Genomic DNA, 41,540 nt, shown 5'->3' with positions numbered 1-41,540 from the left:
GGCCGGCACTACCCGGGTCGGGAATTGCCGAAGCCGGCGGTTGGTAGTGCCGGCCGCTGGCCGGCAGATACGGAAACGTTCCGACGTCATGGGGTTGCCGGCCAGCGGCCGGCACTACCGTGTGGGGAATTGCCGGAGCCGGTGGTTGGTAGTGCCGGCCGCTGGCCGGCAGATACGGAATCGTTCCGACGTCATGAGGTTGCCGGCCAGCGGCCGGCACTACCGTGTGAGGAATTGCCGAAGCCGGTGGTTGGTAGTGCCGGCCGCTGGCCGGCAGATACGGAATCGTTCCGACGTCATGAGGTTGCCGGCCAGCGGCCGGCACTACCCGGGTCGGGAATTGCCGAAGCCGGCGGTTGGTAGTGCCGGCCGCTGGCCGGCAGATACGGAAACGTTCCGACGTCGTGGGGTTGCCGGCCAGCGGCCGGCACTACCGGCGCGCGGCGGTGGGCGAGGGGGCCTGAATCAGGGACAATAGCGTCCCCGCCGCCCCACGCCCGCTCCCGATGACCGATTCCGCCTCCCAGCATCCTGCCCGCATCCTTGATGGCCGCCGCATCGCCGAGGACCTGCTCGACAGCCTGAAGGTGCGCGTCGACGCCCGCGTCGCCGCTGGCGGCAGCCGTCCGGGCCTGGCTGTGGTGCTGGTCGGTGGCGACCCGGCCTCGACGGTGTACGTGCGCAACAAGCGTCGTGCCGCCGAGAAGGTCGGCATCGAGGCGCACGACTACGATCTGCCGGCCGGTACCACCGAGGCCGAGCTGCTCGACCTGATCGACCAGCTCAACGCCGATCCGAAGATCAACGGCATCCTGATCCAGCTGCCGCTGCCGGGCATCCCCGACGCGCGCCGGCTGATCCAGCGCATCGACCCGCGCAAGGACGTGGACGGCTTCCACCCGGAAAACGTCGGTCACCTGGCCCTGCGCGAGTTCGGCCTGCGCCCGTGCACCCCGCGCGGCATCACCACGCTGCTGGGCCACACCGACCAGCCGGTGCGTGGCCGCAACGCCACCATCGTGGGCGTCAGCAACCACGTCGGCCGCCCGATGGGCCTGGAGCTGCTGATTGCCGGCTGCACTGTGACCAGCTGCCACAAGTTCACCCCGAAGGACGTGCTGGAACAGGCCGTGCGCAACGCCGACATCCTGGTGGTGGCGGTGGGCCGCCCGGGCATCGTGCCGGGCGAGTGGGTGAAGCCGGGCGCTGTGGTGATCGACGTGGGTATCAATCGGTTGGACGACGGCCGGCTGGTGGGCGATGTCGGGTTTGAGGCCGCTGCCCAGCGGGCCAGCTGGATCACCCCGGTGCCGGGTGGTGTCGGCCCGATGACCGTGGCCACGTTGATGCAGAACACCCTGGAAGCGGCGGAAGCGCTGAGCTGACCTGCGATTGGGGAGAACTGCTGTTGGTGGGTGCGGACCGTTGGTCGGCACAATGCCGGGGCAGGGTGATGCCCTGCTCCTGGTAGGTGCCAACCTTGGTTGGCACGATCCGTCCGGCACCTGGACCCCAAGGTGGGGTGAGGGCCTCTGGCTGTTTGTGCCAACCAAGGTTGGCACCTACCAAAGGCGCTCCAGTGCTGGCCTGAGTGATCCTCTTAAGGTGGATGCCGACCGTTGGTCGGCACAATGCAGGAGCACAGGTGTCTGAAGGGTAGTGCGGACCAACGGTCCGCACCCACCAAAGGCAGGCCGATGACTCGCTCCTGGTAGGTGCCAACCAAGGTTGGCACCTACCAAAGGCAGTATGCCGCCGGCCCGGATGGCCCCCTGAACCAATCGCCGCCCGCGCGACACTGCGTCGCATCTACCCCCTGCCACAGGGCGCGAAAAAGGGGTAAAATGTCGCGCTTCCCCACATCTCGGGTATGCCGATGCTGCGCATCCAGGCTGAAGCACTCACTTACGACGACGTCTCGCTCGTCCCCGCCCACTCGACCATCCTGCCCAAGGACGTCAACCTCGAAACGCGGTTGACTCGCGACCTGAAGCTGAAGCTTCCGATCCTGTCCGCAGCCATGGATACCGTCACCGAAGCCCGCCTGGCCATCGCCATGGCACAGCTCGGCGGCATGGGCATCATCCACAAGAATCTCAGCCTGGAACAGCAGGCCGCGGAAGTGGCCAAGGTCAAGAAGTTCGAGGCCGGTGTCATCCGCGACCCGATCACCGTCGGCCCGGAAACCACCATCCGCGACGTGCTGGCCCTGACACAGGCGCACAACATCTCCGGCGTGCCGGTGGTGGGCAGCGACGGCCTGCTGGCCGGCATCGTGACCCACCGCGACATGCGCTTCGAAACCGAGCTGGACGATCCGGTCCGCCACATCATGACCAAGAAGGATCGCCTGATCACGGTCAAGGAAGGCGCCGCGTCGGATGAAGTGCTGCAGCTGCTGCACCGCAACCGCATCGAAAAGGTGCTGGTGGTCAATGATTCGTTCGAACTGCGTGGCCTGATCACCGTCAAGGACATCCAGAAGAACACCGACTTCCCCAACGCTGCCAAGGATCTGTCGACCCGCCTGCTGGTCGGCGCTGCCGTCGGCGTGGGTGGCGATACCGATCGCCGCGTGGAAGCGCTGGTCGCCGCCGGCGTGGACGTGATCGTGGTCGATACCGCGCACGGCCACTCGCAGGGCGTGCTGGACCGCGTCAGCTGGGTCAAGAAGAACTTCCCGCAGGTGCAGGTCATCGGTGGCAACATCTGCACCGGCGAAGCCGCACTGGCGCTGCTGGACAGCGGCGCGGACGCAGTGAAGGTCGGCATCGGCCCGGGCTCGATCTGCACCACCCGCGTCGTCGCCGGCGTCGGCGTGCCGCAGGTGACCGCCATTGATCTGGTGGCCGAAGCGCTGCAGGACCGCATCCCGCTGATCGCCGACGGTGGCATCCGCTATTCGGGCGACATCGGCAAGGCGCTGGCCGCCGGTGCCTCGACCATCATGGTCGGTGGCCTGCTGGCCGGTACCGAGGAATCGCCGGGCGAGACCGAGCTGTACCAGGGCCGTTCGTACAAGAGCTACCGCGGCATGGGTTCGCTGGCTGCCATGGAGAAGGGGTCGAAGGACCGCTACTTCCAGGACGCCGCCACCGCCGACAAGCTGGTGCCGGAAGGCATCGAAGGCCGCGTGCCGTACCGCGGCCCGGTGGGCGGCATCATCCACCAGCTGATGGGCGGCCTGCGCGCCACCATGGGCTACGTGGGCTGCGCCACCATCGAAGACATGCGCAGCAAGCCCAAGTTCGTGAAGATCAGCGGCGCCGGCCAGCGTGAGAGCCACGTCCACGACGTGACCATCACCAAAGAGCCGCCGAACTACCGCGCCTGATGCGCTTGCGAACTGCTCTTGCGATTACGGGCAGCCTGCTGATGGCAGGCTGTTCGGTGTCCGAACCGCCGCCGCGCTCCGGGTCTCCGGGCGCGGCGGTTTCGCAATTGCAGGACGTGCAGAAGTGCCAGAATTCATTCTCCCTGCCGGAAGGCTGGCACATGGAGGCTGCCGGCGAGCAGCGCTGGCTGCTGAAGGGCACGGGTGTGCGCCCGCTGCAGGTGATCCTGCAGTGCGTTACCGGACTGGACCACCTCTTTGAAGATCCCAGGGTGATCGCAGAGCTGGGGCCGCTGGAGCCGAGCCGGATGAACGTGCGCTTCGTCGCATGGGGCGACCCCGAACAACCCGGCTACCCCATGCGCGCCCTGCAACGGCGTTTCGTGCCTGGCACCGAAGTGCAGGAAGTCGCGGATCTGCCGCGCGCTGACCCCAACAACCGGCAGGCGCCACAGGGCCTGCTGATGCTGCGCTGGGACGAGGAAGACCCCTCACATATTCAACAACGCGAGGCGTTCATCGCCACGCTGACGCAGAGCCTTGAAGCGCCGGGCACTGCGAAAAACACCACTGGAACGGCACCATGACCAACATCCATAACGACAAGATCCTCATCCTCGATTTCGGCGCGCAGTACACGCAGCTGATCGCCCGCCGCATCCGCGAGCTGGGCGTCTACTGCGAAATCTGGGCGTGGGACCACAATCCGGCCGACATCGCTGCGTTCGGCGCCAAGGGCATCATCCTGTCCGGTGGCCCGGAATCGACCACGCTGCCGGGCGCCCCGGCCGCGCCGCAGGAAGTGTTCGACAGCGGCCTGCCGATCTTCGGCATCTGCTACGGCATGCAGACCCTGGCCGCGCAGCTGGGCGGTGCCACCGAAGCCGCGGATCAGCGCGAATTCGGCCACGCCGAAGTGAATGTGATCAACCCGGATGCGCTGTTCAAGGGCCTGAGCGACCACGGCGGCGAGCCGAAGCTGAATGTCTGGATGAGCCACGGCGACCACGTCTCCGTTGCACCGCCGGGCTTCACCATCACCGCCACCACCGACCGCATTCCGGTGGCCGCCATGGCCAACGAAGAAAAGCGCTGGTACGGCGTGCAGTTCCACCCGGAAGTGACCCACACCCTGCAGGGCCAGGCGCTGCTGCGCCGCTTCGTGGTGGACGTGTGCGGCTGCCAGACCCTGTGGACCGCCGCCAACATCATCGACGACCAGATCGCCCGCGTGCGCGAACAGGTGGGCGATGACGAAGTGATCCTGGGCCTGTCCGGCGGCGTCGATTCGTCCGTGGTGGCCGCGCTGCTGCACAAGGCCATCGGCGAGAAGCTGACCTGCGTGTTCGTGGATACCGGCCTGCTGCGCTGGCAGGAAGGCGACCAGGTGATGGCGATGTTCGCCGAGCACATGGGCGTAAAGGTCGTACGCGTGAATGCCGCCGATCGTTACTTCGCCGCGCTGGAAGGCGTGAGCGACCCGGAAGCCAAGCGCAAGATCATCGGCAACCTGTTCGTTGAGATCTTCGACGAAGAGTCGAACAAGCTGAGCAACGCCAAGTGGCTGGCGCAGGGCACCATCTACCCGGACGTGATCGAGTCGGCTGGCAGCAAGACCGGCAAGGCGCACGTGATCAAGAGCCACCACAACGTGGGCGGCCTGCCGGAGCACATGAAGCTGGGCCTGGTGGAGCCGCTGCGCGAGCTGTTCAAGGACGAAGTGCGCCGCCTCGGCGTTGAGCTGGGCCTGCCGCGCACCATGGTCTACCGCCATCCGTTCCCGGGCCCGGGCCTGGGCGTGCGTATCCTGGGCGAAGTGAAGCGCGAATACGCCGAGCTGCTGGCCAAGGCCGATGCCATCTTCATTGATGAGCTGCGCAAGGCCGACCTGTACGACAAGACCAGCCAGGCGTTTGCCGTGTTCCTGCCGGTGAAGTCGGTGGGCGTGGTGGGCGACGCGCGTGCTTATGAGTGGGTGATTGCGCTGCGTGCGGTGGAGACGATTGACTTCATGACGGCGCACTGGGCACATCTGCCGTATGAGTTCCTGGGGACGGTGAGCAACCGGATCATCAATGAGTTGCGGGGAGTGTCGAGGGTTGTTTATGACATCTCGGGGAAGCCGCCGGCGACCATTGAGTGGGAATGAGTTGAAAGAACGAGGGCGCCGAGAGGCGCCCTTTTTTGTTCGCCGCGAGCGCTGATGAGGTGCTTTGCGCCATTCATTGCCATTTGCATCCCAAGCGGCTTCCCGGCACTCGGGGTCAATTCGAGGCAGCTTGTCCAAGATCTTCTGTGGTCGTAAGATCAAAACGATCAACACCTAATTTCTCAGGCATACACAACGGATTGCTATGCAAATGCGAGAGGCGGAAAAGCTTCGGAAAAGTTGGGGGAATAAGCCCTGCAATCACCCTCGAGTTGAGCAGGAGTATCACTTGGGGTCAAATACGGGTGAGTTCGTATGCACAACCTGTGGAGAATCCAAGGAAAGGCGTGATTGGAATATTAGGGCAGAAGAAAAAGGGTGAACGCTCGTTGACATCCGAGATTCAAGTGAGGCAGCCACTGTGGCTGTTCGCATCGGGCCAATTCATATTCTATGGATGAGCCGTTGAGTTCTCAGAATTCTGGAGTCTTAGAATGAGTTCATGACAACGACAGCTTCAAGATGTCGGATTTGCGAAGACCAAAATTTCTAAGAACTTCGAATTAACTGAAGTCGAGCAGACTTTAGGAAATATTGACCAAATTTATGGCGTTGAGCCAATTCAAGAGCTCGTGCCAAGGGTTGGTGTGGGTATGGGGCCCAGCTATAGCCATAATTTCGGATTAGGGGTATTTCCATTTCATACCGATATGGCTCACTGGAGCATCCCTCCGCGCTACTTTGCGCTTATTTGTATCGTGGGATCCCGTGACGTGAAGACAAATATAGTGCACAGAGATAGTCTGATTGACCCGCAGGAACGGGACTTCTTTAAGAAGGCAATTTTGCGATCTCGGAGGCCGCTTGATGGTCGTCAGGTTCCACTAAGAATGGTGGATGGTGACATATTTCGTTGGGATACACTATTCCTTCAGCCCGTAAATTCGATAGCAGTCCGTGCTGTGCGAATGATTAACGATCGTATTCGGGATGTGAGTATTAGTAGCGTTGCCCTAGATGAGCCTGGCCAAGTACTGGTGGTGGACAATTGGCGAACCCTGCACGGCAGGTCGGAAGTGTCGTCGAGTTCTCGTGGAAGAGTGCTGAAAAGGGTCTACTTGGAGTGAGGGAGGATAGATGGCAGTTAGGGTCGATCACGAGTGGTCAAAGAGCTCCTACTTAGCCAAGTCTGACTTGTATTCGGAGGCTATGCAGGCTAATTCTACCGATTGGCAGTATGGGCTTTGGTCAACTTTCCTCATGGAAATGTTGATAAGAGCATCAATTTCGCATGTGTCGCCGGCGCTTGTGGCAGACGGTTCCGACTGGAATAATATTCTTTATGCACTTGGGCATGCTCCGAAGAAGGCTAAATTCGTTCCTCGAACCGCCCCTATTACAGAATTAATTGGGCGCGCCGAAGAATTGGTCCCTGCGTTTACGCGCGAGCATGTCAACTTTTGCTTGGCACATTTCTCAAAGAGAAACTCGGAGCTTCATTCTGGAAACCTGAACTTTGAAAGCTCTAGCTCGTCGTCCTGGCGGCCGCACTTCTTTGCTGTCTGCGATGTGCTCTTGAGTCATTGTGGGTCTTCTTTAGAAAATCTTTTCGGAGATGCTGAGGCAAAAGAGGCGAGGGAAGATATATCAGCACTTAATGATGGCGCCGCGAAGAGCGTCCTTGGTGCTATCAATGCCCATAAGGTTGTTTGGGATTCGAAGTCAGACGAGGACAGGAAGACGGCTCTGGACCAGGCTGCGGCTGCGTCTTTGCGCCACTATGGTCATCGAGTTAATTGTCCTTCCTGTACCGCCACTGCGCTCGTGCAGGGGCGCGCAATGGGCGTAGCCAAAACATCAACTGCGGAAGATGGTGTTGTTGAACGTCAAGCAATGCGGCCAGAGGAGTTCTTCTGCGTTGCATGCGGCTTGAAGATTTCAGGATACTCAAAGCTTCTTGCTTGTGGATTGGGTGATAGTTATGTTTCGACTAGTCATTATGATGCGATAGAGTACTTTGGCATTGATGTTGATAGGCTGGCGCGAAATATGTGGGAAGATGACAATAATGAGTACTGATCATCAAGGTACTAGCGTCGGTGTTCTTGATCCAGTCAGGCGTCGACTTCTGACTCTTGAGCGGCGTAGCCAAGCAGGCGCGAAGCAATGAGCCGAAAATTTGATCTCGATGCGCGTGCGGAGAGGATGCAGCGGAAGGAAGAGCCGTTTCGGCTCCACGGGAAGCTGCGATCAGTCCACTTTCTGCGAGGCGTTATGTCACGCGCAAGCATGAGCCTTCCGGCGTTCTACTATTTTCTTGGCACCGCGCAGGCTGCTGAAGATATGGATGCTTCGGGCGACTTGCCCTTTCGCGTATCGCAGTCGTACCTAGAGTTCTCAACGCTGAACTCGCTGTCCCTGAACTGCCGGAAAGTCTTTGATCATGCCGCCAAGCCAGACCTTACTGGAGGTAATTTCGGCCGCTTGTCCGACGGAGTGCTTGAAGAGCATGCGCACTACTGGTCCGAGCGAGGAAGCAATACTTTCGAAGATGCTCATCGCGCCCTCGTCTTTTTAAGGGAATTCTTTCGTGAATACGCGCGGACAGATACTGACCTACTCAAGGCTCCCGGTCGACTCCACAAGCGGATCGGCCTTCTAAAGCAACATGCCGATCGCACGGCAGCGCATCTTTCTTTACAGGAGTACGAGCTCGAACTTCTCGATATGATGCATGTTGTAGCTGCGCTTGTGATCGTGGGGGAGGTGATTCGAAGCTTCGATGCGCCCTCAATGGGTAGCGATTACTTCAACGATATCGACGCGGCATCCCTGGCGGCAGCGTCGCGTACTTTTCCATCTATGCGCGATTTTCGCCTGCTCGGACATGTGAAGGTAGACCAGCAGGCGCGCGCCTACTGGAGGATGTACCAATACGAGAGTATCCCGCGCTTCTTCGATCAGCTCGAGTTCGCGTTGGGGTAGGGCTGGCCAAATGCCGGAGGATGGCCTTATGACATCGCCGCGTAGAAGACTGCGGCTCATTCGGTCTCGTTTGCATGCATCGTCCTTTCCGGAGGATGACCGAACTGGCTTGCTGGGTCTCGCCGCTCTCGACCGTGATTGGTCATGGATGGAGGAATTTGCTCCGATGCTCTTCAGCCGGGTGGAGCTGCCATGTTCGCTCCTGGCAGGAGGCGCGTGTTAATCAATGTGACGCCCAATCAAATCTGCTGTACGTTGCTCCGGTCAGGCAGGTCACTCCGGCCTAACCTCCCGACAAGCCCACTCAGCCAATCCCCGGCAAGCCAGAAATAGCCCATCAACCACCCCCTCATCCAGATGCCGCTCTGGTTCCGCTGCCACCCGGCAGCGGTCTGCCGAGTGCAGCACCTCCAGCACCGTTAGCAGCCCGACCAACGCGCGTTCGGTCCTCGCCAGGCTCACGCGGCGCCCGGGAGAGACGTCGTTCTCCGGCCAGGGCAGTCCATCAGCGCCCTCGCAGCCACGCATGCGCTTGAGGATGCCGAGCAGGGAATTCAGGTCGTGCAGGGGAGTGTCGTCGTTGATGGGCTCAACAACGGTGTACGAGGAAAAGGTATCGGATTCGTTCATGGCGTCGGCTTCCGTGGCTGTGCTTAACAGCGCCACCGTGAAGAGGTGGCGGACGATGCGTGGCTGCAAACCGGGATGAAATAGCACCATAGACCGGTGGGCCCGAGGGCCCCCACGCACCGCCCGCCAGAAAGGCCGACGGATTGCCCGCCGGCACCGGTTAAGGACGGTGCCGACGGGCAAGCGCAAACTACAGGTGCATCTCTCATCACGGGTTTGCAGACCCGCTGCCACCCTTTTTCGGTGGCGCGCCATGGTGTTTACGCGGCCGCTTCGAATGCCAATAGAAATTCGCGAAGGAATCGCTGAATCCGAGAGCGAAGAACTATTGTTGCACTCTCCATGCGTGCAGCACGCGACACCGCCGGACGCATTTGCGCAGCTGCTCTGCTGATGGCGAATCAAGCTGGCGCAATCGCCCACGCCACAAGCGAATAGCGCGACGGTCTTCTTTGCAACAGTTCTTAGTCAGCCTTGGCAGGCAGTGGCACCCGACAGAGCGCACACCCCGAAAATCGGTTCAAACCCGACACCGCCAAGGAGCCTTCCTGCTTCAACCAGCGCGATCCTCAGTCGCATTCCCCACCAGCAACTCAATCATTGCCCGCGCCGCGGCCGACTGCCGCCGATGCGGCGCATAGATCACCGAGAACGGCCGCGACCGCCCCCGCAGCTGCGGCAGCACTTCTACCAGCTGCCCGCGCTGCAACCGCTCGCGCACGATGAATTCGTAGCTCTGGCAGATGCCGATGCCCTGTTCGGCCAGCGACACCACGCCCAGCACATCGTCGGAGGTCTCGATGGACGAACGCGGCAGCCACTCCACGTCGCGCCCGCCGTCGCGGAAGATCCACGGCGCCAGCCGCCCGGTACGCGGCATGACGAAGGGCAGGCACAGGTGCTGCTGCAGGTCGTCCAGCGTCTGCGGCGTACCCCGGTGCTGCAGGTACTCCGGCGAAGCCACCAACAGCAGTGGCGCATCCTCCAGCTTCCGCCCCACCAGCCCGCTGTCCGGCAGCTGGCCCAGGCGGATGGCGAGGTCGAAGCCTTCGGCCACCAGGTCCACGTTGCGGTTGGTGATGTTCAGTTCCACCTGCACCTGCGGGTACTGCTGCGCAAAGCGCGCCAGCACGGGCGGCAGCCGGTAGTGACCATAGGTGGTGGGCACGCTCAGGCGCACGCGGCCGGCCAGCGCACCGTCCTGGGCCAGTACGTCGCGCTCGGCGTCGTCCAGCAGGCCGAAGGCGGTGCGTACCTGTTCCAGATAGAGCCGCCCGGCGTCGGTCAGACCCACGCGGCGGGTGGTCCGCTGCAGCAGCTGCCGGCCCAGCCGCGCTTCCAGGCGGGTGACCGCGCGGCTCAGCACCGAGGGCGTGGTGGACAGCGCCACCGCGCCGGCGGTGAACGAGCCGTGCTCGACCACCGCCAGGAACACCTCCACATCGCCCAGGTAGTCGAACTTGCGGCTCATTTGGCTCTCCGGGGAACAGATGTTTTGCGATGGAGCCAATTTATCGCCGCTGGGGCGATGAATAAAGTGGCGGCCATTCCCCGATAGGAGCTCCCCATGAACCTGATGACCCGGCTGGCCGCAGCGCTGGCCCTGACCCTGGCCGCCAGCGGCGCGCATGCCGCCAACGTGCTGGTGGTGTTGTCCGACGAAAACCACCTGGACCTGAAGGACGGCAAGGTGCTGTCCACCGGCTTCTATCTCAACGAGTTGATGCAGCCGGTCAAGCTGCTGCTGCACGCGGGCCACGAGGTGACCTTCGCCACGCCGCAGGGGCGGGCGCCGACGGTGGATGCGTCCTCGGTGACGCCGGCGTACTTCGGCAACGATGCCGCGCAGTTGAAGCTGCATAAAGATCTGCTGGAGAAGCTGGCGTTGACCTCGCCGACGGCCTCGCCGGTGGTCAGCCTGGCGCGCATCGAGCAGCAGGGGTATGCGCGTTTCGATGCGGTCTACATTCCCGGTGGCCACGCACCGATGCAGGACCTGCTGAAGAGCCCGGCGCTGGGTCGGCTGCTGGCCGACTTCCACCAGCGCAACAAGACCACCGCCCTGGTCTGCCACGGGCCGATCGCGCTGCTGTCCACGCTGCCGGATGCTGCGGGCTTCGTGGCAAAGCTGGAAGCCGGTGCGGTGCCGGCCACGCCGAAGTGGATCTACAGGGGCTACCAGATGACGGTGATCAGCAACCAGGAAGAAGAGCAGGCCAAGCCGATGCTGGGCGGCGGTGAGATGAAGTTCTACCCGCAGACCGCGTTGCAGCGGGCGGGTGCGCTGTTCAGCAGCAATGCCACGCCGTGGACCGGGCATGTGGTGGTGGACCGCGAGCTGATTACCGGGCAGAACCCGGCTTCGGCGCTGGAGGTGGGGCAGCGGTTGGTGGAGCGGTTGAAGTAAGGCGGGGTCTGCATCGCATGCCGTGTCGTGGCAACATGGTGGGCTGGCCTCGTCCTTCTGGGCGGGGCCGGTTTTCCAGGCAGGCCCTCGAACACGACATGCGAACGTCTTTTTTCATTCTCTCCGCCCTGTGCCTTGGCCTACTGTCCGGCTGTGCCAGTGGCCCGGAGGAGCACGCTTCCAGCCGCGAGATCACCAGTGCGTTCGTCGCCGACGACGGCCAGCTGTACCTGTTGCCGCGCTATGACGAGCCGATGCGCTTCAATGCCGCGCCATTCCGCGAGTACCGCGCGCTGATGGACAGCCCGCTGCGCGAGGCGGTGGCCTGCGCGCAGATGTACTTCCATGAAGACTGGCGCGACCCGGCCAACAAGGCCAAGGTGCACGGCAGCTATGCGCTGCTGCTGCGGCCGCAGCAGGTGACGGCAGAGCTGGCCGGACAGTTCAAGCTGGAGCGGATTGAGGTGCTCCCGCGTGAGGCCAAGGCCGTGGAGGAGCGGGCGCGCTACTACCTGCCGATGGACCGGACCCGTTACGCGCTGGCGTTTGACCGCGCCTGCAATCTTTCAAGGAAGGGCGGCAGCTATTACAGCGCGCTGTTCGAGGGCGACGGCGAGCGGGTGAAGTTGCCGGATGCTGCGGCGCTGGCAGAGAAGGGGAAGCTGGCACAGCCGATCAACGCGCGGGCGCAGCGGATCCTGCCAGAGAGGGAGGACAAGCCGGGTGTGGGTTCGGCGGCGAGCAAGGTGCTGGGCGCCGCGTTGGTACCGGTAGCGGTGCCGGTGTTTGTGTTGAGCCTGCCGTTCCTGGGGCCGGACCATTGGAAGTGAAAAGGCGTTGAGGCGAGAGCCATCCACGCGTGACGTGGATCTACTTGGGTATCGCCTGAAAGTTCATCCTGGAGATCTGTGTGCCCAGCACGCTGGAAACTGTTTTGAAGACCGTAGGTTTCATTGTCCTCGCGGCACTTCCGTTGGTGATCCTCTGGTTCACCCTTCGGCGAATGTCAGCAACTGCTTGCTCGTCTGTGAAATCGGGGCTGCATTTGCATGCCCCGCGCCGGATTTCCGGCAGGTCCATGACCTTGGTGATGCTGGATGGAAAAGAGGATCGGGAGCACTACTTCTTTGATGCGGCGTCCTTTTACCTGCGGCGTGGGCCGTTGCCCACGGCGGTTCCGCTTTCGCAGATCACCTCAGTCACGCGAACGTCCGACAAGATCTACGGGCGCTATGTCTGGCAGGTGTGCTTCAGCAAAGCATCGGGCAGAAAGTGCGTGACGTTCACCAACAACCTGACGCTGTTCAACCGCGACTTCCTGCTGTTCCTGGAGGCGGTGCGGAAGGCCAACCCGCTGGCGACCGTTGATCGGGCGGGCATCCGCTTCTAATGGTGGGCCGACATCGGGCGCTAGTTAAAGGGGGTTGGCCCGTGTAGGTACACTGGCGGCCCACCCCCAATGGAAGCTCGCCCATGTTCTCTGGAAAGGTTGCGGTGGTCACCGGCTCCACCAGTGGTATCGGTCTCGGCATTGCCACGGCGCTGGCGCGGAAGGGCGCCGACATCGTGCTGAATGGCTTCGGCGACGCGGCGGAGATCGAACGCATCCGTTCCAGGTTGGATGCTGAGTTCGGCGTGCGCGTGGCGCATGACAGTGCTGACCTGTCGCGGGGCGAGGCAGTGCGAGGCATGATCGACCACGCCGTTGCGAAGATGGGCCGCATCGACATCCTGGTGAATAACGCGGGCATCCAGCACACCGCATCGATCGAGGAATTCCCGGTCGAAAAATGGGATGCGATCCTGGCGCTGAACCTGTCGGCGGTGTTCCATGCAACGGCGGCGGCCTTGCCGCACATGAAGCAGCAGGGCGCTGGCCGCATCATCAACATCGCGTCGGTGCACGGGCTGGTCGGCTCAGTGAACAAGTCCGCCTATGTAGCAGCCAAGCACGGCGTGGTGGGCTTCACCAAGGTGACCGCGCTGGAGAATGCGGGCACCGGCATCACCGCCAATGCCATCTGCCCGGGCTGGGTGCGGACGGCGCTGGTCGAGCAGCAGATCACTGCGTTGGCGGAGAAGGAAGGCACGGATCAGGAGTCCGCCGCTCGCGCGCTGCTGGCTGAGAAGCAGCCTTCGCTGCAGTTCGTGACGCCCGAGCAGCTGGGCGAGTTGGTGGTGTTCCTGGCTTCGGACGCGGCGGCGCAGATTACCGGCACGGCGCTGCCGGTGGATGGGGGCTGGACGGCGCGCTAACTGGCCGAGGCCGGCAGGCGCGCCAGCAGAGCATCCCAATCGGCCACGAAGCAGCCGTCGCGACCACGGTTGCACTCGGTGATCCACGCGTCCAGCGATTCGCTCTGTGCGCGGTAGGCGCTGACATCGCCCAGCACGGCGAAACGCAGGCGGTAGTTCACCAGCATCTGCAGCCATTGCCCGGCCATGCCGGAGCGCAGTTCGAAGAAGTTTGCCGACAGGCGTTGCACCGGTACGGCGATCCACTCGGTCTGGTGCCCGAGGGCATCGCCGACCAGATCGCGCAGGGCGCTGGCATCGAGCATCGGGCCCTGCGGGTCGATGCGCAGGAGGCGGGTGGTGCCGACATGTTCGAGATGTGTGTGCATGATGCGCTCTGAAGCCCTTATCGTCCGCCCAGTATGGTCGTGGAAGGGGAGCGACGGCGAGCGGTTGCAGCATGAATCTGGCGAACGAACGCGCTAGGCTGCGCCGGGTGCCCGCACGAGGCGGGTTCACGATACCGGGGAAGGGCATGGCAGGGTGGAGGAGTCGTTCGTTGTTGAGCGCGGTGCTGGTGTGTTCGGGCCTGCCGGTTGCAGCCGCCGAGCTGTGCACGGTCAGTGCCTACGGTGACGGGCAGGGCAACATCGTGGTGCTGGGCGCACCCGCTGCGGCACCGGCCACGGGGCAGCGCTATCTGATGCTGGACGGGCGGCGCGGCGCCACCGGCGATGCCAACGCGCCGGTGAGCTGCAGCGGCGATGTGGTCAGCTTCAGGACGCCTGCGGGAGCCACGCAGCGCTGGCAGCGCCTGGCGAGCCGCGATACCGATGCAACGTTCATCAGCGCGGGAACCAAGCTGGTCGGGCAGTTGATCGAGCCGGCAGGGCCGGCAGACCCGACGCGGCCGCTGGTGGTGTTGGTGCACGGCTCGGAACGCACGATGGCGGTGGCGGCGATCTACCAGCGCATGCTGGTGGCGCAGGGAATCTCGGTGTTCGCCTACCAGAAGCGTGGCACCGGCGATTCAGATGGCGAGTACACGCAGAACTTCGAGCTGCTCGCTGACGACGCAGCGGCGGCGCTTGCTAAGGCGCGTGAACTGGCGAAAGGTCGCTTCGGCCGTGCCGGGTACTTCGGTGGCAGCCAGGGCGGTTGGATCGCGCCCTTGGCGGCCACGCGTTCGCAGGCGGATTTCGTGGCGATCGGTTTCGGGCTGGTGGTGTCGCCGATCGAGGAGGACCGCGAGCAGCTGTTCGACGAGGCACGCCGCATGCAGCTGGATGCAACGGCGATGAAGCAGGTCGGCCAGCTTTCAGACGCGACCGCGCAGTTGATGCGCACGCATTTCAAAGAAGGGCTCGAGGCGCTGGCGAAGGTGCGTACGGAGATCGGTGCCACACCGTGGGCAAAGAACATCAGCGGCGAATACAGCGGCGACATGCTGCGCATGAGTGACGCCGACCTGCGCCGGATCGGCCGCGCGCGATTCGACAACCTGGAGCTGATCTGGGACTACGACGCCGAGGCCGCGCTGCGCCGCCTGAAGGTGCCGTTGCTGTGGGTGCTGGCCGAGCAGGACCGCGCCGCGCCGATTGCCGCCACGCGTTCGATCCTGTCGCGCCTGCGCGCGTCGGGGCAACCGATCGACACCTACCTGTTCCCGGATACCGACCACGGCATGGTCGAGTTCCGCACCGATGCCGAGGGCAACCGAGTGTCGACGCGGATCACCGACGGCTACCTGCGCCTGCTGGCCGATTGGATCAAGCAGGATGTGCATGGCAGTTATGGACGTTCGCGCAGATTGAGCGATTGACCGGATGGGGGGCGCTGGCGGCGGATGGCGCTCCGCCGCCGATTGCGGCACGACTCAGTTCGGCTTCGCAAATACGTCCAATCCCTTGCCGGTTTCCAGCAGCGACTTCAGGCTCGACAGCACGATCGGCCAGCCCTGGCGGATGCCGGTATCCATGCCGCTGCCCGGTTCCAGCTCCTCATGGGTAACGGTCAGCCGCACCATGTCCTGGTAGGGCACGATGTCGAAGGTGACGCGGCTGTAGGCATCCGGGTTGTCGGCCTGCGAGGCGGCGGCCCAGGTGATGACCAGGCGCGAGGGCGGGGTGCTTTCCACCACTTCGCCCACCAGTTCGACCGAGCGGGTTTCGTTTGCGCGCACATGCTGCCAGCGCGAGCCGGGTTTCCAGTCGGAGACGTTCTCGTGGCCCCAGTAGCGGCTGGCGATCTCGGGGCGGGTGATGGCCTCGAACACCTTCTGTGGCGTGGACGCGATGTAGATCACGTGGATGAAGCGGGTTGACTCTGCAGACATCGTCATTCTCCTTCCAGTTCGCGTTTCAGGTCATGCAGCAGGCTCAGGCGCTGCTGCTCGAACTTGCGTACCCAGCGTTCGTAGACTTCATGCAGGGGCACCGGGTTGATGAAGTGCAGCTTCTCGCGGCCACGGCGCACGGTGCTGATCAGGTTGGCGTCTTCCAGCAGGCCCAGGTGCTGGGTGACCGATTGCCGGGCTATGTCCAGGTTTTCGCACAGCTGGCCCAGGGTCTGGCCGTTGTGCTCGCAGAGCAGGTCCAGCAGCGTCCGGCGCGTGGGATCGGCCAGTGCCTTGAAGACCTTGTCTGCGTCGCGCACGTTGTCTACCACCATGGGGATGTCTTCAATTCCAGTTGTCGATCCTGACGTCGTGTGGGTTGGGCTGGCCCTTGCCGGTCTCCAGCAGGGCCTTCAGGCTCATCAGGAACACCGCCCACTTTGTGCTGCAGTGGGAGGTGAACTCGACGCGCTCCTTCCAGCCTTCATGGGTGAACAGGACGATGCAGTAATCGCCTTCCTGCTTCAGCACGAAGCGCGCGTGGGTGCCGATCCATTCGGCGGGACCGGCGATGAACCGCCAGAGCACGAGCTCGCCTGGAATGAGCTGTTCCAGCTTCATTTCCATCGCGCCGATCTCCTGGCCGTTGTTCGTGAAACGCGCCTTGACCGTGCCGCCGACCTCACGGTCGCCCCGGGTGTCTTCGGCCCACCAGGCGGCGACGCCTTCGGGGGTGGCCAGGGCCTGGTACACCTGGCTTGCGGGGGCCTTGAAGCCGACCCTGTGTGCGATATCCACCATTGCAGGTTCCTCGCGATGGGGCGGCAGGCGACGCCCTTGGGATGGACTATATGCAGGTAAATGCCTGCATGTCAAATCCGGCCCAGGGACTTCCGACCCTGGTAGTGCTGGCCGCTGGCCGGCATCCTCGTGACAGCTGATTGACGCGTTGACAGGAGTACGTGCATGACTGAAACAGGAAAGGACACCTTGACCATCCGCCGCGCCAGTGCGGCAGATGCCCCTGCGGTGCTGGCGCTGTTCGACGAGGTGATCGAATGGTTCGTGTCGATCGGCAATCTGCAGCAATGGGGCAGCGAGCCATGGTCCACGGTGCCACGCCGGATCACCCAGGTGACCGATGCGTGCGCGCTGCCTGGCGCATGGGTGGCCCAGAACGAGCAGGGTGAGGTGCGTGCGTTCCTGGCGCTGGGCGAGTCGATGCCCTATGTGCCGGCGCCCGATGGGCCGGAGCTGTACGTGCGGGTATTGGTGGCCTCGCGTGATGCGCGCGTGCGCGGCATTGGCCGTCGCCTGATGGCGTTTGCCGATGAGCAGGCGCGCGCTGCCGGCCTCGACCATCTGCGCGTGGACTGCTATGGCGGAGGCAGCGGTGATCTGGTGCGCTTCTACGAGTCCTGCGGCTACACGCGAATTGCGCCGTTCAACGTGGACGGCTGGCCAGGCATGCTGCTGGGCCGCCAGCTCTGACGCCGCTGCGTCATTCGGTCGCAGCATGCATGCAGGAATCGGTACATCGGTTCGGCGCTAGAGTGGGGTCACCCCCTCCAGGAAGGAGCAGCGCATGTACTACAGCAGTGGCAACTACGAAGCCTTTGCGCGCCCGCGCAAGCCCGCCGGTGTCGATGGCAAGCGCGCATGCTTCGTCGGTTCAGGCCTGGCCTCACTGGCCGGCGCTGCGTTCCTGATACGTGACGGGCGCATGGCCGGTGAACGCATCACCATCCTTGAACAGCAGCACATTCCTGGCGGTGCGCTGGATGGCCTGAAGGTGCCGGAGAAGGGTTTCGTGATCCGCGGCGGTCGCGAGATGGAAGACCATTTCGAGTGCCTGTGGGATCTGTTCCGCTCGATTCCGTCGCTGGAGATCGAGGATGCCAGCGTGCTGGATGAGTTCTACTGGTTGAACAAGGACGACCCGAACTATTCGCTGCAGCGCGCCACGATCAATCGCGGCGAAGATGCGCACACCGACGGTCTGTTCACACTCACCGAGCAGGCACAGAAGGACATCATCGCGCTGTTCCTGGCCACCCGTCAGGAGATGGAGAACAAGCGCATCAACGAAGTACTGGGCCGTGATTTCCTGGACAGCAACTTCTGGCTGTACTGGCGAACCATGTTCGCGTTCGAAGAGTGGCATTCGGCGCTGGAGATGAAGCTGTACCTGCATCGCTTCATCCACCATATCGGCGGCCTGCCGGATTTCTCGGCGCTGAAGTTCACGAAGTACAACCAGTACGAATCGCTGGTGCTGCCGCTGGTGAAGTGGTTGCAGGACCAGGGCGTGGTGTTCCAGTTCGGTACCGAGGTGACCGACGTCGACTTTGATCTGCAGCCGGACCGCAAGCAGGCCACGCGCATCCATTGGATGCATGACGGTGTAGCCGGTGGCGTGGATCTCGGCGCGGATGATCTGCTGTTCATGACCATCGGTTCGCTGACCGAGAACTCGGATAATGGCGACCACCACACTGCGGCACGCCTGAACGAAGGCCCGGCGCCTGCCTGGGACCTGTGGCGCCGCATTGCCGCGAAGGATGACGCGTTCGGGCGTCCGGATGTGTTCGGCGCGCACATTCCAGAAACCAAGTGGGAATCGGCAACGGTGACCACGCTGGATGCGCGCATTCCGGCCTACATCCAGAAGATCGCCAAGCGCGATCCCTTCAGCGGCAAAGTGGTGACCGGCGGCATCGTCAGCGTGCGCGACTCGCGCTGGCTGATGAGCTGGACGGTGAATCGCCAGCCACATTTCAAGAACCAGCCCAAGGACCAGATCGTGGTCTGGGTGTATTCGTTGTTCGTGGATACGCCCGGCGACTACGTGAAGAAGCCGATGCAGGACTGCACCGGCGAGGAGATCACCCGCGAGTGGCTGTACCACCTGGGCGTGCCGGTGGAGGAGATCGACGAGCTGGCGGCGACGGGCGCGAAGACGGTGCCGGTGATGATGCCGTACATCACCGCGTTCTTCATGCCGCGCCAGGCCGGTGATCGCCCGGACGTGGTGCCGGACGGTGCGGTGAACTTCGCTTTCATCGGCCAGTTCGCCGAATCGAAGCAGCGCGATTGCATCTTCACTACAGAGTACTCGGTGCGCACGCCGATGGAAGCGGTGTACACGCTGCTGGATATCGAACGCGGCGTACCCGAGGTGTTCAATTCCACCTACGACGTGCGCTCGCTGCTGGCCGCGACCGGGCGCCTGCGTGATGGCAAGGAACTGGACATTCCCGGGCCAGCGTTCCTGCGCAACCTGCTGATGAACAAGCTGGACAAGACCCAGATCGGTGGTCTGCTGCGCGAGTTCAAGCTGGTGCAGGAGGACTGAGCGGGGCGTGGGTAGCGCCGGGCCATGCCCGGCGAGCCCGGCAGCGGGTAGTTGACAGCGTTTCAACCTACTAGTAGGTTGGCGACATGAAAGAGTCGCTCTCGCCCAAGGCCCAGGAGATCCTGGCCCATGCCCGTTCGCTGCTGGAGGCCGGTGGCTACAACGGTTTCAGCTACGCCGACGTGTCCGCGCGGGTGAACATCAGCAAGGCCAGCATCCATCACCACTTCCCCAGCAAGGCGGACCTGGTGCGCACGGTGGTTGAACTGTACCGGGCCGAGGCGCGCGAAGGCCTGGCGCTGCTGGACCGGCAGCTGGACGACCCGCTGCAGGAGCTCAACGCCTATGTGGAGTACTGGTCCAGCTGCATTGCAGGGGGGACGTCGTCGTTCTGCATCTGCGCGATGCTGGCAGCGGAGGCGCCGATGATCCCTGCGGAGATTGCCGATGAAGTGCGCGGGCATTTCGAGGATCTGAGCGGGTGGCTGACGGTGACGCTGGAGAAGGGCGCGGCGCTGGGCCAGTTGCGCCTGCAGGGTTCCCCTGCGGACGAGGCCAGGGCGTTCATGTCCTCGGTGCACGGCGCGATGCTGGCCGCGCGCGGTTTTGGTGACGCGGCGACCTTCGCGGCACTGGCACAGTTGGCGATCGCGCGGGTGAGTGCGGCGCTCTGAGAGATGTGTGGTGGGCCTGCGGCGACGCGGGCCTTCTTTTTGAGTCCAATGCCTACCTACTAGTAGGTTCATTCTATCCCTGGAGATGTCCCATGTCCCACCCTCTGTCCACGCTTGGCGTGATCCATACCGCTGTCAGCCTGATCCCGGTGTTGAGTGGCCTGTATGCCTTCATTCGCCATCGCGCAATCGATCCCGCCACGCGCGCGGGCAAGCTGTACCTGGTGGGGCTGGTGCTGTCGGTGGCCACCTCGTTCACCGTGTCCAGCACGGGCGGGATCAACCCCGGCCACGCATTCGGGGTGATCGTGCTGCTGGTGGCATTCGGCGGCGTGCTGGCCGCGCGGCTGCGCTGGCTGGGGCGCGCAGCACCTTATGCATCGACGTTTGCGCTGTCTTTCAGCTTCCTGCTGTCGTTGGTGCCCGGCGTCAACGAAACGCTGACCCGCGTGCCGGCAGCGCATCCGATTGCTGCCGCGCCGATGGCCCCGGTGGTGCTGCACACGCTGCTGGTCTGCCTGGTGGTGTTCGTGATCGGCGTGGCCGCGCAGTGCTGGAGGCTGCGAAACCGTGCCTTGGCAGGACGATCCTGAGACGCCGCCGGTCACTCCGGCGCGGCAAGTGCGCCCAGCAGTGCCACCGGTTCGATCAGTGCAGCCGAGCGCGCCGGGTCAAGTTGAATGTGCCGGCTGCAGAAGCCGAACGATCGGCCTGCGGCACGCTCGGGGACGCGTGCGCTCGCGTCCGGTGTCTCAATCTCCAGCACCTCATCCACGGCCAGCGCCAGCGTTGCGGTACCGGCATTGATCAACAGCATGGCCGGGCTGCCACCGTCGAATGCCGCTTGGCCGCTCATGCGGCGCAGGTCGACCACGGGTAATGGCTGCCCACGGACTTCCAGGGTCGGCCTGCCGTTGCGGTCTGCAGGGCCGAATGCCTCCAGGCCGCGAATTTCGACGGCAGCCTGGATGTCAATCGCGAACAGGGCGGTGCCTGCACGCACGATCACGATCTCGAACAGGTCGGCGGGCGATGCGCGTTTTTCCATTGCAGGTGGGGCGGGTACTGGCATGCGATGGGCGTGGCGAAGACAGCGGGAAGGAGGATCCTGATGATGACGCCCGAACGTAGCGCACGGCCGCGTCGGCAGGCGCACGCAAGGCGTCGGTTCAGTCTGTATCAGGCGGGGGCGCGTGGCGGCTCGACGGTGCCGATGCGTGGGAAATGCGGACGCAGCAGGCCAACGAGCTGATCCATGCCTGGAACGGAATGGCCAAATTCGTCCCATCGCGCATTGACCAGCCCGGACACGACGATCTGCCCGGTCTCGATGCGGGTCATCGCCCAGTAGGGTACGGCGCGTGCGCCGATTGCCATGTCCAGTACCGGGGTGACGGCGGCGTGCGAACGACTGTCCTGGATGCGGCGCCTGACCGCCTCCAGGCCGTCGGGCGGGCCTTCGATGTACTGGAAAAACCGCTGCCCGTCGACGAGCAGCGCTCCGGTAACGTCCACCCGGCGATTGAACGCGGCAGAGCCCGAGACGATCTGGCGGAGGGTTTCATCGGAAAGCCCAGCCGACATGTGGCTGGAGTAAGCAAATGCGTGGAGCATGGAAGGGGCTTCGTGTGACGCCCATCACTATACGTGGGTCTCCACCGTCCGCCGTGAGCCTTTTCTCACGTGGCGCTGGAGAGCGCTGAGCTGGATCAGCAGCCCACCAACCGATCCGCGCCAACACCGCCGCGATGCTGGCTGCGGTACTCGGTAGGGCTCGCATCGACCTGGCCCCGGAAGTGCCGACGGAACGATTCCTGCGAACCAAAGCCAGCCTGCTCGGCAATCCACTGCAGCGGCCGATCGGTGGTTTCCAGCAGCTCGCGGGCGTAGGCGACGCGCTCGCGGATCAGCCAGTCGATGGGCGACAGGCCGGTGGCCTCCAGGAACTGCCGCTGCAGGGTGCGTTGGCTGAGTGCGGCCTGCTCGGCGAGGCTGCCCAGCGAGTGCGGCTCGCGCAGGTTGCGGCGCATCCATTCCATCAGCCTTGCCAGGCGCGTGGGCTCGCCATGGGGAATGGCGCGGCTGACGCGCTGGCTGCGTTCGGCATCACGCCATGGCGCCAGTACCAGTCGCTCGGCCACCAGGTTGGCCACGCGCGCGCCGTAATCCTTGCGCACCATGTGCAACATCATGTCCATGCCGGTGGCCGAGCCGGCCGAGGTGATGATGCTGCCGGTATCCACGTACAGCGCATCCTCCCGCACATCGATGTGTGGGAACTCGCGTGCCAGCGCTTCGGTGAGGCGCCAGTGGGTGGTGGCCTGGCGGCCATCGAGCAGCCCGGCCCAGGCCAGCACGAAGGCACCGGAGCAGATCGAGGCGATGCGCGCGCCGCGTGCGTGGGCACGGACCAGTGCGTCGAGCAGTGCCTGCGGTGGGCGCTCGCTGGGCTCGCGCCAACCGGGAATGACGATGATGTCGGCGTCATCAACGCTGCTGAGATCGTAGGGGAGTTGGACCTGCGTTCCGCCGAGCATGCGCAGCGCACCGGGTTCACCCGCGCACAGCTGGGTGCGATACCAGGCCACGCCGAGTTCCGGCCGCACCGGCGCGAACAGGCCAACCGCACAGCCGAACTCGAACAGGCCCTGGCCGTGGCAGGCAACGATGGCGACGAGCGGTGCGCTGGGATCGGCGGGTGGGCTGGGCATGGTTTGATGCTACGGGTGGTGATGTGCGCCGCAGAATGCTGCGCGGGCATGAGGTGATGCCTGTGGAGCATGTGCACGGGGGCATTCGTCTGGCCTGGGTCGCCCGACGGGGTAGAGTCGACTGTCAGTCGACTATCGCGCGCAGCGCGGGCCTCCAGACGGTATCGCCAACAGCAGTCGACTAACAGTCGACTCTACCCCGTCGGGTGTCGCCCGCCGCCGGCCGCGTGCGCAGCCGCGCCTATCGTCATTACCAGCGGTCATGTGGGTGGCCGGATGTTACGGCTGGGTGACGCGATCGCGCCTGTCGCACCAGGTGAACAGGCCCTTGAATGGAAGCGTGTTTCCGGCCCACCCCCACGAGCCCCCATGCCTGCCGCCCACGCCCCTGTCCTGAGCACTCTCGCTGTTCTGATCACAGCCATCCTTGCCGCCTCGCCCAGCCATGCGGCTGAAGCAGACGCAGATCCTGCTGCCACCGCCGCGACGGCCAACGTGGCAGCGTCCACGCTGGATGCGGTGGTGGTCACCGGCTCACGCACCAGCACGCGCACGGTGAAGAACAGTTCCACTCCGATCGATGTGATCTCCGCCGAAGACCTTGCCGCGACCGGGCAGGGCAACCTGCTGGAAGCGCTGCAGCGCAGCCTGCCGTCGCTGAGCCAGATCGGCGGCTACCAGAGCGACCAGGAGAGCCTGATCCGTGGCTACCAGCTGCGCAACCTGTCACCGGGCTACACGCTGGTGCTGGTGAACGGCAAGCGCCGCAATGCCAGCGCTTACGTGAGTGGCGCAAACGGTGGTGGCTTTCCGGGCCACGCCTGGGCCGACCTGGCGTTGATTCCGGTCTCGGCCATCGACCACGTGGAGGTGCTGCGCGATGGTGCGTCGGCCATCTATGGTTCGGACGCGATCACCGGGGTGGTCAACGTGATCCTGAAGTCGCAGGCGCACGGTGGCGAGCTCGCCGTGGAAAGCGGGCAGAGCATCGACGGTGATGGCTCGCGCACCAGCGTGCGTGCCAACGTTGGCCTGCCGTGGGGTGCCGATGGCTTCGTCAACCTCTCCGGCGAGACCACCCGCCAGCATCATGCGATCCGCACCCGCCGCTACATCGATGGCTATCTGAGCTACCCGGCGGTGGATGGTAGCGGCAATCTGGTCGCACTGCGCCCGAACAACCGGTTGCCGGCCGGCGCATCGCCGAACCCGGCCGAAGCCAGCCGCAATGCCGAGGCCAACACCATCCTCAGCTCCCCGTCGTATGCGCTGAAGGCGTTCGCGGTGAACGTGGGCCATGGCCTGGGCGAGAGCGCGCAGTTCTACGCCAACGCCACGGCCAGCGATCGCACCGCGCAGGCAATCCAGAACTTCCGCCTGCCGGCGACCATCTTCACCACCTACAAGGCGCCCGGGGTGCTGAGCGTGTTTCCCGATGGCTTCCTGCCCGTGCTGGAAACCAAGGAGAAGCAGTACACCGGCACTGCGGGCGTGAGAGGGCAGGTGGCAGGCTGGGACTACGACGCCAGCCTGACCGGCAACCGCAGCACGGTGCGCACCTATACCCGCAATTCGGTGAACTACTCGCTGCCGTATCCCGGTTCGCCCACTGACTTCTATGACGGCAAGCTGGACTACCAGCAGGGGATCGCCAACCTCGACCTGCGCCGTGGCTTCGAGGTGGCCGCCTTTGCGTCGCCGCTGGAAGTGAGCGCAGGCGCCGAGTACCAGCACGAACAGTACGAACGCGGGGCCGGGCAGTGGGAGTCGTACACCGGCTTCGGTGCCGCGGCGTTCGTGGGCTACTCCACCGCCGATGCGGTGAAGGCGACGCGCAACAGCAAGGCGGTCTATGTGGGCGCGGCCAGCAACATCACCTCGCGCTGGTATCTGGATGCGGCCGCGCGCTGGGAAGACCATTCCGACTTCGGCAGTGTCTCCACTGGCCGCCTGACCACGCGCTTCGACTTCACCGACGCGTTGGGTGTACGCGCGACGGTCAGCAACGGCTTCCATGCGCCCAGCCTGGGCGCACAGTTCTACCAGGCCACGGGCAGTTGCCCGTGCGGGACCACGCTGGTGGCGCAGGTGTCTTCACCGGCGGCCGTTGCGCTGGGTGCTACGCCGCTGAAGCCCGAGAAAGCCACCAACTACAGCCTGGGCGTGACCTGGGACCCGAGCCCGGCGTTCCACTTGGCCGTGGATGCCTACCAGATCGACATCCGCGGCCAGCTCGGCCAGTCCAGCCAGATTGGCTACAACGCGCAGGATCCTGCACGCGTCACCGACAACAGCGGCACGGTGCTGAGCGCGGCGCAGAAGAACACCATCGATGCGCTGCTCGGGTCGGCCGGCATCAGCATCCTGCCGGGTGATGCGTTCTACGCCAGCTACTTCACCAACGTGGGCAATACCCGTACGCGCGGCGTCGAGCTGACCGTGGAGGCCAACCAGGAAACCGCGTGGGGCAAGCTGCGCTGGAGCTATGCGGCCAACGTGGGTCGCACCACCATCCAGAAGGTCAGCGACATTCCGGCGGCGCTGCAGGGGCTGCCGAACATCAACCTGTTGACCAAGAGCAGCGAGTACGCGCTGCGCTTCCGTACGCCCAGCTACACGCAAGTGGCGGGGTTGGGCTGGCAGAACGGGCGCTGGCGCTCGAACCTCGACTTCACCTACTACGGCCCGATCAAGCGCCTGAACAACGGCGTGGAGTACAAGCAGCCGCCGGTGCTGGTGACCAATCTCTCCGGTGCCGTGGAACTGGGCGCAGGCTGGAGTGCGGCGCTGGGCATCAACAACGTGTTCGACAAGCGCACGCGCAAGGTGCCGGAGTACGCGCGCAGTGCCACCGATGTGGCGAGCATCGAGACGACCTGGGACAACGGCGACGTGTTGAGCAACGTCGGCGCGTACTGGTACGGGCGGGTCAGTTACCGGTTTTGAGGTTCACGCCAAAGGCGGCCGGACGTGGTTCGGCATCATCGAGGAGCATTTCATGTCTTCTGCATTGAAGGTGGTGGCAGTGGTGGGATCACCGACCAGCTCGGCGACGTCGCGCACGTTGCTGCTGGTGCGGCACTTGTTGGCGTCGTTGCAGCAGCGGGTGCATGCCAGCGTGGAGCTGGTGGAGCTGGCGCCGATCGCGCGTTCGCTGGGGCAGTCGCTGTCGCGCGATGAAGCGGAGCCAGCCGTAGAGCAGGCACTGCAGGCAATCGAGGCGGCCGGTCTGCTGGTGGTCGCGGCACCGGTGTATCGCGGTTCCTATCCCGGGTTGTTCAAGCACCTGGTCGATTTCATCGGGCTGGAAGCGCTGGTGGATACGCCGGTGCTGCTGGCGGCGACCGGTGGCAGCGAGCGCCATGCGTTGGTGATCGACCACCAGTTGCGGCCGTTGTTCAGTTTCCTGCAGGCGCACACGCTGCCGATCGGGGTGTATGCCACGCCTGCCGACTTCGATGGCGAGCAGATCAACAGTGCAGCCTTGCAGGCGCGCATCGCACTGGCGGCCGAGCGCGCGGCAGGGCATCTGGCTTCGCAGGCGCTGGCGGTACCGGCGCCGCTGCGAAGGATCGCCTGACGGCATAATCGGCGGCGCTTTGCTTATGGCCAAGGCGCATCTGCATGGCCGGATCTGACCGCCGATTGTCGCCTGGCATCGCCGTGCCGACCGCCGTCATCTCTAGCATCGATATCGAAGCGGCATCGCATTGCCGCCCCCCGATGAGGACGACCCCGTGAGTCTGGACGCAACCGACAAGCCCATCCTGTTCCTGCTCGACCGTGAGTTCGAGGACGGACAGATTCCCGGCCAGCGCTTCTTCTGCCGGCACAGCCTGTTGCTGGAAGGTGCGCTGTCGAGCATCGACGGCCTGGACGCGCAGCTGGACGTGCGCCGCATCGGTTTCGCACGGCCGCGCCGGGAGGTGATCGCCGAAATCGGCGAGCAGGACCAGTCGCTGCCGAAGCTGGTGCTGCCGCAGGGCGTGCGCAGTGACCTCGCGAGTGGCGTGCACCAGGACCGCCAGTACATCTCCGGTGCCGAACCGATCCTGGCCGCGCTGAACGGGTTGCTCGGCATCCCCGTGGCCCATCCCTGAGCGAGGACGCGACCATGAGCTATCAGATCAGCGTGTTGGACAAGAGCCCGGTGGCCGAAGGCGCCTTGCCGGAGCAGGCGCTGCGCAACAGCCTGCAGCTGGCGCAGCGCGCCGAACAGCTGGGCTATCACCGCTACTGGTTTGCCGAGCACCACGCCGCGCCGACGTTGGCCAGCCCCGCACCGGAAGTGCTGGCCGCCTGGGTGCTGGCGCAGACCCGGCGCATCCGCATCGGCAGTGGTGGGGTGATGCTGCGCCACTACGCGCCGTACAAGGTGGCGGAGAACTTCAACCTGCTGGCGGCGCTGGCGCCAGGGCGCGTGGATCTGGGCGTGGGCAAGGCGCCCGGCGGCCTGCCGGCATCTGCCGCTGCATTGGCAGCGGGGCGGCCGGCGTTCACCGACTTCGACCAGCAACTGCGCGATCTTGAGGGCTATCTGTCCGGCGCCGACGCCGATGTGCTGGCGCGGCCGATTCCGCAGCAGGCGCCGGAGCGCTTCCTGCTCGGTGCGAGCCCGCAGAGTGCACGGCAGGCGGCCGAGCTGGGCTGGCGTTTCGTCTACGCCGCGCACTTCGACGGCGACCCGAAGCACATCGAGGCCGCGTTCGACGCCTATCGCAGCGTCTCCTCGCAGCCACCGCTGCTGGCTACGGTGGCCTTCGCCGCACCGACTGCTGAAGCCGCAGCGCGTCATATCGGTGCGCTACGCGTCTACAAGCTGCACCTTGGTCCCGGGCAGACGGTGAACCTGCCCAGCCCCGAAGCGGCTGCCGAGTATGCGCGCCAGGTGGGGGTGGCCGACTTCCGCATCGAGGAAACACGTCCGAGCGTGTTGTCCGGCGATGCGCAGCACGTGCGCGGCGAACTGGACGCGCTGCACCGGCGCTTCGGCGTGGGTGAATTCATCCTCGATGCGCCGGTGGCCGACCTCGACGCACGCCTGACATCCCTTGAACTACTGTCGCCCGCGCCGCGCGCGGCGGTGGCCTGACCTGCAGGAGCGATTCCCATGAGCACCACCCCGCGCCACATTCCGTTCGGCATCATGCTGCAGGGCCCCGGCAGCCACATGCATGCCTGGAAGCATCCATCCAACCCGGCCGACGCCAGCGTCAACCTGCAGTTCTACATCGACATTGCGCGCACCGCCGAGGACAACGGCATCGCCTTCGGCTTCGTGGCCGATGGCCTCTACATCAACGAGAAGTCGATTCCGCACTTCCTCAATCGCTTCGAGCCGATCTCGCTGCTGTCGGCACTGGCCACGGCAACGAAGAAGATCGGCCTGGCCGGCACGCTGTCGACCTCCTACAGCGACCCGTTCACCGTGGCCCGCCAGTTCGCCTCGCTGGATCTGCTCAGTGGCGGTCGTGCTGGCTGGAACGTGGTGACCTCACCGTTGGAAGGTTCGGGTCGCAACTATGGCCGGCCGCACCCGGAGCATGCGCTGCGCTACCAGATCGCCGACGAGTACCTGGAGGTGGTGCAGGGGCTGTGGGATTCGTGGGATGACGACGCCTTCGTGCGCGAGCGCGACAGCGGCACGTTCTTTGCGCCGGAGAAGTTCCGCCGGCTCGACCACAAAGGCCGCTTCTTCCAGGTGGAAGGCCCGCTCAACATCCAGCGTTCGCCGCAGGGACAGCCGGTGATCTTCCAGGCCGGTTCGTCCGATGACGGCATTGCGCTGGCCGGCAAGTACGCCGATGCGGTGTTCACCCATTCGCCATCGCTGGAAGAAACCCGCGCGTTCACCCAAAAAGTGAAGAACTCGGCGATTGCGCACGGCCGCAGCGGCAATGACGTGAAGATCTTCCCGGGTATCGGTCCCATCGTCGGCCGCACGGCCGAGGAGGCCGAAGCCAAGTATCAGGCGATCGCTGCACTGGCCACGCTGGAAGATGCGCTGGCCTATCTCGGCCGCTTCTTCGACCACCACGATTTCAGCCAGTACGATCCGGACGCGCCCTTCCCGGAGCTGGGTGACATCGGCAGCAACTCGTTCCGCTCCACCACCGACCGCATCAAGCAGGATGCGCGTGAGAAGGGCTTGAGCCTGCGCCAAGTGGCATTGGAAGCCGTGAGCCCGCGACCGAACTTCATCGGTACGCCGGAGCAGGTGGCCGATGAGCTGATCCGTTGGTTCGACGCCGGTGCCAGCGACGGCTTCATCCTTGGATTCGCCGCACAGCGCGAAGGCCTGGACGATTTCGTGACCCAGGTGCTGCCGATCCTGCAGGCCCGTGGCTACCACCAGCGTGAACTGGAAGGGCAGACCCTGCGTGAGCATCTGGGCCTGCCGTACAAGGCCAGCCGCCATTCGACCGATGCCGAACCGGCGCGGAAGGCGGGGTAGGGCGATGAGCGGAGAGAATTCGGTAGCGCCCGGCCATGCCCGGCGAGACCCCGCGTCCATCGGCGTGCTGCCCGAAATCGCGGCACGCGCCGAGGCGGCCATCGCGATCCGCCATGACCTGCACCGGCATCCGGAGCTGGCCTTCGAGGAGCACCGCACCAGCGCCCGTGTGGCCGAGCTGCTGCAACAGTGGGGCTATGAGGTCACCACCGGGCTCGGTGGCACAGGTGTTGTCGGCACGCTGCAACGCGGGCAGGGCGGACGTCGTCTCGGCCTGCGCGCCGACATCGATGCACTGCCGATCCACGAGGACTCGGGGCTGGCCTACGCCAGCCAGAACGAAGGGCTGATGCATGCCTGTGGCTACGATGGGCACACCGCCATCCTGCTGTCCGCCGCGCATTACCTGGCCCATCACGGCAATATCGACGGCACCCTGCAGCTGGTGTTCCAGCCGGCCGAGGAGACCGGTTCGGGCGCATCGAAGATGATTGCCGACGGCCTGTTCGAGCGCTTCCCGGTGGACGCGATCTATGGCCTGCACAACTGGCCGGGCGTGCCGGTGGGCCACTTCGGCTTTGTCGATGGCCCGGCGATGGCGTCGGTGGACTGGGCACGGCTGAAGGTGATCGGAAAGGGTGGCCACGGTGCCGAGCCGCAGGGCAGCGTGGATCCGATCCTGGTCGCCGCGCACATCATCACTGCGCTGCAGAGCGTGGTGTCACGCAACGTCGATCCACGGCAGATGGGTGTGGTCACCGTCGGCTCGATCCACGGCGGGCAGGCCGCCAATGTGATTCCGGACGTGGTGGAGCTGAAACTGACCGTGCGCGCTTACCTGCCGGAGGTACGCGACACCCTGCGGCGCCGGGTCACCGGGATTGCCGAGCAGACCGCTGCCGCGTTCGGTGCGCGCGCCGAGATCGAGTTCCCGCGCGGTTTCCCCAGCGTGATCAACCACCCGCAGCAGACTGCCTACATCCGCGAGGTGGCGCTGCAGGGCTTCGGCAGTGAACACGTAGTTCCCGAATTCGCGCCGCGCACCGCCAGCGAGGATTTCGCCTTCCTGCTGCAGGCGCGGCCGGGCAGTTTCGTGTTCGTCGGCAACGGCGACAGCGCGCCGCTGCACAGCCCGCGCTACGTGTTCAACGACGCCGCAATCGCACCCGCCGCCAGCCTGTGGGCACGGCTGGCCGAAGACTATCTGGTGAAGGACGTGGCATGAGCAGCAACGAACGCTTCTTCTACACCTCGGTGGATGATCCGCTGGCACGGCCTCTGTTCGATGGCCTGGAGCAGGAATACGACAGTCGCTACGCCGATGTGCGCCGACGCATCGGCGGCAGCGCCCGCGAGGAACTGCAGCGCTACCCGGCGCAGGCCTTTGCTGCCCCGGTAGGTGCCTTCGTGCTGCTGCTGCGCGATGGCGTGGCGATCTCCGGCGGCGCGTTCATGCCGCACCGCGATCCGGATACCGCCGAGTTCAAGCGGATCTGGACGCTGCCCGGGCTGCGTCGCCAGGGCATCGCGCGGCGCGTGCTGCAGGAGCTGGAAGACCAGGCGGCGCGGCAAGGATACCGGCGGGTGTTCCTGACCACCGGCTTCCGCCAGCCTGAAGCGGTTGGCCTGTACCTCAGCCATGGTTACACCGCGCTGTTCGATCTGGATGCGGATCCCGAAACCATTGCGCACCTGCCGTTCGAAAAGCACCTGCGGGCAGCGACGCCCGTCATCGTGCCTACGCAGAGCCAGCTGCAAGGAGCCCACGCGTGAGCACGCCTTCGACCGCGCTGGATGGCATTGCAACCCGGCCGGCGCCAGCGCCGGCGCTGAAGATCGTGCCGGCCCGGCATCCGCTGCAGGTGTTCGGCACAGTATTGGCACTGGCGCTGATCCTGATCGGGCTGCAGTCCGTACTGGGCAATCCGCGCTGGGGCTGGGGCACCTTTGCTGAGTGGTTCTTCGCACGCCCGGTGCTCGAGGGCCTGGGCCGCACGCTGCTGCTGACCGCGCTCGGTACCGGCCTCGGTTTCGCGCTGGGCACCCTGCTTGCGCTGGCACGGGTGTCCGGCTCACCCCTGTTGTCGGCGGTGTCGTGGGGCTATGTGTGGTTGTTCCGCTCGATCCCGCTGCTGGTGCTGTTGCTGCTGTTGAACAACCTGGGCTATCTGTACAGCACCATCGAGCTGGGCGTGCCGTTCACCGGCATCAGCCTGTTCTCGTACCCGACCACGCAGCTGATCGGTGTGTTCACCGCCGCGGTGCTGGGCCTGACCCTGAACCAGGCGGCGTTCTCTGCCGAAGTGATCCGGGGTGGCATCCTCTCGGTCGACCATGGCCAGTACGAGGCCGCGGCCGCACTCGGCCTGCCGCGCGGTCGCCAGGTGCGTCGCATCATCCTGCCGCAGGCAATGCGTTCGATCCTGCCGGCCGCGTTCAACGATGTGATTGGCCTGGCCAAGAGCACCTCGGTGGTCTACGTGCTGGCGCTGCCTGAGCTGTTCTACACCGTGCAGGTGATCTACCGCCGCAACCTGGAAGTGGTGCCGCTGCTGATGGTGGCCACGGTCTGGTACCTGGTGATCCTGACCGTGTTGTCGCTGCTGCAGCGGCGCGTGGAACAGCGCTTCGCGCGCGGCCAACTGCAGCGCGAGCGTTCGGTGTCGCGAGTGTCATCGCCCCCGCGTGTGCAGAGCGATGCCGCGCAGCGCGTGGCCAACCGCCCGCGCATCGCCACCCAGGTTGAAGCGGGCGAGGGCGCTGCGGTGTCGCTGCATGGTGTGGGCAAGGTGTTCGGCGAGCAGCCGGTGCTGGAAGACGTGAACCTGGAGCTGCGCGCTGGAAGCGTGACGGTTCTGATCGGCCCGTCCGGCGCCGGCAAATCCACGCTGCTGCGGCTGATCAACCACTTGGAGCGTGCCGACAGTGGCTATGTGACCGTGGGCGGCCAGCTGATCGGCTACCGCCGCGATGGCGACACCCTGTACGAATTGCCCGAGCGCGAGATCCGTCGCCGTCGTGCCGAAGTGGGCATGGTGTTCCAGGGCTTCAACCTGTTCCCGCACCTGACCGCATTGGAGAACATCATCGAGGCGCCAATCGCGGTGCGCGGTGTGCCGCGCGCGCAGGCCGAGCAGCAGGCGCGCACGCTGCTGGAGCGGGTCGGCCTGGCCGACAAGGCCGATGCCTTCCCGCGCCAGTTGTCCGGTGGCCAGCAGCAGCGCATCGCGATTGCCCGCGCGCTGGCGCTGCAGCCGAAGGTGCTGCTGTTCGACGAACCGACCTCGGCGCTGGACCCGGAGCTGGTAGCCGAAGTGCTGAGCGTGATCGAAGAACTGGCCCGCTCCGGCACCACGCTGGTGATCGTCACCCATGAGCTGAGCTTCGCCCGCCGCGTGGCCGACCACGTGGTGATGATGGACCAGGGCCGGGTGATCGAGCAGGGCACGCCCGAGGCCCTGTTCGAGCGCCCGCGCCAGCAACGCACCGCCGATTTCCTCGCCAAGACCCTGTAACCCCGGAAGGAACACCATGAGCCCTGCAGCACCGCGTCGTCCCTCGCGCAGCACCCTGTTGATCGTAGGGGTGCTGGTCATCGGCATCGCCGGCATCGTCTACTCGCGCGTGCGCCAGGCCCCGGAGGCTGCCGCCGTGGCCGCGACCAGCCTGGCCGGCGCGAACACCGCCATCCTGAAGGGCACGCTCGACCCGAAGGCGCAGGCCTTGATTCCGGCTGGCTACCGCTTCGTCACGCCGGGGGCGTTCACCGTGGCGACCCATCCGGGGCAGCTGCCGCTGGCCGACTATGGCGCCGACAGCAAGGACGTAGTCGGCATCGAGCCGGACATCGCGCGCCTGATCGCCGATGCGCTGGGCCTGAAGCTGGTGATCGTGCCGGTGGCGTGGGCCGACTGGCCGCTGGGGCTGGAATCGGGCAAGTACGATGCGGTGCTGTCGAACGTGACGGTCACCGAGGAGCGAAAGAAGAAGTTCGATTTCTCCAGCTACCGTTACGACCTGCTGGGCATCTACACGCGCACTGATGGGCCGATCCAGAAGATCGAAAAGCCGGCCGACGTTGCCGGGCTGAAGGTGGTGGTCGGTGCCAGCACCAACCAGGACCAGATCCTGCGGCAGTGGGACCAGCAGAACATCGCTGCCGGCTTGAAGCCGGTGGAGTACCAGTACTTCGATGACGCGGTGGTCGGCCGGTTGGCGGTGATCACCGGGCGGGCCGATGTCTCGTTCGAGCCCAATGCCACCGGCGCGTACTCGGCACGCGACGGCAAGGTGCGGCGCGTGGGCCTGTTCCCCGGCGGATGGCCGAACGCTGCGGCGATCTCGGTGACCACCCGCAAGGGCAGCGGCCTGGCTGATGCGGTGACGCAGGCATTGAACACCCAGATCGGCAGCGGCACCTATGCGCAGGCGCTGAAACGGTGGAATGTGGCCGAGGAAGCCGTGCCGCAGTCGCAGACCAACCCGCCGGGGTTGCCGACGCTGCAATGACACCGGGCGTGGCCCGGCGCTACCCATGCATTGCCGCGGGAGTAGATCCACGCCATGCGTGGATGCTCCTGTAGAGCCGAGCCATGCTCGGCTGCTCTACCAACGAGCCTCCAGCGTCCTGAACGGTTTCGCCAGCCGCACACCCTCGGCATCGAAGTCGGAAACGCTACGCCCATCCACGCGCACCGTCTTCGGCATCGTGCGCTCCGGCCACCAGACCTTCACTGCCGTCCCGCTGCGCAGCCCATCGCCCAGCGAGACCGTCAGCGTGCCGTCGCGCTGGCGCGCCTGCATCTGCAGCGTGCCATACGCTGTTGGCAGGCGTTCCACCGCCAGCCCATCGCCAGCCACCCACGACGGGGGCGTGCCCGGCAGCAGCGACAACGCATCATCGTCCTCGCGCATCAACATGCCGAACAGCGTGCGGCCGTACTCGGCACCAATCCAGGTATGCGGCATGTCGCCCAGGTAGCGGGGGAAACGCAGCCGCGAGTGCACGACCTCGGCCAGTACCTGCCACTCAAGCGGGCGCCGATCATGCAGCAGTCCCTGCAGCAGCTCATCGGCAACCTGCGGTCGGCCCAGGTGCACATAGCTCAGCACGTTGCGGATCTCATACGGCGTATAGGCGTACAGCGCATCGGGCTGGCTGCGCTTGCGCACATCCTCCAGATAACGCGCGAAGGTGGTCCGCAGTGCCTCGGCGGGCAGCACGCTCTGCGCACCGGTGGGGTCCAGTGCGATCGATACGCCGGTTGGATCGCCATCGCCCAGGTCGGCCGAGGAGGGAATGAAGTCGATGCCCTTCCACGCCATCGTCGCCTGGATAGAGGCGTGCAGCGCGTCGTAGAGCAGCTTGTATTGCTCGCGCGCCCAGGCAGCAGTCTCGTGGTCGCCCAGTGCCTCGGCCAGCCACGCGCCGTCGTGCCAGCCCTTCAGTCCCCAGTAGTCATCCCAGTAGCTGTGGGTGGGCGACGGATAGCCCTCATGGCTGATCGACGGCGCAAGGATGCCCGCGAATCGCTCCGGCGCCGGTTGGTCGGCCTTGTAGCCGGGTACCAGCGTGCGCTCGCGCAGTTCCTGCAGGAAGCGCAGCGCCGCTTTCACTCTCGGCAGATAGGCACGTACCGACTCGGGCCCGCCATCGAGGCGCGCGACATCGGCCACCAGCGTGACGTACTGGCCCTGGCTGTCGTACTCGATGTCCGATCCAAAGCCGGTGTTGACACTGCCATCGTCGTTGAGGATCGGCGAGACCAGGCCGTTGGCATGCACGCCGTGTTCGCTGTACCAGGCCAGGTAGTCGCGCGCGACGCGTGCTTCGCCCATGCGCAGCAGCAACGCCGAGGTGGCCATGCCGTCGCGGATGAAAGAGCGGTTGTAGTTGCGGGGCCCGGGCTGCATCGCCGGGCCGGTCTGGTTGATCAGCATGTAGGCGGCCTGCGCGCGCAGCATGTCGACCAGCGAAGGATCGGGCAGGCGCAGCCCGACCTGGCCCAGCCGTGCCTGCCAGTCCGCGGAGGCCTGCGTGGCCAGGGAATCGAACGCCGTATTGGCATCGCGGGGCAGCGTGGCCAGATCGAGCGCAGGCGCTTCGGGCAGTGCGCCCTTGCTATCGGCGGCGGCAGTACCCAGCGGGAACGCGACCACGATGGCATCGCTGGCGCCCGGCGCCAGTGACACGCGGTAGTTCAACGCAGCCGAGGCAAGACCCTCGTCGTCGCGCGCCTGTTGCGTGGAGGGCAGCTGGCCGGCAGCGAGGGTCGCGGTGATTTCCGTTGCGCCATCCCTGCCAAACGGCGCCGCGCCGAACGCAGTCACCGGCGTGAGCGACTGCAGCAGCGTGCGTCCATTGATGCGCACGGCCTGTCCATCGATCGCCACATCGCGGATGGGTGACAGCCCGCCGTTCTGCCACGGTGGATTCATCTGCATCGGGCGCACGATCAGGCTGAGCGTGCCGTCGATCCTGGTGCCGCCGGTGTTGCGCAGGCGATGACGCAGGAACGTTACCGGCTGGCCGTTGCGCTCGATGGCGAACACTTCACTGCGCAGCTCCAGGCCGGGTTGCGGTGACCAGGTAGCGGAGGGCATCGGCTTCCAGCCGTCCCGCAATGCATGCTGCACGTTCTGCCCGGCCGCACCCGCAGTGCTCCCATCGGCGCTGCGCCAGATCGGCTGCACCAACGGCGCGCCCTTGAAGGCTTCCAGGTTTCCGTACTCGTCGAAGATCGATTTCTGTCGTCCTGCGTGCACGCCGACGGCAGTCCAGTAAGTCTGCTGCATCTGTAGCGAGGCCGGGAACAACGCGCGCTGCGCACCACTGGCGGCAATCTGGTACTGCTTCATCGGTGTCATCACGGCTTTTGGGCCGAGCAGGCGCAGGCGTGCCACCTTTGGTGCAGATCCATCCACGCTCAGGCGGAATGCACGCACGGCCTGTGCGGCATTGGCGGCCAGCCAGCTCTGGCGGTGGCTGGCCGCCTGCGCATCGTGCGCGAGGTCCTGCCACCGGCCCTGTGCATCCTGAACCTGCAATCGGGCAGGGCCGCGGCTGCCATCAGCCCAGTCGACCACCAGACCAGCCGTCGATTGAGCCTGCGGCAGCGTGATCTCTAACGCATGGGATCCATTTGTCCCGGCCGGAATCGGGACGGTGCCGCCGCCTTGCCAGAGCGCTGCTGCCTGCGTTGCATCGATACCGCTGATGCGTGCGCTGAGCGTGCTGTCCAGCGGCTCCATCTCGAAGATCGACACGCCCCAGTCGGAAGTGCGCTGCGGACTGGCCAGCCGCAGATAGCGCGCCTGCCGCGGCGCGAAGTACAGCGTTTCCACATCGCCCAGTGAATCGGCCATCGTGTACGCGGTCTGCCACTGCGTGCCATCCAGTGAGGTCTGTAGCGAATAGCCTTCCGGATTGGAGACATCCCAGGTGAGGCGCGCGCCGGACAGCAGGGTGGGCGCGCCCAGGTCGATCTGGAACCAGTGGCCGGGGCTGAAGGCGCCGCCGGTCACGGTCTTCGGGTCGCCGTCGATCAGGTGGCCGATCGCCATCGCCGGTACCTGTTGCGATGAACTGCTGGCCTGCCATTGGCTGCGCGGGGTGAGGGTCTGTGCCTGTGCGCTGGAGACCAGGGCGGCCAACAGCAGGGCCGCGGCAAGGCGCAACGGGAAAAGCGGGGTGGAGACCTTGGAGCGTTCGGCGCGCAACGTCATTACGGACAGCCTCGCAGGTTCGACCGGAATCGGGCGAGCGCTACGCTAGCAAGGGATGTAATCGGTTACATGACGCACTGCAGCGCCGCTGGACGCTGGCCCCGCCATCACGGGAGGGCTGACGGATGTGGCTCTGGACGTGTAGCGCGGATTGGCTAGGGTCACATCGCAAGTCTTTTAGTTTGGTTGTCATTTGACAACTTACGTGAGCCGTGTGCAGACTATGGAGAACAAGGAATGTCTCGAGCGCGTCATCCAGACAAGGACATCGAAGCGGCGTTGCAGTTCGCGGAGGACCGTGGGTGGAGGCTCCGTATGGCGGGCGGCCATGCGTGGGGCCGGATGTATTGCCCTTACAACGACACCGATTGCCGATGCGGGGAGTTCTGCATCGTGAGCGTCTGGAGCACGCCGCGAAGCGGCAGCCATCATGCAAGGGCCTTGCGGCGTGTGGTCGAGAACTGCAGTCGTGAGCAATGAGATCAGGCTTCGTCAGAAGCGAAGGGGTCAATCATGGAATTCAACTTCACCCTGAAGTACCGCTTGCCGGACACAGGCAATGAAATCGGCGTCCTCGAGCAGCGCCTGGCCGAAGGCGGCTGTGACGACGCGCTTGTGGGCCTTGGGCTGCCGGGACGGCTGGCCCTGGCGTTCTGCCGCGAAGCAGACAGCGCAGGGGCTGCCCTGCGTTCGGCGCTGGACGATGTGCAGCGGGCCGTGCCCGGTGCCGAACTGGTTGAAGTGAGCCCCGATCTGGTGGGGCTCACTGACGTCGCAGACCTGCTCGGAATGTCGCGCCAGAACATGCGGAAGCTCATGCTGGCCAACCCGCAGTCGTTTCCGTCCCCCGTGCATGACGGCTCGACCTCGATCTGGCATCTGGTCGACATTCTCGGTTGGCTGCGAGCGCGCGGCAGCGGGAAAGTCACGACGGAAATGACCGAGCTCGCCGCCGCTGCGCTGCAGATCAATCTGGCCCGGGAAGGGCGCAGGCTTCACCCGAAGACGTAGCAGCGGCCAGAATCGGAGCCCATCGCATTACAGCTCCACCGTCTCCCACCATCGCGTACCCGCCTGCGGCGCCTGCATGTCCAGTGCTTCGCCCATCATCGGCGTGGCCACCGGCACATTCTTTGCGGCCGCCAATGCCGTGATGCGTTCGAACGGCTGCTGCCATGCGTGCAAGGCCAGATCGAAGGTGCCGTTATGGATCGGCAGCAGCCACTTGCCGCGCAGGTCCAGGTGCGCCTGCAGCGTCTGTTCCGGCTGCATGTGCACGAACGCCCAGCGTGGGTCGTACGCACCGGTTTCGATCATGGTCAGGTCGAACGGACCGTACTTTTCGCCGATGGCCTTGAAGCCGTCGAAGTAACCGGTATCGCCGCTGAAGAAGATGCGGAAGTCGCCGTCCTGGATCACCCATGACGCCCACAGGCTACGATCACTGTCGCCCAGTCCGCGGCCGGAGAAATGCTGGCCGGGGGTGGCGGTCAGGCGCAGGCCATTGGCCTCGGTCGATTGCCACCAGTCCAGCTGTTCGACCTTGCTGGCGTCCACGCCCCAGGCGATCAGCTGGTCGCCGACGCCGAGCGGTGCAATGAAGCGCGCGGTCTTGCCGGCCAGCTGCATCACCGCTGCATGGTCGAGGTGGTCGTAGTGGTTGTGCGAGAGGATCACGCCGGCGATCGGCGGCAGATCGTCGATGCTGATCGGCGGCGCATGGAAGCGGGCCGGGCCCATCCACTGCACCGGCGAGGCGCGCTCGGAGAACACCGGGTCGGTCAGCCAGTACTGGCCGCGCAGCTTCAGCAGGATCGTGGAGTGCCCCAGCCGGAACAGGCTGCGGTCCGGCGCGGCGTCCAGGGTGGCGCGGTCCAGCGGCTGCACCGGAATCGGGTGCGCGGGCACGGTGCCCTTGGGTTTGTTGAAGAGGAACGTCCACCAGATCTCCAGGCCGTCGCGCAGGCCCATCGCTGGACGGGGCAGAGCATTGCGGAACTTGCCATCACGGTACTGCGGCGACTCGGGGAAGTCGGGGAGGGACCAGGACTTGCAGAAGGTGTAGGCGGTCACGGCGAGGATTCCAAGCAGGAGGACAAGGAGCAGGCGCTTCATGGGTGACGTCCGCTGAGTACACTGCACAGTGTAGTTTCGGGCTTTCCAAAAGTACACTGCCGAGTGTAAAATGGAAGCATCCGTTCAGTTATCCGGTTCCCGCCATGCCTCGTGCCCCGCAACGCCTGACCGACCGCAAACGCGAAGCCATCGTGCGCGCGGCGGTGGAGGAGTTCCGTGCCGCGGGCTACGAGGCGACCAGCATGGACCGCATTGCCGAGGCGGCCGGGGTCTCCAAGCGCACCGTCTACAACCACTTCCCGAGCAAGGAAGCGCTGTTCTCGATGATCCTCGAGGAGCTGTGGGAGCGCAGCGTGGCCAGCGACACATTGCCGTATCGCGCCGACCAGCCGCTGCAGGCGCAGTTGCTGCAGTTGCTGGGGCAGAAGCTGGAATTGCTCAGCGATGCCAACTTCATCGACCTGGCGCGGGTGGCGATGGCCGAGATCATCCACTCACCGGAGCGTGCGCAGGCCATCGTCTGCCGCATGGGTGAAAAGGAAAGCGGCGAGAGTGCGTGGATCCGCGCGGCCATCGCTGATGGCCGGTTGCGTGAGGTTGATCCGGAGTTCGCCGGCCACCAGCTGCACGGGCTGGTGAAGAGCTTTGCGTTCTGGCCCCAAGTTACGATGGGGCAGGCGCCGTTGAACGCAGAGGAGCGTGCACGCGTGGCCGAATCGGCGGTGGCGATGTTCCTGGGTTTCTACGCGGTCTAGCTGGCGGCGAAGCGGCGGAACTCGTCGGCCGGCAGCGCCGCCGAGTACAGATAGCCTTGGCCGACATCCACGCCCAGGGCCCGCAGCTTCTGCTCCTGCGCCAGGGTTTCGGTACCTTCGGCCACCACGATCGCGCCGCAGCGGTGCGCAACCTCGACGATGAAGCGCACGATCGACTGCGACTTGGCGTCGGACAGTGTGGCGATCAGCGCCTGTTCGATCTTGACCTCGGCGATGGCCAGCTGCGAGAGCAGGATCAGGGTTGAATAGCCAGCGCCGAAATCATCCAGCGACAGGGTGACCTCCGCCGCCAGCAGCTGTGCGATGTTGGCATCTACCACGTCGCGCTCGACGATCTCGGTCCATTCGACGATCTCCAGGCGCAACATCACGCCAGGCACATCGTGCAGCTGCAGCAGTTCCTGCAGGCGCAGGCCGAAGTCGGGCAGGCGCAGTGACTCGGCCGAAACGTTCACTGCGATCTTCAGTTGCGTGCCATCGCGTCGGCACTGCTGCAGGAAGTGGATGGCCGACTGCAGCGTGGCCCATTCCAGTTCAGCCAATCGCCCCTGCCGGCGCAGCAGGGAGATCACCCGCATCGGCGCGATCAGCCGGCCCTCGCCGTCGCGCATGCGCAGCAGTGCTTCGGCGCCGACCAGTTGGCGATCCTGCAGGCGATGCTTGGGCTGGTAGCACAGCGGTGCGTCGCCCTGCTGCAGCCAACGTTCGAGAGTGACTTCGATCAGGGCGTCGATCTCGCTGTCGCGCTGGATCGGGTCGTCGAAGAACACGACGCCGGATTCGATCGCACTCAGTGCAACGGTGATCGCACGGAACGGAAGATGTCCTTCGTCGGCATCTACGGGGGGCTTCAATTCGACTACTGCACAGCGGAACAGCGGCCGGAAACCGGGCCAATCGCGGCCGACCTGCTCGGCCAGGTTGCTGGCCAGCTCGGTGATCTGCGGTTGCGTGCGCAGTTCGGACAAGGCCAGGTCGCGCACCAGGATCGCCAGCGCGGCATCGCCGAACTGGTAGATCTCCAGTTGCGTGGCCGGCAGCGAGGGCAGCAGCCGATGTACTTCTTCGGTGCTGTCGCGCTGCCAGATACCGTTGTCCTGCAGCGGACCATAGCGCAGGCGCAGATCGCGCAGGTTGCCCATCTCGGCCACGATCAGGCAGGCCTTGCCGATGCCGTCGCTGTCGCGCCAGTAATGCTGCAGGCGTTCGCCGAGCGCACGCATGTTGGGCAGGCCACTGATCGGATCGATGCGCAGCCAGGCCTGTTCGCGCTGGCGTTGTGCATCGATCTGCGCATCGTTGTAGACCAGTGCGAACACCGCGCCGAGCATCAGCAGTGAGAGTGGCAGTGCCAGCAGGCGCTGGATTGCCAACTCCTCCACGGGCAGCTGATGGGCGCCGATGATTGCTACCCCCAGTGCCAGGCCCAACGCAGTGACGACGATACGAACGCCCCAGGCCTGCAGGATCAGGCGCAGCGAGAGTTCATTGAGCATGCGTGGGTGCAGGCGCCTGCGCAGCCAGACGCCGGCCAGCATCTGCAGCGTGGCCTCGAGGCCGGCAGGCAGGAAATACTGGGTGCCGGCGAACTGGTAGCGGGCCAGCAGGCTGGCGCCCAGGCAGGCCAGGCCACCGCGCCAGCCGCCGAGCAGGCCGCTGACCAGCAGGATGTCGAAACCCAGGTGGAGCTTGAC

At 65.0% G+C, this 41,540-nt stretch carries 38 protein-coding genes (1 of these 38 only partly in view); 26 read left to right on the top strand and 12 right to left on the bottom strand.

The genetic code is table 11. From position 1 onward, the window contains the following. Window positions 1–506: 506 nt before the first annotated feature. The 6 genes from folD to AC5P9N_RS13340 all read left to right on the top strand — a co-directional run bounded on the left by folD (window position 507) and on the right by AC5P9N_RS13340 (window position 8,468). On the top strand, window positions 507–1,385 hold the full coding sequence (gene folD / locus AC5P9N_RS13365) for a bifunctional methylenetetrahydrofolate dehydrogenase/methenyltetrahydrofolate cyclohydrolase FolD (RefSeq protein ID WP_005413112.1): 879 nt from the start codon (window positions 507–509) through the stop codon (window positions 1,383–1,385). A gap of 491 nt (window positions 1,386–1,876) precedes the next feature. After that, window positions 1,877–3,334, top strand: coding sequence for an IMP dehydrogenase (guaB, locus tag AC5P9N_RS13360; protein ID WP_049483302.1), 1,458 nt, complete (start codon window positions 1,877–1,879; stop codon window positions 3,332–3,334). Between the two features lie 107 nt (window positions 3,335–3,441). Further along, window positions 3,442–3,921, top strand: coding sequence for a hypothetical protein (locus AC5P9N_RS13355; RefSeq protein ID WP_180863313.1), 480 nt, complete (start codon window positions 3,442–3,444; stop codon window positions 3,919–3,921). Beyond that, complete coding sequence (gene guaA, locus AC5P9N_RS13350; RefSeq protein WP_099484502.1) at window positions 3,918–5,483, top strand: glutamine-hydrolyzing GMP synthase; 1,566 nt, start codon at window positions 3,918–3,920, stop codon at window positions 5,481–5,483. The genes AC5P9N_RS13355 and guaA overlap by 4 nt, the downstream gene beginning before the upstream one ends. A gap of 1,137 nt (window positions 5,484–6,620) precedes the next feature. After that, window positions 6,621–7,562, top strand: coding sequence for a hypothetical protein (locus AC5P9N_RS13345; protein WP_123958489.1), 942 nt, complete (start codon window positions 6,621–6,623; stop codon window positions 7,560–7,562). A gap of 87 nt (window positions 7,563–7,649) precedes the next feature. Further along, window positions 7,650–8,468: a hypothetical protein gene (locus AC5P9N_RS13340; protein WP_099484503.1), complete on the top strand. Its 819-nt coding sequence runs from the start codon at window positions 7,650–7,652 to the stop codon at window positions 8,466–8,468. Between the two features lie 273 nt (window positions 8,469–8,741). Here AC5P9N_RS13340 and AC5P9N_RS13335 read toward each other — a convergent pair whose 3' ends face one another. After that, window positions 8,742–9,098: a hypothetical protein gene (locus tag AC5P9N_RS13335; protein ID WP_099484516.1), complete on the bottom strand. Its 357-nt coding sequence runs from the start codon at window positions 9,096–9,098 to the stop codon at window positions 8,742–8,744. Between the two features lie 553 nt (window positions 9,099–9,651). Then, window positions 9,652–10,569 carry a LysR family transcriptional regulator gene (locus tag AC5P9N_RS13330; protein WP_099484504.1) on the bottom strand — a complete coding sequence of 306 codons (918 nt, stop codon included), beginning with the start codon at window positions 10,567–10,569 and terminating at the stop codon, window positions 9,652–9,654. A gap of 96 nt (window positions 10,570–10,665) precedes the next feature. On the opposite strand from AC5P9N_RS13330, the gene AC5P9N_RS13325 reads away from it, so the two are divergent. The 4 genes from AC5P9N_RS13325 (at window position 10,666) to AC5P9N_RS13310 (ending at window position 13,761) form a co-directional block, all read left to right on the top strand. Then, window positions 10,666–11,505: a type 1 glutamine amidotransferase domain-containing protein gene (locus AC5P9N_RS13325; RefSeq protein WP_099484505.1), complete on the top strand. Its 840-nt coding sequence runs from the start codon at window positions 10,666–10,668 to the stop codon at window positions 11,503–11,505. Between the two features lie 98 nt (window positions 11,506–11,603). Then, window positions 11,604–12,335 (top strand): hypothetical protein, encoded by a 732-nt coding sequence (locus AC5P9N_RS13320; RefSeq protein ID WP_099484506.1) that lies wholly within the window; start codon window positions 11,604–11,606, stop codon window positions 12,333–12,335. An 80-nt stretch (window positions 12,336–12,415) separates the two neighbouring features. Continuing rightward, a complete protein-coding gene (locus AC5P9N_RS13315) occupies window positions 12,416–12,895 on the top strand; it encodes a hypothetical protein (RefSeq protein WP_239498942.1) in 480 nt (159 codons plus the stop codon). 83 nt (window positions 12,896–12,978) lie between these two features. Next, a complete protein-coding gene (locus AC5P9N_RS13310; protein ID WP_099484509.1) occupies window positions 12,979–13,761 on the top strand; it encodes a 3-hydroxybutyrate dehydrogenase in 783 nt (260 codons plus the stop codon). On the opposite strand, the gene AC5P9N_RS13305 is transcribed toward AC5P9N_RS13310, so the two are convergent. Further along, window positions 13,758–14,129, bottom strand: coding sequence for a DUF4180 domain-containing protein (locus tag AC5P9N_RS13305; RefSeq protein ID WP_099484510.1), 372 nt, complete (start codon window positions 14,127–14,129; stop codon window positions 13,758–13,760). The two genes, AC5P9N_RS13310 and AC5P9N_RS13305, sit on opposite strands and share 4 nt — an antisense overlap. 182 nt (window positions 14,130–14,311) lie before the next feature. Here AC5P9N_RS13305 and AC5P9N_RS13300 point away from each other — a divergent pair, with 182 nt between their 5' ends. After that, the gene (locus tag AC5P9N_RS13300; protein ID WP_239498943.1) at window positions 14,312–15,562 is read left to right on the top strand and encodes an alpha/beta hydrolase family protein; all 1,251 of its coding nucleotides are present in this window, start codon (window positions 14,312–14,314) and stop codon (window positions 15,560–15,562) included. A 54-nt stretch (window positions 15,563–15,616) separates the two neighbouring features. On the opposite strand, the gene AC5P9N_RS13295 is transcribed toward AC5P9N_RS13300, so the two are convergent. The 3 genes from AC5P9N_RS13295 to AC5P9N_RS13285 are packed head-to-tail and all read right to left on the bottom strand — an operon-like array spanning window position 15,617 to window position 16,876. Beyond that, complete coding sequence (locus AC5P9N_RS13295; protein ID WP_005409329.1) at window positions 15,617–16,075, bottom strand: SRPBCC family protein; 459 nt, start codon at window positions 16,073–16,075, stop codon at window positions 15,617–15,619. Window positions 16,076–16,077: 2 nt separating this feature from the next. Beyond that, on the bottom strand, window positions 16,078–16,410 hold the full coding sequence (locus AC5P9N_RS13290; protein WP_005413053.1) for an ArsR/SmtB family transcription factor: 333 nt from the start codon (window positions 16,408–16,410) through the stop codon (window positions 16,078–16,080). A 10-nt stretch (window positions 16,411–16,420) separates the two neighbouring features. Continuing rightward, window positions 16,421–16,876, bottom strand: a complete 456-nt coding sequence (locus tag AC5P9N_RS13285) for an SRPBCC family protein (protein ID WP_012479974.1) — start codon at window positions 16,874–16,876, stop codon at window positions 16,421–16,423. A 165-nt stretch (window positions 16,877–17,041) separates the two neighbouring features. On the opposite strand from AC5P9N_RS13285, the gene AC5P9N_RS13280 reads away from it, so the two are divergent. From AC5P9N_RS13280 to AC5P9N_RS13265, 4 genes are all read left to right on the top strand, one after another. Beyond that, window positions 17,042–17,566 carry a GNAT family N-acetyltransferase gene (locus AC5P9N_RS13280; protein WP_005413051.1) on the top strand — a complete coding sequence of 175 codons (525 nt, stop codon included), beginning with the start codon at window positions 17,042–17,044 and terminating at the stop codon, window positions 17,564–17,566. A gap of 94 nt (window positions 17,567–17,660) precedes the next feature. Further along, window positions 17,661–19,430: an oleate hydratase gene (locus tag AC5P9N_RS13275; RefSeq protein WP_099484512.1), complete on the top strand. Its 1,770-nt coding sequence runs from the start codon at window positions 17,661–17,663 to the stop codon at window positions 19,428–19,430. Between the two features lie 86 nt (window positions 19,431–19,516). Continuing rightward, complete coding sequence (locus AC5P9N_RS13270; RefSeq protein WP_043035135.1) at window positions 19,517–20,104, top strand: TetR/AcrR family transcriptional regulator; 588 nt, start codon at window positions 19,517–19,519, stop codon at window positions 20,102–20,104. Between the two features lie 92 nt (window positions 20,105–20,196). Next, window positions 20,197–20,697: a hypothetical protein gene (locus AC5P9N_RS13265; protein ID WP_005413048.1), complete on the top strand. Its 501-nt coding sequence runs from the start codon at window positions 20,197–20,199 to the stop codon at window positions 20,695–20,697. An 11-nt stretch (window positions 20,698–20,708) separates the two neighbouring features. On the opposite strand, the gene AC5P9N_RS13260 is transcribed toward AC5P9N_RS13265, so the two are convergent. The 3 genes from AC5P9N_RS13260 to ftrA all read right to left on the bottom strand — a co-directional run bounded on the left by AC5P9N_RS13260 (window position 20,709) and on the right by ftrA (window position 22,815). Continuing rightward, a complete protein-coding gene (locus tag AC5P9N_RS13260) occupies window positions 20,709–21,260 on the bottom strand; it encodes a chemotaxis protein CheW (RefSeq protein WP_224481844.1) in 552 nt (183 codons plus the stop codon). 23 nt (window positions 21,261–21,283) lie between these two features. Further along, window positions 21,284–21,718: a BLUF domain-containing protein gene (locus AC5P9N_RS13255; RefSeq protein ID WP_012479978.1), complete on the bottom strand. Its 435-nt coding sequence runs from the start codon at window positions 21,716–21,718 to the stop codon at window positions 21,284–21,286. Between the two features lie 95 nt (window positions 21,719–21,813). Continuing rightward, window positions 21,814–22,815, bottom strand: a complete 1,002-nt coding sequence (ftrA, locus tag AC5P9N_RS13250; RefSeq protein WP_111118100.1) for a transcriptional regulator FtrA — start codon at window positions 22,813–22,815, stop codon at window positions 21,814–21,816. 369 nt (window positions 22,816–23,184) lie between these two features. Between ftrA and AC5P9N_RS13245 the strand changes: the two genes are divergently transcribed. The 9 genes from AC5P9N_RS13245 to AC5P9N_RS13205 all read left to right on the top strand — a co-directional run bounded on the left by AC5P9N_RS13245 (window position 23,185) and on the right by AC5P9N_RS13205 (window position 33,778). Further along, the gene (locus tag AC5P9N_RS13245; protein WP_099595491.1) at window positions 23,185–25,761 is read left to right on the top strand and encodes a TonB-dependent receptor plug domain-containing protein; all 2,577 of its coding nucleotides are present in this window, start codon (window positions 23,185–23,187) and stop codon (window positions 25,759–25,761) included. A 52-nt stretch (window positions 25,762–25,813) separates the two neighbouring features. Beyond that, window positions 25,814–26,395, top strand: coding sequence for an FMN reductase (msuE, locus tag AC5P9N_RS13240; protein WP_024956916.1), 582 nt, complete (start codon window positions 25,814–25,816; stop codon window positions 26,393–26,395). Between the two features lie 157 nt (window positions 26,396–26,552). After that, on the top strand, window positions 26,553–26,915 hold the full coding sequence (locus AC5P9N_RS13235; protein WP_005409341.1) for a DUF3088 family protein: 363 nt from the start codon (window positions 26,553–26,555) through the stop codon (window positions 26,913–26,915). 14 nt (window positions 26,916–26,929) lie between these two features. Continuing rightward, entirely contained in the window at window positions 26,930–27,907 is a 978-nt protein-coding gene (locus tag AC5P9N_RS13230) for an MsnO8 family LLM class oxidoreductase (RefSeq protein ID WP_099485174.1), read from the top strand. Between the two features lie 18 nt (window positions 27,908–27,925). Continuing rightward, window positions 27,926–29,269: an LLM class flavin-dependent oxidoreductase gene (locus tag AC5P9N_RS13225; protein WP_111117625.1), complete on the top strand. Its 1,344-nt coding sequence runs from the start codon at window positions 27,926–27,928 to the stop codon at window positions 29,267–29,269. A gap of 4 nt (window positions 29,270–29,273) precedes the next feature. Further along, complete coding sequence (locus tag AC5P9N_RS13220; RefSeq protein ID WP_164212620.1) at window positions 29,274–30,494, top strand: M20 aminoacylase family protein; 1,221 nt, start codon at window positions 29,274–29,276, stop codon at window positions 30,492–30,494. Next, window positions 30,491–31,042 carry a GNAT family N-acetyltransferase gene (locus AC5P9N_RS13215; protein WP_099485176.1) on the top strand — a complete coding sequence of 184 codons (552 nt, stop codon included), beginning with the start codon at window positions 30,491–30,493 and terminating at the stop codon, window positions 31,040–31,042. Before AC5P9N_RS13220 ends, AC5P9N_RS13215 begins: the two co-directional genes overlap by 4 nt. Then, window positions 31,039–32,784, top strand: a complete 1,746-nt coding sequence (locus AC5P9N_RS13210) for an amino acid ABC transporter permease/ATP-binding protein (protein ID WP_099485177.1) — start codon at window positions 31,039–31,041, stop codon at window positions 32,782–32,784. Before AC5P9N_RS13215 ends, AC5P9N_RS13210 begins: the two co-directional genes overlap by 4 nt. A gap of 16 nt (window positions 32,785–32,800) precedes the next feature. Then, window positions 32,801–33,778, top strand: a complete 978-nt coding sequence (locus AC5P9N_RS13205; protein ID WP_099485178.1) for an ABC transporter substrate-binding protein — start codon at window positions 32,801–32,803, stop codon at window positions 33,776–33,778. Between the two features lie 96 nt (window positions 33,779–33,874). On the opposite strand, the gene AC5P9N_RS13200 is transcribed toward AC5P9N_RS13205, so the two are convergent. After that, on the bottom strand, window positions 33,875–36,994 hold the full coding sequence (locus AC5P9N_RS13200) for a discoidin domain-containing protein (RefSeq protein WP_099485179.1): 3,120 nt from the start codon (window positions 36,992–36,994) through the stop codon (window positions 33,875–33,877). Between the two features lie 513 nt (window positions 36,995–37,507). Here AC5P9N_RS13200 and AC5P9N_RS13195 point away from each other — a divergent pair. Further along, a complete protein-coding gene (locus AC5P9N_RS13195) occupies window positions 37,508–38,005 on the top strand; it encodes a helix-turn-helix transcriptional regulator (RefSeq protein ID WP_012479990.1) in 498 nt (165 codons plus the stop codon). 27 nt (window positions 38,006–38,032) lie between these two features. Here AC5P9N_RS13195 and AC5P9N_RS13190 read toward each other — a convergent pair whose 3' ends face one another. Then, window positions 38,033–39,109 (bottom strand): MBL fold metallo-hydrolase, encoded by a 1,077-nt coding sequence (locus tag AC5P9N_RS13190; RefSeq protein WP_033834469.1) that lies wholly within the window; start codon window positions 39,107–39,109, stop codon window positions 38,033–38,035. A gap of 104 nt (window positions 39,110–39,213) precedes the next feature. Between AC5P9N_RS13190 and AC5P9N_RS13185 the strand changes: the two genes are divergently transcribed. Continuing rightward, window positions 39,214–39,825 carry a TetR/AcrR family transcriptional regulator gene (locus AC5P9N_RS13185; RefSeq protein ID WP_005409350.1) on the top strand — a complete coding sequence of 204 codons (612 nt, stop codon included), beginning with the start codon at window positions 39,214–39,216 and terminating at the stop codon, window positions 39,823–39,825. Here the strand turns inward: AC5P9N_RS13185 and AC5P9N_RS13180 are convergent. Next, window positions 39,822–41,540, bottom strand: partial view of an EAL domain-containing protein gene (locus AC5P9N_RS13180; protein ID WP_099485180.1) — the 3' portion only. 228 nt of this gene lie beyond the right edge of the window; the window shows 1,719 of its 1,947 coding nt (coding positions 229–1,947); its start codon lies off the right edge, out of view; its stop codon occupies window positions 39,822–39,824. The genes AC5P9N_RS13185 and AC5P9N_RS13180 overlap by 4 nt on opposite strands.

It is taken from the genome of Stenotrophomonas sp. YJH_SMC_6 (assembly GCF_059371335.1).
The sequence above is the reverse complement of the archived record's forward strand: the minus strand, read 5'-3'. Positions and strand labels throughout refer to the sequence as shown.

Excerpts from the sequence above, each read along its gene's own strand:
- folD (WP_005413112.1), top strand. The coding sequence starts at position 507 with ATGACCGATTCCGCCTCCCAGCATCCTGCCCGCATCCTTGATGGCCGC.
- guaB (WP_049483302.1), top strand. The coding sequence starts at position 1,877 with ATGCTGCGCATCCAGGCTGAAGCACTCACTTACGACGACGTCTCGCTC.
- guaA (WP_099484502.1), top strand. The coding sequence starts at position 3,918 with ATGACCAACATCCATAACGACAAGATCCTCATCCTCGATTTCGGCGCG.
- AC5P9N_RS13345 (WP_123958489.1), top strand. The coding sequence starts at position 6,621 with ATGGCAGTTAGGGTCGATCACGAGTGGTCAAAGAGCTCCTACTTAGCC.
- AC5P9N_RS13340 (WP_099484503.1), top strand. The coding sequence starts at position 7,650 with ATGAGCCGAAAATTTGATCTCGATGCGCGTGCGGAGAGGATGCAGCGG.
- AC5P9N_RS13335 (WP_099484516.1), bottom strand. The coding sequence starts at position 9,098 with ATGAACGAATCCGATACCTTTTCCTCGTACACCGTTGTTGAGCCCATC.
- AC5P9N_RS13330 (WP_099484504.1), bottom strand. The coding sequence starts at position 10,569 with ATGAGCCGCAAGTTCGACTACCTGGGCGATGTGGAGGTGTTCCTGGCG.
- AC5P9N_RS13325 (WP_099484505.1), top strand. The coding sequence starts at position 10,666 with ATGAACCTGATGACCCGGCTGGCCGCAGCGCTGGCCCTGACCCTGGCC.
- AC5P9N_RS13320 (WP_099484506.1), top strand. The coding sequence starts at position 11,604 with ATGCGAACGTCTTTTTTCATTCTCTCCGCCCTGTGCCTTGGCCTACTG.
- AC5P9N_RS13310 (WP_099484509.1), top strand. The coding sequence starts at position 12,979 with ATGTTCTCTGGAAAGGTTGCGGTGGTCACCGGCTCCACCAGTGGTATC.
- AC5P9N_RS13305 (WP_099484510.1), bottom strand. The coding sequence starts at position 14,129 with ATGCACACACATCTCGAACATGTCGGCACCACCCGCCTCCTGCGCATC.
- AC5P9N_RS13295 (WP_005409329.1), bottom strand. The coding sequence starts at position 16,075 with ATGTCTGCAGAGTCAACCCGCTTCATCCACGTGATCTACATCGCGTCC.
- AC5P9N_RS13290 (WP_005413053.1), bottom strand. The coding sequence starts at position 16,410 with ATGGTGGTAGACAACGTGCGCGACGCAGACAAGGTCTTCAAGGCACTG.
- AC5P9N_RS13285 (WP_012479974.1), bottom strand. The coding sequence starts at position 16,876 with ATGGTGGATATCGCACACAGGGTCGGCTTCAAGGCCCCCGCAAGCCAG.
- AC5P9N_RS13280 (WP_005413051.1), top strand. The coding sequence starts at position 17,042 with ATGACTGAAACAGGAAAGGACACCTTGACCATCCGCCGCGCCAGTGCG.
- AC5P9N_RS13275 (WP_099484512.1), top strand. The coding sequence starts at position 17,661 with ATGTACTACAGCAGTGGCAACTACGAAGCCTTTGCGCGCCCGCGCAAG.
- AC5P9N_RS13270 (WP_043035135.1), top strand. The coding sequence starts at position 19,517 with ATGAAAGAGTCGCTCTCGCCCAAGGCCCAGGAGATCCTGGCCCATGCC.
- AC5P9N_RS13265 (WP_005413048.1), top strand. The coding sequence starts at position 20,197 with ATGTCCCACCCTCTGTCCACGCTTGGCGTGATCCATACCGCTGTCAGC.
- AC5P9N_RS13255 (WP_012479978.1), bottom strand. The coding sequence starts at position 21,718 with ATGCTCCACGCATTTGCTTACTCCAGCCACATGTCGGCTGGGCTTTCC.
- ftrA (WP_111118100.1), bottom strand. The coding sequence starts at position 22,815 with ATGCCCAGCCCACCCGCCGATCCCAGCGCACCGCTCGTCGCCATCGTT.
- AC5P9N_RS13245 (WP_099595491.1), top strand. The coding sequence starts at position 23,185 with ATGCCTGCCGCCCACGCCCCTGTCCTGAGCACTCTCGCTGTTCTGATC.
- msuE (WP_024956916.1), top strand. The coding sequence starts at position 25,814 with ATGTCTTCTGCATTGAAGGTGGTGGCAGTGGTGGGATCACCGACCAGC.
- AC5P9N_RS13230 (WP_099485174.1), top strand. The coding sequence starts at position 26,930 with ATGAGCTATCAGATCAGCGTGTTGGACAAGAGCCCGGTGGCCGAAGGC.
- AC5P9N_RS13225 (WP_111117625.1), top strand. The coding sequence starts at position 27,926 with ATGAGCACCACCCCGCGCCACATTCCGTTCGGCATCATGCTGCAGGGC.
- AC5P9N_RS13220 (WP_164212620.1), top strand. The coding sequence starts at position 29,274 with ATGAGCGGAGAGAATTCGGTAGCGCCCGGCCATGCCCGGCGAGACCCC.
- AC5P9N_RS13215 (WP_099485176.1), top strand. The coding sequence starts at position 30,491 with ATGAGCAGCAACGAACGCTTCTTCTACACCTCGGTGGATGATCCGCTG.
- AC5P9N_RS13205 (WP_099485178.1), top strand. The coding sequence starts at position 32,801 with ATGAGCCCTGCAGCACCGCGTCGTCCCTCGCGCAGCACCCTGTTGATC.
- AC5P9N_RS13200 (WP_099485179.1), bottom strand. The coding sequence starts at position 36,994 with ATGACGTTGCGCGCCGAACGCTCCAAGGTCTCCACCCCGCTTTTCCCG.
- AC5P9N_RS13195 (WP_012479990.1), top strand. The coding sequence starts at position 37,508 with ATGGAATTCAACTTCACCCTGAAGTACCGCTTGCCGGACACAGGCAAT.
- AC5P9N_RS13190 (WP_033834469.1), bottom strand. The coding sequence starts at position 39,109 with ATGAAGCGCCTGCTCCTTGTCCTCCTGCTTGGAATCCTCGCCGTGACC.
- AC5P9N_RS13185 (WP_005409350.1), top strand. The coding sequence starts at position 39,214 with ATGCCTCGTGCCCCGCAACGCCTGACCGACCGCAAACGCGAAGCCATC.